Genomic DNA, 57671 nt, shown 5'->3' with positions numbered 1-57671 from the left:
GGCCCGGTGGTCTGGCTCGCCCCTGGGCGTTGCTGATCGCCGCCGTAATTTTATATATCCCCGCCAACCTTCTGCCGGTGATGTCCACTCGTCTGTTCGGCAAGGACAGTGAAAGTACCATCATGGCCGGAGTGATCGATTTCTGGCGTGCCGGCTCCTATGGCATCGCGCTGGTGATCTTTGTCGCCAGCGTGGTGATCCCCTGCCTGAAATTTCTGAGCCTCGGCCTGCTGCTGCTCGCTTCCCGGCGCCGCAGTACCTGGGCGATGGGCGAAAGAGCAAGGCTTTACCGGCTGACGGAAGGGATCGGTTATTGGTCGATGCTGGACGTGGTGGTGGTGGGCGTCGTGTCGGCGCTGGTGCAGTTCCAAACGCTGAGCGCGGCGGAACCCCGCAGCGGCATCCTGTTTTTCGGCCTGGTGGTCATCCTGACCATGTTGTCCGCCATGGCTTATGACCCCCGCCTGATCTGGGAAGGTGACGATAAGTGAACCCGATTCCACAACAACCCGGTGAGCCTGGGGTGATCCGTCGCCGCTGGCCATCGCCGATCTGGCTGGTGCCGGTCATTGCGCTGCTGATCGGCGCTTCGATGCTGCTGCATGCCTGGCTCGCGGCCGGCCCGGAGATCGTCATTACCTTCCAGACCGCTACCGGTCTGGAGCCGGGCAAAACGGCGGTGAAATACAAAGACGTGACGGTCGGCATCGTCAAAGATATCCAGCTGCGTGGCGACGACTCGCAGGTGCTGGTGACGGTCAGCCTCAACGAAAGCGCGGCGAACCTGGCCCGTGCCGACACTCGGTTCTGGGTAGTGCGCCCGCGTGTCGGTATCGGTGGCGTCACCGGCATCGATACCCTGCTGTCGGGGGCGTACATCGGCGTGGACAAAGGAAGCTCGGCCCGCACCCGCAGCGCTTTCACCGGGCTTGAATCGCCGCCGGCCATCATCAACGACATGCCGGGTTCCCGTTTTGTGGTGCAGACCGACGACTTGGGCTCGCTGGATATCGGCTCGCCGGTCTATTACCGACGGGTGCCGGTAGGGCGGATCGCGTCCTATCAGCTTAATGCCGACGGCAAGAGCGTCAGCCTGCAAATCTTTATCGATGCGCCTTACGATCGCTTCGTGACGCCGAACTCACGTTTCTGGAACGCCAGCGGCCTGGATGTGTCGGTGGGCGCCAACGGATTCCGGCTCAGAACGCAAACGGTCGCCGCCATCATGGCGGGCGGCATCGCCTTCGCCACGCCGGAAAACGCTTCAGGGGCTTCCCCCGTCGGGCCGAAGGGCGAATACGTGCTGGCTAAAGATCAGGAATCCGCTCTGGCCGCGCCCGATGGCCCGCCGATGCGCTTCAAGCTGCGCTTTGAGCGTTCATTGCACGGTCTGGAAGTCGGTGCGGCGGTCGAGTTCTCCAGCATCAAGATTGGCCGGGTGGTCTCGGTCGATCTGGATTACAGCCCCCAAGGCTACCGTTTCCCGTCGGTGGTCGGTATCGAGGTTTACCCGAACCGGCTTGGCAACGTGTTGAGCAAGCTGCCGAAGCAAAACCGGGGCCTGGAGCAAGAGACGGCGGCGTTTACCCGCGATCTGGTGGAGCACGGCCTGCGCGCTCAGGCCACGCCGAGCAACCTGCTCACCGGGCAGCTTTATATCTCGCTGGATTTTGTACCCAATGCCGCCAGGGTGCCGTTTGATATTCATGCCCGCCCGCTGGTGCTGCCGACCATCAACGGCGGTTTCGACCGGCTGCAGGAGCAGATCGCCAGCATCGTCAGCAAGGTGGATAAAATGCCGCTGGCGTCGATTGCGCAGAACCTGAACGCCACGCTGGCCGGGGTGGATAACAGCCTTAAACAGGTCAATGGCCAGACGTTGCCGGCGGCGAATCAATTGCTCAGGCAGATGAGCCAAACGGCGCAAACCGCACAAGATCTGCTGGCGGAAGACTCGCCGCTGATGCTGACGTTTAGCCAGTCTTTACAGGAAGCGCTACGCGCCCTGCGTGCGGTACGCAACCTGGCTGACCAACTTGATCGCCACCCCGAGTCGCTGTTGCAAGGCCGAACTGAGGATCCCCCTCTGCCCAATCCAGGCAGCCATGACTCTTCTCTGCAAGGTTCGAAAAAATGATGTCACCGTCGCGGCTCTGTTTTTTGATGCTTATGGTTTCGCTGACCGCCTGTTCTTCCCCGTCAGTGCATTACCACACGCTGGTGGCGCCGGCAGCCGATCCGCCGCCGGTGCAGCCTGCACCCTTTCTGATTGCCGTACTGCCGGTCGGTATTCCGCCGCAGATTGACCTGTCGCAGCTGGTGGTGCGTCAGGGGCAAAGCGGCGCGCTGGTGCTGGAAAATGAACGCTGGCTCAGCCCGCTTGGCGATGAGATCCGCACCGCGCTTTCCGCCGAGCTGGCGCAGCGTCTCGGTACGCAGGACGTTGCCGGGCTGGCTAAAGCCGGGGAGACCCCCACGGTGAGAATACATCTTGAGATACGGCGTTTTGACGCCTGGCCGGGACGAGCCGTTGAGTTAGACGCCGGTTGGAGCCTGAATGTACAGGGGCGAAGGCTGGTGTGCCGCAGCCGCCTGACGCAGGCCGTTCAGCCGGGCTATACGGCGATGTTGCTGGGGCAGCAGCAGGTTATCGGCAATCTTGCAGGGCGGATTGCCGCCACGGCGCGGCATTGGGCGATGGACGATCGGGGCCGCTGCGCGCCCTGACCACAGGACAACTCCGCTAATCAGAGCGGCAGAGACATTGTCTTGACAGTGGGATAAAACCAATGAAAAACTAAACCGTACGGTACCGTTATGTGTCGATACGTTCATCTGCGCGGATGTCATGGGAGAAGCTATGAAAAAGTGGGTTTTACTGGGCTGCGGTATCGCTTCGGTGTTTTTACTGAGCGGCTGCCTGTCCATAGGTTGGTAATGAATTGTCTGGATAAGCCGGTGGCCGGCACTGATGGGGCCACCGCTTTTTAATACCTTTTACCGTTGATGCCTGGGGAAAGAAAATGAAGAAAATGTTTGTTCTGAGCTGTATCGCCGCGGCGTTTTTATTAAGCGGCTGTATTTCCCTCGGGAAACATAGCCATCATAACCGCTCGTATTACGAGGGGGCGCAATATGGCCCATCGCAATACGACAGAGATAGCGCTTATCGCTACGAACGTGGTGATTATCGAAGAAATTGACCCTGATTGACATCGCCGTCCCAGAGCTGCAGGCGGCGCGAATCACGCTGATAATCCACCTCCGTAGGGCGTAATCATGAAAACTGCGCTTCCTGAATTGAATACCCTGATCGCCACCTTCGCCGAACAACCGTTCCAGGCAAACAGCGACGATAACCTGATTCGGGCGGCAAAAGCCGCACAGCAACTTCTGCCGTTTATGCAACAAGCCGGCATCGTTGAACCCGAGATCGGCATTGCCGCGTTTATCGCTGATTTACTGCATTTACAACACTATCTGCACCTCAATAATCAAAGTGAACATACGATTGACCGGGTGGTTCAGCTGGCGTTCCTGCACTTTGACGTCGATACGCGGCAGCCATAGGCAAAACTCAGGCCCGGTGCAGCCGGATAGGCTAAGCTGATTTTTAGAGGGCTTATCCGGGGTATTCACCATGCATATCATTCTTGCACCTACCAATCTGGGGCTGAGCCCCTTGCGACCGGGCCATGTTCCCGGAACCTGGCGAGCGCCGCAGGCGCTGATGGCACAGGGTTTGGCGCAGAGGTTGGGAGCGGGGGCCGTCACCGAGTTGCCGCAACCGACTTATTCGTCGGCAGCGCAACCCGGCACCCGCATACGTAACGGTCACGCGATTCGCGCCTTCAATATTGCGTTGGCCGCAGAGATTGCTGCGGTGCAGGCGCGCGGCGAGTTCCCGCTGGTGGTCGGCGGCGACTGTTCGATTCTGCTGGGAGCGCTGGCCGGTTCACGCCGTGCGGGGCCGCTTTCGCTGGTACATATCGACGGGCACAGCGATTTTCGTCATCCCGGCAACTATGATCCGCAGCAGATGTTGGGCGCGGTGGCGGGGATGGATTTGGCGTTGGCGACCGGGCGCGGGGAACCGCTGCTGGCCGAATGGCCTGGCGTAGCGGGGCCGCTGGTGCCGGAACGGCAGGTTTTACAACTGGGCGAGCGTGAGTGCCGGGACGCGGATTTTGCCTGGCCGGATATCAATCAAACGGCAATTGCGCGCATTGACGTCTTCGCCGCCAACCGGATGGGCAAAGCGGAAATTGTGCGGCAAATCGAACAGATGCTGGCCACCGAGCCGGAATGGCGCTTTTGGCTGCATCTGGATGTGGACGTGCTCGACCAAACCATTATGCCGGCGGTGGATTCCCCCGGTAGCCCCGGTATCGATCGCCTCTGGCTGGAAAATATCGTGGCGCGGTTGCTGCAAAACCCCATGTGCTGCGGCATGACGCTGTCGGTATTCGACCCCGAGCTCGATCCCGACGGCCGGTACGCGGCGCTGATAGTGGAAATGCTGGAGGCGATGTTCCGCTCCCGCTGACGGCGCTATGCCTTGTGCGTCGACAGCTGGATGCTGGTTTCGGTGTTGGAAATGCCGGCGATGCGCCGGATACGCCCCAGAATTTTATCGAAACTCTCCAGGCTGTCGGTGCGGATCTCCAGCAGAATGTCCCACTTGCCGTTGGTGGTGTGCAGGGTGAACACCGCCGGTTCACCGCGCAGCTGTTGCAACACGCTTTGCGCCTTGGTGCCTTCCACCGCCACGCACATCCAGGCGCGAATGCGGTTATGTTCCACGCCCGGCTTCACGCGAACGGTGTAGCCGGTAATGATCCCCTGCGCTTCCAGCGCCTCAATTCTTTTTTGCACCGTAGCGCGCGAAACCCGGACCTTGCTGGCTATCTCGGTCACCGAGCTGCGGGCGTTTTCGCGCAGCAGCGCGAGGATGTGGCGATCGGTATCATTCATGGTGGCAAAGTGTCGGCTAGCGGTGGCGATTTGTAAAAATATAGAGCAATTTAGTCATTTTTTACACTGCCTGGTGTCAAATTGATTTTCCATAATAGGGTCGCGTTATTCCCCCGATCCCTGTGAGAAATATCATGCAAACCACCCAATCCGTTTTTATGATCCGGCCTTCCGGCTTTGCCGCGAATAAACAGACCCAGCACAGCAATTTTTTTCAGAAGGTCACGCAGCACCATGAACACCACGCAGCCAGGGCATTAATCGCCTTTAACGGTTACGTTGACGCCCTGCAACTGGCCGGTGTCGACGTGAGGGTAATGGATGATATCGACGGGCAGGAAACGCCGGACGCATTATTCCCGAATAACTGGATTGCGCTGCTGGGCGACGGCAGCCTGTTCACTTTCCCGATGGAAGCGGAAAACCGACGACGGGAACGCCGCCAGGATATTATCGCGCAGCTCGCCAATGATTTCGTGATTGAACGGCGTATCGATCTTTCCGCCCACGAACTGGCCGGGCGTTTTCTGGAAGGCACAGGTTCGCTGATCCTGGATCACCCGAACAAATTGGCTTATTCCTGCCTGTCGTCACGCAGCTCTCCAGACGTGGGGCGCGAATTTGAGCGCCATTCCGGCTATAAAATTATCTGGTTCGACGCCGTAGATCGCCATAATCAGCCGATTTATCACACCAACGTGATGATGAGCGTCGGCGCGCGCTACGCCATTCTCTGCCTGGAAAGCCTGCGCAACCCGGAGCAAAAGCGCGCGCTGATCGCCACCTTGCAAGGTAGCGGCAAAACCCTGATTGACGTCAGCTACGCTCAGATGGAGGCGTTCGCCTGCAACGTACTGGAACTGCGCGCCAAAGACGGCAGCCCGGTTTACGCCATGTCGACCCGCGCCTGGGCCAGTTTTACGCCGCCGCAGCAGGCGCTGATTGGCGGCTACGCCCGGCTGGCGCTGGGGCCGATCGACATTATCGAAGATCTCGGCGGCGGGGGCGCGCGCTGCATGCTGGCGGAGATCTTTTTGCCAATGAAAGGCGCGCTGGCCTGAGCCCGCGCCTTTTCAGTTCAGCCCCATCTGATTGAGCAGCATTTTGTTCAGCTCGGTGCTTTTGCGCACGTCCAGTTTACGCATCGCCGAGCGCTTATGGGCGCTGATGGTCTTCTGGCTGCGGTGCAGCATTCCGGCGATGGTGCAGGCGGACATGCCGGTGCTCATCAGCTTCAGCACCTTTTTTTCGCAACTGCTCAGGGCGGCGATGCGGCACTGCCGGCATTTCCAGAGGGTGCTGGCGTGCAGCGCCACCCAGGGTTGTTGGCAAAAACGTTCCAGCGCCATATGCAGTTTGTTGCGGACGGTGGGGAGGGCGTCGCGCCGGTTAATGCTGAACAACGCCGGGTGGGCGTGCAGATAACGGATGTCGCGATCGTCGAGGATCAGCACGATCATTTGCCGGTGGCGCGGCGTCTGGTAAGGGCTTTGGTAGCAACTGGCGCAGCCGCATGGGTCTTCCAGAGTGCGGAACACGATCTCGATCGGCTCCAGATTGCGCAGCTCGTGCAGATGTCCGCGGCGGCTCTGATTCAGGTCATGCAGATACTCTTCCAGCAGCCGCCGTAACCCCTGTTGATAAAAGTTATCGCTGCACAGCAGGGTGAACCGAATATTAAGCATAGTTACTCCTTAAAACGCGCATCGTGCGGGAACAGTCGGCGCGCCTGACGGTGCAGATCCTCCGCCCGCTGCGGCTGTTGCAGCAACCGGCTGGTCACCATCAGGTTGACGTAGATATTGGCGTCCGGCCGCACGCGGATTTCATTTTCCGCCCAACGCTGGTAGCTCAGCAGCGCGGCCGGATCGCGGGTGTGCGGGTATTGCAGCAGCCGTTGCAACTGGACGTCGTAGTCGTAACGCACCTGCCAGGGCGTCGGCGTCATCACCCGGTTCATGGCGGCAAATTGTTGCAGACCGGTTTTTTCCACGGCGGTCACGATCAGGGCGCTGTGCAGGCCGTTAAGCAGGTACGGCAGTGCCAGCGCGGCCAAACCGGCGGCGAGCAGCCGCAGGGTGAGTTGCGGGCGCGGTGACAGGCGCAGGCGGCAACGCACATCGCCGGCGCGCAGAATCGCCAGCAGCAGTACGCCGTGTGCCGCGGAGAGATAAAGCGGGTACTCCACCATCATGTGCAGCAGGATCGGCAGCGCTGCCAGCCAGGGGGCAGGCCGCAGCGGCAGGGCGCGGGTGCGTCGCAACAGGCGCAATAACCCCCATAAAATCAAGGCGATGCCGCTCAGGCTCAGCAGGCCGCCTTCGATGCCCCACAGCAGAATTTCGTTGTGCGGATGGCTGATGCTGACGCTTTCCATACCGCTGCTGTGGGTGGTGTAGAAGTGATGCAGGAAGTCGTGCTGAAAGTGGCCGTAACCCCAGCCGAGCCACGGGCGTTCGGCGATCATGCGCAGCGCTTCCTGCCAGTAGGCCAGGCGGTAGAAAATCGGCTCCGCCACGGTGAGCGCCCGCGTTGCGCCGTTGAGCATGACCAGCAGCAGCCCGGCGGCTATCCCGGCGAACAGCAGCAACAGGGCGGCGGCAGCGCGGCGGCGATTAAGGCGATACAACATAAACAGTTGCAGCGGCGACAGCAGAGCGGCCGCCAGCAGGCCAACGCGTGAGGCGATCACGATCAACAACAGCGGTGCCAGCACCAGCATACCGCTTGTCAGCCATTGCACGCCCCGGTGCAGCGGGTGCCGGTTGCTCAGCAGATACAGCGCCAGCGCCAGCCCGGTAGCCATAAAGCTGGCCATCAGGTTCCACTGCTGGAAGATGCCGTAAGGGCGGTTTTTCAGGGTGTTGTAGCCCATGGCGTTACCCGGCGCCAACAGGCCGTACTGCACCAGGCCCAGCAGCGCCTCGAGCACCGTCGCCGCCAGCAGTAAAATCAGCAGTCTGCGCCGTCGCAGCCGGTCGAGCGGTATCTGCAACAGCGCGAAATAGGCGGCGACGCCCAGCGTCAACCCCAACAGGCGCGGCAGAGCTTCTCCTAGCCAGGGGTTTTTCGTCCACAGCAGCGGCAATAATAAAATCAGAGCGCCCGGCACCAGCCGGTTAAAAAAGCCGGATACGGCCAACGGCGGACGGCTCAATAGCATCGCGCCGAGAATAAACAGGGCGATAAATATGCCGCCGACCAGATTCCACGGCAAATAAAAACCGCTGCCGCCGCGATTGGGCCAGTAAACATGCATGGCGATCAGGCAATAGCATGCCGCCAGCCCGAATAACCCGGCCGTTTTGTTGTTGGATATCATCACTGCTTCCTGAAGCGCCCGGCCTTATTGGTAAGCCAGCACAAAATTGGCTACCGAGCTGAATTCACCCTCGGTAATGGTTTTATTCTGTATCGCGCTGGGGTGGCCCTGCACATAGGCGGTGAAATTCAACACAGTGGCGCCGTCCTGCAATGCCACTGCGCTGGTGGCCTGATTCAACGCAATATCGGCGCCCTTGCTGTCAAACAGCGCGATGGCGGCGCCGTTGGTGCCGTTATTGATCGCCAGTTTGCCCGGCAGCTCGCTGTCCTCGGTGCCGCTGAAGGTGACATTGACGGATTTGAACACCGCCGTTTTGCAGTCGGTCAGTTTGATGTTGAACGGCACCGGGTTGCTGTGGCCATAGCGGTACAGGGTTTTGACGATCACGGTATCCATCTCCACCACCTGATCGGCCGATTGCGGCTCAATATTGCACGGCCGGTTCACCACGGTGCCGAAAAAATCAATTTCCTTATCGGCCGCGGTCGCGATGGCGGGAAATAAATAACCGGCGCCGCATAGCGTCGTTAAAATAATGAGTTTTTTCATTTTCCTGCCATTAAATATAGTTAATCAGCAATATGATGGTTTTACGGAAATCCCCCTCTTGCCCCTCACCGGTTGCCTGTAATGATGCGGTATAGGATTTCTGTACCTGATCGCGGCCATTCATATCGGCAAAGCTGGAAAACTGGTTGTACTTAATCCATTTAGGATTGGAATTGTCGAAAATGCGCAAGGCCGAACCGTTGTCCATATTTAAACCGGTGGCGTCGACCAATGAGCCATTTTTCACCATAAAGTTAGCGTTCAGCGCGAAATTATCGCTACAGCCGTTTTTACGGATCAGTACGGTAAAATCTTTGCTCGCCACGGTACCGGCGTTGGCTTTCCAACTGGGAATATTGCCAAAATCAACGCCTTCCGGCGTGGTCAACTCTACCGATGCCGAGCACTGGATCACCTGTATTTTGTCCATTCCGGTCAGGGTGAAGCGGTAGTTTTTGCCCGGCTTATTGTTGATGCCCTTCACGCCATCGAGCTGGAAGACCGAAATCTGGCTGGCGCCACCCGGCGTGATCTCGCCGGTTTTCTGCAAATAAACCTGATAGTTCACGTAGCCCAGTTGCTGCTGGTTTGGCTTGCGGAACATGTCGGTTTGCGCCCTGGTATTCAGGATGCCGAGATCGGTACCGTTATAAATGACGCCCATCGAAATACCGGCGGCGATCGGTTTGTTGTCCGGATTGGGGTAGAAATAAACCCATTCCCCTTGCGGTACGCTCGGGTACCCCCAGCACACCACGCCACGGCTCATCGGCTGCGAAGTCCACAACCGGCTGCCGATCGGCAGAGTTGCAGGGATCTTCAATTGACCAATGTCTTCGTTTTCTTCGGTAATGCCATTGGCGGTGTTCAGGTGGCACTCCAGCGCCTGGGCGCTGAGCGGGCCGAGCAGGCAGGCCAGCAACAGGCCGTGCTTATAAATAGACCAGTTGAACATGCACCACTCCTTGAAATTGGCTTGCCTGCGTGTATTTTTGTGTCGATTCGATCTGCGCGTTGAACCACAGGGTATTGCTGCCGGGCTGCAGGATGTAGGGGCGACTTTGCTGATTAAGCGACAGCGCGCGGCCCTGTTGATCGGTCAGCCGCAGGCCGATGCCTTGCACGCCGCCGTTGAGTTTCAGCAAGTCAGGATTACTCGCATCGCTGTCGCCGAGAAACACCAGCGTAGCGGCCTGCTCACCCTGTAAATAGAGCCGCCCGGCATCGCCGTTACGTTGGCCGGCGGGGTTATCCGCCAGCGCTTTGGCCCCCAGCAGGCAGTTGCGGAAGGAGAGGCGAAAGCGCACCGGCGTGCTGCGATCGCCTGCGTTTTGAAAATCACGCGCGCTGACCTCACCCAGATCGATGGCCTGATCCCGGCTGTCCGGCACCAGGCTGCAAGGGGCACTGAGCAGGCCACCGAAAAAACTGACGGTGCCGGTAGTGCCTTCAATCACGTCAAAAGGCGTTGCCGCCGCCGCGCTGCCGCCCAACAGCAACACGCCGAGCAGCAGAGGCCGCAGGTGGCGACCGGTAGATTCAGCCATGCGGTATCTCCTTATTTTTTCGCGTCCGGCGCGGCGGTGCAGAGGGTGCCGTTGCACTGGAACCGCAGCTCGGGGTGGCCGCCGTAGTCATTGATGTAGGTGACGACAAAGCTGCTCAGGCTGTTGTCGCGCAGCTTCACGCTTTCGCTGGATTTCGGTTTCAGCATCACGGGTTCGAAGTCGTTTATCGCGCCGCCGCCCTGTTTCTGCGGCTGGCGGGTGATACCGGTCAGGGTGATATAAAACGGCGTGGGGTTTTCGATGGTGAACCCACCGGCGCTTTTACGGAACACCAGCTTCTCCTGCCACACTTCGCCTTTGGGCGCGACGATGGCCTTCGGCCGGTAAAAAAGCTTGATCTGGGTCTGCAAAGCTAGCTGCATCACGTTGGTTTTGCTGCTTTTCGGTGGGATTTCACGCAAGTTGAAATAGAACACCGATTCGCGATCCTGTGGCAGGCGGTCGGCCTCCGGGGTCTTGGTGATGCGCACTACGCTACGTTCGCCGGCTTCTACCCGCTGCAACGGCGGCAGCACCACCAGCGGCGAGGTGATTTTCTGATGCTGTTCGTTTTCCAGCCAGGATTGCGCCAGGAAAGGCAGCTCCTTGTTTTCGTTAACGATATTCAGGCTGATGGATTTCGCGTCACCGACGTAGATGGCGCGGGTACGATCCAGCGATATCGCCGCATGGGCGGCGGGAATGGCGGTCAGCAGCGCCAGGCCGATGGTTGCTGTCAGATTTTTGTTCATATTCATCAACTCGTTAAAATGTTACGGATTACAGTTTGGCGCAGGGGAGCAGCAACTGGTCCAGCGGCTTGGCAGCGCCCGGTATCACGATGCGGCACTGGCGCTGACCCTCCCAGGCGACGTCCAATTTTTCCTGCGGTTGCACACCGGTCAGATAAACCGACCCACCGTCGTTCACCACCGCCACTTCGCGGCCCCGTTCGCTCAGCACCGTAGCGCCGAACGGCGGTTCGCTGCCGTCGGCCAGTTTGATGGTGGCCAGCAGCTTGCTGCCTTTCACTACCTCAAAGTGGCGATAGCCGATGGCGCCTTCGGTCAACGTGCCTTGCACCACCGAACGGGTGGCTTCCACGTCATCAGCCAGCTTGTTGACGTCGATGCGGGTATCGGTGTTGTAGTAGCTGGTGATGTCGGAAATCACCGCCAGCCCGAACCGGTTGCTGTAGGCGCGGCCGTTGTTGATCGGCACCCCGGCGATGCCGTCGGTATCCAGCATCATCCGGCTGCCGCCATTGCTGGCGTTCTGGTGCGCCGCTATACCGTACCGGGTAGCGGTGATACCGCTGCGGAAAGTACCGCCGACGGAGGAGTAGCTGTCTTGTTGGTACGAAGCGTTGGCGTTGAGTGAGCCGAACGAGGCGTTATGGGTGTAGTAGCCGCTGGTCAAGGTTTTGCCGGACTGGTTAAAGCCGCCGCTTAGCTGCCAGGTGTTGTTCGGATCGGTGTAATCGTTGTAGGACGCGGTTTGCGTCACGTCGCTGTTATTGGTCTGCAACGCGTAACCCATGCGGCGACGATCGCCAATCGGCACGGTGAAATTCAGCATCACGCTGTCATCGGTGCGCCCTTGATAGGTCGAACGGTAGGCCGACAGCGAGGCGGTGATGTTGCTGATGTTACCGACGTTGAACAATTTGCTGGCGGACAGCCCGTAGCGATCCTGCGCGCGCTTGTCCCAATAGGTTTGGTGCGAATAGGTCAGGTAGGCGGTGATCGCTTTGGCGCTGTCTTCCGCCATAAAGGTTTTGCTGGCGGTGATGGTGTACAGCTCTTTTTCGCGACTGCTGTAGCGATCGTCATAGTCGCTATAACGCGCCTGCAGATACTGCGACATGCTCATGAATTTGCGCTGCGAAAAACGGTAGCCTGCGAAGGTGATCTGGCTATTCAACTCGTCGAAACGCTTGGCGTAGTTGACCTTGAACGACATGCCGCTGGCAGTCGGCTGGTCTGGCAGACGGGCGATTGACTGCGTCATGTCCACCGACATGGCACCGAAGATATTCAGGTCACGGCCCAGACCGAGCGCCCAGGCGTTGTAATCGTCGCCAAGCAAGGCGCCGCCGTACAGTGACCAGGCACTGCTCAGCCCCCAGGAGAAATCACTGGCGGAGAACAGCGGCCCTTGCGTGCGGTGATCGTAAGCCGAGGGTTTGCCCAGGGCGACGTTGTAGCGTACATAGCCGGGGCGGGTCAGATAAGGGATGGTGGCGGTATCGACCTGGAAGGTGGAGACGCTGCCGTCCTGTTCTTCAACCTTCACGTCCAGTCGGCCACGTACCGAACTGCTGAGATCCTGGATCACAAACGGCCCGGCAGGCACGGTGGTTTCGTACAGCGTGCGGCCTTCCTGGGAAACGGTGATTTTGGCGTTGCTCTTGGCGATGCCGCGCACTTCCGGAGCATAGCCCTGCAGGTTCGGCGGCAGCATGCGTTCGTCGCTGGCCAGATTGATGCCGGTAAAGCGATAGGAATCGAACACGTTCGAGTCGAGATAAATTTCGCCGAGCGTCAGTCTGGCTGCTTGCATTGGCAGCGCGCGATAGGCGTAGATCTGGTTCCAGTCAAAGCCGCTGTCGCGTTGGCCGGCCTGCTGGTTGTAATTGGCCTGATAATCGGCGCGCAGGCGCCAGGCGCCCAGGTTGGCACCCAGGGTGCCGTAGCTGCTGAGATTTTCCGACGTGTTGTTATTGTGACTCTGCTTGCCGACCTGGCCGCTGAGGCTGTAATCCAGCAGCAGGCCGGGAATGCCGTCGTCCCATTGTTCAGGCGGGGTCCAGTCCGGATCGGAATATTTCATCCATGCCTGCGGGATGGTGATCGTCAGTACTCCGCCGCCGATGCGATCGGAAAGGGTCGCCCCTTTGATCCCGCTGATATCGGCGCACTGGTTATCGTGCCACAGGATGATTTTTTTGGCGGCTTCTTCTTTCAGCGCCATTTTTTCCACCAGATCCGGCGGCAGACAGGCGCGGGATCGGTCCTTTTTATCCGCTGACGGATAATATTGGATGCGGCGCTGCGGCAGGGTTTTCTGGTTGATCTTGATATCCAGCAGATAGGTGCCGGGCATGACGTAATCGGCGTCGGAAAAACGCGATAAATCCACTTTGCTGCGATCGCCGATATCCAATACGTCAGTATTGAATTCCGTGGCGGAAAAAGCCGAATGCGCCCAGAGGAAAGATAGAATGACGGTAAGGGGTCTTTTTTTCCGTGTCAGTAATGACGTCATAGAATAATCACTCATGGCAAATCCGCGCCCAATAGCAGGTCATCCTGTACGACCTGAATACGTAATACGTGATGTCATTCGGTACCTGATGCCGGTACCCGCCTAACGCGGCGTTACAGATAAGACAGAGTGAATTTCGCCAACGAGCTGAATCCGCCGGCTCGGGCCTTATCAGGGTGAATGCGTAATCGGGCACCGAAGCGCAGCGTATTGTCGCCGGCGACGATCTGGTAATCCGCCGTGGTGGTGCCCAGCGGGATAGGGGTACCGGCTGCGGTCAGCAGTTCAATGGCCACGCCTTGCGCTTCGCCGTAAACGCCCAATAGCTCGGGATCCCGGCTGTCTGCGGTGCCGTCGAAGGTGACGGTAGCCGCGCGATAAATAAAGTCGGGCTTCACGACGCTTGCCAGTTCACAGTTCACCAGTTTGATCTCAAAGTTGCGGTGGCTGCCGATCAACGCCGGCTGTGCGCCCAATGCCGCGTCGGTCATGGAGATCAGCCCGAAATCAATGGTTTGGTCGAGGCTTTCGCCGGCAATCCCACAGGGGGTCTCGACGATCTCGCCGCCCAGGCTGACCGTGCCGTGACCCTGATTTTTCGCCGTCGCCTCTGCGCTGCAAACGCTGAGCGCGATAAGCAGTGCGCCCCAAATTCGGGTTGTCATGCTGGCGTCTCCCTGTTGCCGTCTCTGTCTCGTTACCTAATCCGTACAGGTAAAAGCGGGGACGCCGAATGGCGCCCCCACGGGGATTACAGGTAAGCCAGGGTGAAGTTCGCCACGCTGGTGAATTCGCCTGGGACCACGGCGGCAGACGCGCTGCTGCCTTGCAGGTAAGCGGAGAATTTCAGGGAGTTGTTGCCGTCGTTCAGGCCCTGACCGTCGGTCGCGGTGCCCAGCTCAACGTCTTTGGAGTGCAGATTGTCATAAATCACGATGCCGGCACCGCTGGCGGAACCGCTCAGGGCCAACAGCTTGGCGTTGTCAGGGTCTGGCGTGCCGGTGAAGGTCACTTTGACGTTTTTCATGGTGGTCAGCGCGCAGTCTTTCAGCTCAATGCTGAACGGCTGAGATTCGGACTTGCCTTGCTTAGCCAGCAAACGGCTGCTGATCTGGCCCATTGGCACTGTCTGATCGGTAGATTCCGGCGCTACGCTGCATGGCGCATCGATGATTTCACCGGTAAAAGTCACTTTACCGCTGCCCTGGTTAGATGCGGCGTGAGCAACAGATGCGGAAGCGAAAGCAATCATGGTTGCCAGCATTAATTTATTCAGTTTCATTTCTCAAGTTCCTGTAGAGAGTATTTAAATAAAAAGAAAAGCACATCTAAATCCCCCACGACGCCGGCAACATCATGTCGCCGGCCTCGAAGTTGGAGCCAGATCCTTTTGCTCTGGGCAATACGCCACCCTCCGTTATTTTCTCAGCAATAACGAAAGTTTTTGGAAGGCGTAAAAACGCATTCCATTAAAATGAAAATATGAATATCACCCTGGCGTCTTGGTGAGAATATTCTTGCAAATAATAGGCGTTGTTGGGAATAGCTTTTATTAATTTAGGTCAAATACAGAATATAAAACCAAAAGGAAAAAGAAATATATATAATTGAAAATCAATAGATCGTATACAACTATTATCCAGAATAAATGACTATATAATTGGCGATGTGCGAGATTTTAGATCGCCAGATATGCCGTTGACACTACAATTCACAATATTGTTTTGATAATATCGCCATCAGACAGCAGATGATGAATTGCGGCCGTTAATCGGCGGTGAAAAGTTAACTCATTGTTTTAAAAGACAGGTAAAACGATATTGCCGGCTTGGAAGGCGGCTTTCAGACATAACGGCGGCGGTAATTTCTTTCGCGGCATTAACAAAAAAATAACAATATCGACGCGTGCCGGATTATTATCGGCACAGGCTGATATTGCGCGTTTTTTGTTATTTAACTCGTTCGGATTAATCCAAAACGGTGAGTTCTTGCTGGGCGCCACGACATAATAATGACCTAAGTGATAATTAAGGGATGATAAACGGAATGATTACCATAATTAATGATTCAACTCACCGATCCGCCGTCGCTTTGGCGGCGATGATAATGACAGCTTTAATGTTGTCGGGCTGTGCGGGGAAGAATGGCGCGGGCGTTAACGCCGTGAAAAAAGTCTCACAGAATAATCCTAATGAAAAGACTGATGAGCAGCGCATCGTACTTTGTCAGCAGCGGGTGAATTCACTTAAGAATATTAATCCACAAAGTTACCAGAAACGGATTGCTTATTTTAACGGACTGCTTGCCAACGCCTCCGGATATGCCGGTATTCGCAGTCATGTCGATGAAAGTACCCGTAAGGCTATAGACGCGCTTTATAAATATAAAACTGAAAAGTTCTGTGCCGACGTCGAGCATGAGCTGATGTCCGATCTGTCCAGCCGGGTGGAGAGCCTGTAGCCATGAAAAAGTGCGCGGAAGGAGCCGCAGCCTTTCTGTCGTTGCTGGTGGCAGGCAGCGTGTTGGCGGCGGGCAAAACGCCGGCCGATGACGGCATTCCCGCGTTGCTGAAATTTGCCGAGCAGCAGCAGGTGGCGGCCCCGGCCCCTTCAGTGGCAGAAAAGGCGCCGTCGGTTTCCTCGCCGGTTACCGTCAAACCCAAGCTCAGCACGGTGCCGCGAGGGGATACCGCCCGGCTGACGGCGCTGAATCAGACCCTGCGTCAACAGGCCGAGGTGATTCAGCAGCAGGCCGAGACTGTCCGTCGGCTGGAGCGGCAGTTGGCGATTCAAGCCGCCGAGCCGGCGGTCAGTGTGCCTGAGGTTGTCGATATCCGGCCGCTGGCGGCAGCGCTGAAGGGGATCCGACGGGCCATCGCGCCGCCGCCGGATCTGCTCGCCATGGCGGTATCGTTGGCGCGGCAACAACGGATAGCCGGAGAACAAAAACAACGGCTACAGCAGCTCGGCCGACAGTTGGCGCAGTTGCAACAGCCGCCGGCGCTGGTCAGCGATGCGGATAAACAGGCTTACGCCGCCGGAGTTTCGCTGGGGCGCGACATCCTGCAACTGCAGGAGCAAAACCGGCAACTGGGTATTGAAGCCGATCGGCCGCGTTTGCTGGCGGGCATCGCCGATACGCTGAACGGTCGGCCGCGATTGGACAACGCTGCCATCGACGGCGCGCTGCAAGCCGCAGACCGCGCTTTGCAGCAGGCTCATCGGCAACGGCAGCAGACCTTGCAGCAGGACGGTAAAGCCTATCTTGCCGAGTTCGCCACAAGGCCGGGGGTTCATAAGGACGCGCTCGGGTTCTATTACCGCGTGGATTACGCCGGCAGTGGGCGGATAGGTGCGGGCGACAACGTCAGCGTCGTGGTGCGTGAAAGCTTGCCCGACGGCACGGTGATTAAGGATATGGAGCCGGCCGGTACGACTATCACGCTACCGCTGGCGCAATACCCGCCGCTGTTTCGCGCAGCTATCGGCAAACTCGACAAGCACGGGTCCATTACTCTGGTAGTGCCACCGGAGCTGGCATATGGCGAGAAGGGCAGCCCACCCGCCATTCCGCCAGGGGCCACCATGATTTACGCCCTGCGCGTGGCCGACGTGCTGCCGCCGGATAAGGACAGGTAAAAGTAACCCCAGGAGGACGTGATGGCGAAGGCGCCGATAACCTATGAAATCAGGAAGTCGCATATGCTAAACGTGTTACGAAAACTGTGTATGGAACGCGCGGCGGGAACAGAGAGGCACCACCCGCCACCGCCGGAACAGTGGCCTAAAACAAGGGAGCTGGCAGACCAATGCGGCGAGAATATTTACACCACACGCACGCTGTTATTGGCGTTGGAAAAAGAGGGAAAAGTTCGTTGTACCCACCGCAGCATCAATAATTCGTTACGCTGGTATATTTGTACGTCGTCCCAAAAAGCGTAATGCCTTTTCAGTCTGAAATGTTGGACTTTCTTTCACAGCGCATCATGATAAGGCTGAGGGATGACAACTCCCTCAGCCCTGTTGTTCGTCGCCGGGCGCACTGCCCTGATTGGGGATGAGCGAGCAGGCCGCCTGCTGCAACTTGAAATCCATAGAGTATACTTGCCGGCTGATTGAAACGCGTTTTATGGCGATGCGGATATATTATGAAGGAAAGCGAAGAAATACTTTTATTGGATGATATTCATTATCAAATAGACGATCAGGTTATTTTGGATTCCGTCTCTTTCGGTCTAAAACAGGGCGAATTCAAACTGATTACCGGGCCGTCCGGCTGCGGAAAAAGCACCTTGCTTAAAATTGTGTCTTCGCTGATCGATCCGACCCGCGGAAAAATTATCTTCGACGGTAAGCCCATCACCGCTATGTCGCCGGAAGCATACCGTCAACAGGTCTCTTATTGCTTCCAGACTCCGGCGCTGTTTGGCGATACGGTCTATGACAATATTGCGCTGCCTTACCTGATCCGTAAGCAAAAACCGGACGAGCAAAAAATGAAAGCCGATCTGGCGCGTTTCGGGCTGGCGGAAAATAAGTTGAAAAAAAGCGTTAACGAATTATCGGGCGGGGAGAAGCAGCGTATTTCCTTGATCCGCAACCTGCAGTTTATGCCCAAGGTGCTGCTGTTGGACGAAATCACCAGTGCGCTGGATGAAGAAAATAAACGTAACGTCAACGAGATTATTCATCAGCTGGTATCGCAACATGGTGTAGCGGCGTTGTGGGTCACGCACGATAAAGATGAAATCAAACATGCGGACGATGTGATTACCCTGAGCGCCCACGGCGCACGGGCACAGGAGAAAGCCGATGAACCAGCATAATATCACCAATGAATCTTTAGGGTTGTCGATGATACTGGTGGTTATCGCTATTTTGATCAGCCATAAAGAAAAGCTGGCGCTGGAAAAAGACATTATCTGGAGTATTTGCCGCGCGGTAGTGCAGCTGATTATTGTCGGCTACGTGCTGAAATACATTTTTGACGTGAACAACGCCATTCTGACGGTGTTGATGGTGCTGTTTATTTGTTTTAACGCCGCTTATAACGCGCAAAAGCGCAGTAAATATATTGAGCATGCGTTTATTACCTCATTTATCGCCATTACCACGGGCGCGGTACTGACGCTGGTGGTGTTGGTGCTGACCGGTTCGATAGAGTTTACGCCGATGCAGGTGATCCCGATTTCCGGCATGATCGCCGGCAATGCCATGGTGGCGGTTGGGCTGTGTTACAACAATCTGGGGCAGCGTTTCAAAGGCGATCAGCAGAAGATTCAGGAGATGCTCAGTTTGGGCGCGTCGCCGAAGTTTGCCTCGACGGCGTTGATCCGCGACAGCATTCGCGCGTCGTTGATTCCGACGGTCGATTCCGCCAAAACCGTTGGGCTGGTCAGCCTGCCGGGCATGATGTCCGGTTTGATCTTCGCGGGCATTGATCCGGTCAAGGCGATCAAGTACCAGATCATGGTCACCTTTATGCTGCTTTCCACCGCCAGCCTGTCGACCATTATTGCCTGCTATCTGGCCTACCGTAAGTTCTATAACGCCCGCCATCAGCTGGTGGTCAGCAAGCTGAAGTAGCGTTAAGAAAACGGCCTCCGAAGAGGCCGTTATGCTTTCTGCTACCCTTGCAGCAGGGCGATGCTCTGGCGGATTTCACGTTCTATATCCGCCTCTGACCAGCTATCCAGTTGCGAAGAGAACGGCTCGAAGGCGTAAATGCCGGTATAACCGAGGCGCTCCAGATTCTGCACCTGCTTTTTGCTCTCCAGCCGATCTTTGTCGCTCAGCATGATGCGTTCTTCGTCGCTGAGCGCGCTTTTGCTTAGCGGGTCTTCCACCCCGGAAAGGTGCACCAGGCCAATGCCGCCTATGTCAATCTGCGCATCAAACTCGGGCTGCGCCACCTCGCTTAAATAATGGTGGAAGGTATCCAGCACGATTTTGTAGGGCGCGCCGGAATCCCCGATCAGCGACTGCGTCAGCAGCGACGAGCGCAGTGAACTGATGCCGAAGCCCAGCGGTTCGACATAGCCCTGCACGCCATATTGTTTAAACAGCGGGGCCAGCAGCTTCAGGGCCGCCAACGTATCCGTCTTTTTCTGCTCTTCGCTGCGGCGATCGTCCGTGCTGCAATGCGGGCACAGTACCAGCGCCTTGCTATGGATGGCCTGGGCTTGCGACAGCAGCGCCTCGGCGTTTTTCAGCAGCGCGCGCTCGTCGTCCAGCAGGTTAAACCTGCCAAGGGCGTTGATAGTGATGATCTCGATGCCGTATTTTGCCGCCAGCGCATTGAGTTGCTCATTGCTCAGGCTGTCGGTCACCTTGCCGCTCGGCATATCGTTGCGCAGCTCAACTTTGCTGAGCCCGCACTTTTTCACCAGACGGAAAAAGGACTCCAAATCGAGATTCGGCGCGATCTTGCGGTTGATGCAAAAACGCTCTGGCGCAATGGTCATGATGCATTACTCCTGAAGGGGTTGAGAAAGCTTAGGGCTTGCCGTCTTGCAACGGCACCGGCTGTGTGTCGGATAAGGGCAGGCGATAGCGTTTCGCCATCACCACGTCTTCCATTTTCTCGAGGGAGACGCCCCGGGTTTCCGGGATATAACGGCTGACAAACCAGTAACTGAACAGGCAGCACGCCGCGAAAATCCACATCGGGAAGGCGCCGTGGAACTGGGAGAACAGATACGGATTGTCGTTGATCATCGGGAAGGTTTGCGAAACCACAAAATTGGCCAGCCACATGCAGCCGACGGCGATGCTCATGCCCTGCGACCGCATGCGGTTAGGGAAAATCTCCGACACCAGCACCCAGGCACCGACGCCCCAGGACAACGCGTAAAACACCATGAAGAACAGCATGCCGAACAGCGCGAAATAGCCGGTAGCCTCCGTATACAGCGCATAAGAGGTGATCAGCAGCCCGGCGATGACCCCCAGCGTGCCCCAGCGCATCAACGGGATACGGCCCATGCGATCCATCAGCATGGCGCCAATCACCGAGCCGACCAACTGCATCACGCCAATCCAGATGGTCTGGAACAGCGCTTCCTGCGCATTCTCGGTGACGGTTTTCAACACCACCGGCGCGTAATACATCATGACGTTAACGCCGGTGACCTGTTGCAGCATGGCGATCATGCAGCCGACAAACAGAATGAAACGCACGCGCTTGTCGGCGTAGCTGAGTTTTTGCTTGCTGGATTGTTGATCCTGCCGTATCGAGTCCTTGATCTCCCGCAGTACGTTTTTGGCATGCTCGGCATTAGAGACGCGGGTCAGCATCGCCAGCGCCTGATCGTCACGGCCGACCATCACGCTCCAGCGCGGGGATTCCGGAATGATGAACACCAGAATGCAAAACAGGATGCAGGGAAGCACGCCGGAGGCGAACATCCAGCGCCAGCCCATCTCCACCAGCCAGGCTTCGCTGGCGATGCTGGCAATCTTGAAATTAACGTAAAAGATCACGATCTGGCCGAACACGATGGCGAATTGCTGCATGCTGAGTGCGCGGCCGCGCATGTCTTTCGGTGACACTTCAGACATGTACATCGGTGAGACGGTGGCGGCGATGCCCACTGCCAGCCCGCCGATAATGCGGTAAATGACGAACCAGGTGAAGGTCGGTGCCAACGAGGAACCTATGGCCGAGACGGTGAACAACAACGCCGCCAGCATCAGGGCCTTCTTGCGGCCATAACGCCCTGCCAGCGGCCCGGCGGCAAAGGCGCCAACCACGCAGCCGATCACCACGTTGGATACCGCCCAGCCGGTTTCGGCCGGGCTGAGGTCGAAATAGGTTTTCAGGGATTCGATCGCGCCGGAGATCACGGCGGTATCGTAGCCGAACAGCAGGCCGCCCAGAGCGGCGACCCCGCAAATTTTCATGATGTAGCCGGTATTGCGCTTACGCTGATATGACATTTATTGCTCCGATTTTTATCCTGGCTTCTGCCCGCATGTTGCGTGGTAGGTAAAAGGGGGGCAGAAGAGTGAACCGTGCCTGTCATCAAGGCGGTGATATTTGTGCAGTTCTTCCCTAAACAAGAACATTTATTTCATAATTAGTGAATAATGAAATATTGATTTTTAGATCCAGTTCAAAAAAAACCGCAAACGGACAGCCGGCGTTGCCGAAAGATTTACGTGCGCCCGGCGCCGTTGCGTTGACCGGCTGCCGCTATTTTTCTGTATAAAAGTCAGTGGTCATTGCCGCCCACCGCCGGGCAAGCCGGTGGCGCGTTTTTTTACCGCCATGCAATGACCCTGTATGACGATAGGGTAAAATTGCGACCTTCCGCACTAAAAACAAAATTTCTAAAATAATTTATTTGAAACTTTTTTTTCAATGAAATAGAGTTCGCTTTATCCGGTCAGGATTTAGCCTGCTTGCGGGCATGAGCTGGCAGTGTGATTCAAACGCCACGGCGTGCGGCAGCCCCGCATGCGGCCAGGCGACAGCGGACTTAAAAGAGGGTGAGACATGAAAACCGTGGGTAACTTTATTGGCGGGCAGGTGTGCCTGAGCAGCAGCAATCAAACCGTCGACGTGCATAACCCGGCTACCGGGCAGGTTGAACGTCGCGTCACGCAGAGCACCGCCGCCGAGGTGAAACAGGCCATCGATGTCGCCCATCAGGCGTTTACCGATTGGTCGCGCACCACGCCGCTGCGCCGTGCGCGCATCATGTTCAATTTTAAGGCGCTGCTGGAACAGCATCGCGAAGAACTGGCGCAGCTTATCGTCAGTGAACACGGCAAAGTCTATTCCGATGCGCTGGGCGAACTGACCCGCGGCCTGGAAGTGGTCGAGTTTGCCTGCGGCATTCCGCATTTGATCAAAGGCGAATATTCGCCGGACGTCGGCAGCGGTGTCGACAGCTTCTCGCTGATGCAGCCGCTGGGCGTGGTGGCGGGCATCACCCCGTTCAACTTCCCGGCGATGGTGCCGATGTGGATGTTCCCTATCGCGCTCGCCTGCGGCAATACCTTCGTCCTCAAGCCGCCGGCGCTGGTGCCTTCGGCCTCGGTGCGGCTGGCGGAGCTGCTGAAAGAAGCCGGCCTGCCGGACGGCGTATTCAACGTGGTTCATTGTTCTAATGAAAACGCCGCCCAGCTGTGCACCGATCCGCACATTCAGGCGGTGAGTTTTGTCGGCTCGTCGGCGGTGGCGGAACATATCTACACGACCGCCAGCGCCCACGGCAAGCGGGTGCAAGCCTTTGGCGCAGCGAAAAATCAGGCCATCATCATGCCGGACGCCGATCTGGACGCGACCGTAAATGCCCTGATGGGCGGCGCGTTCGGTTCTGCCGGCGAGCGTTGCATGGCACTGCCGGTGGCGGTGGTGGTGGGTGACGACACGGCCGACAAGCTGATCGCCAAGCTGAAACCGCTGATTGCCCAGTTGCGCGTTGGCCCAGGGATTCAGCAGGGCGGCGAAGAAAACGAAATGGGACCGCTGGTGTCTTCGGCGCACCAGAAGAAAGTGTTGGGTTATATCGATCTGGGTGTGGAAGAGGGCGCAACGCTGGTGGCCGACGGCCGCAACTATCAGGTAGCGGGCTACCCGGAGGGCTATTACGTTGGCGGCACCCTGTTTGACCACGTGACCTCCGACATGCGCATCTATCGTGAAGAGATCTTCGGACCGGTGCTGGGCATTGTCCGCGTACCGGATTACCAAACCGCCATCAACACGGTGAACAGCCATGAGTTTGGCAATGGCAGCGCCATTTTCACCAGTAACGGCCACTATGCGCGCCAGTTCGTGCAGGAAGTGCAGGCCGGCATGGTGGGGGTTAACGTGCCGGTGCCGGTTCCGATGGCGTTTCACAGCTTCGGCGGTTGGAAGCGCTCGGTGTTCGGTGCCCTGAACGTGCACGGCACCGACGGCGTGCGTTTCTACACCCGCATGAAAACCGCCACAGCGCGCTGGCCGACCGGGCAGCAGACGGTGTCGGAATACAGCATGCCGACGCTGGGCTAATCCCCGTACCGACAGACCAGGGCCGTTACTTCATTGGAGTGACGGCCGCTGCATTTGTAACGCTATAGGTTAACAGGAGAATAATCATGTCTTCATTGCTCGCCAAATGTCAGCAGCCGAACGCCGAGGGGCGCATCCAGCACGTCACCCCAGAGAATGCCGACTGGCGCTTTGTCGGGTTCGATGTCTATCGCCTCGCAGCCGGCCAGACGCTGCAATTGGAAAGCGGCGATAAAGAGCTGTGCCTGGTGCTGGTCGCCGGCATTGCCTCCGTCGCCACCCTGCGGGCGGAATATCCGCATATCGGCAAACGCATGAGCCCGTTTGAGCGCACGCCGCCTTATGCGGTCTACGTGCCGCATCACGACAAGATTAACGTGCGGGCGGAAAGCGATTTGGAGCTGGCGGTGTGCAGCGCACCGGGCAAAGGGCATCTGCCGTCGCGCCTGATTACGCCGGCGGATGTGGGCGTCGAGCGGCGCGGCAAGGGGCGCAATCAGCGTTTGGTGCACAACATTCTGCCGGACAGCGAACCCGCCGACAGCCTGCTGGTGGTGGAGGTGTACACCGATGAAGGCAATACCAGTTCATACCCCAGCCACAAGCACGACCAGGAGGATTCGCCGGATGAAACCTATCTGGAAGAAACCTACTATCACCGCATTCAACCTGAACAGGGCTTTTGCCTGCAGCGAGTCTATACCGACGATCGCGAACTCGATGAGTGCATGCCGGTGTATAACCGTGACGTGGTCAAAGTGCCCCGCGGTTACCACCCGGTGGCGACGCTGGCCGGTTACGACAGCTACTATCTCAACGTGATGGCCGGGCCGGTGCGGCTGTGGAAATTCACCTGGGAAAAAGACCACGCCTGGATTAACAGCGACGGCTATCCGGCGGCGAAATAAGCGTTATCAGGCCCGGCATGCCGGGCCTGATGTTATTCAGCGTTATTCGTCTTTGGCATTATTCAGCGCCAAGGATACCGCCAGGGTTTGCGCCAGACACATTGAGGCGACCTGCGAGCGGAAACCGTCCACCTGCGCTTCGCGCACCACAAAGCACACGTCGCTGAAGGCGGCCAGCGGGCTGACCTGGCTGTCGGTGATGGCGATCTGTTGCGCGCCGCGTTTGGCACCCAGTTCCACCAGCTCCAGCGCTTCTTGCGCATACGGCGAGTAGCTGATGGCAATCACCACGTCTTTGGGTTTCACCATGCTCAATTGCTCGGTGAACATGCCGCCCAACCCGTCGATCAGGAACGCCCGGCGTTCAAGGTGGCGCAACGCATAGGTAAGGTAGGAGGCGACGCTGAAAGAACGGCGCAGGCCAATCACGTAGATGTTCTCGGCGTTGTTCAGCAGTTCAACGGCACGGTCCAACTGCTCTGAGCTGGTTTGCATCGCCAACTGTTGCAGCGCCTGAGCGTTGACCATGGTGAACACGTTGAGAATTTCCGCCGGTTTCTCCGGTGCGACGTTGCCGTCTGTCGAGGTCTGGCGAAACAGGCGGGCGCGTTCGGTGTAGTTGACCGTTTCTTCCATCAGGTGCTGGCGAAAAACCTGTTTCATTTCGTTGAAACCGCTAAAGCCAAACGCGTTGGCGAAGCGGATCAGCGTGGAAGGCGGGACGCTGGCCTGGGCGGCAATGGAGGCAACGGTATCGAAAGCAATGCTGTTACTGTTATCCAAAATGTAACGCGCCACCTGTTTCAAGCGCTTGCTTAGCGTTTCATAACGGTGGCGAATCTCGTCCTGTAACAGCGAAAGTTGAGTTGGGTTGTTCATCCATTCGGCTCGCAGTGGGGGCTAAGGCGTATCGGCCTGACGCCTGAGTTGTTGACAGGCCATTCTAACAGATGGAGCGGAAATTTCATTTCATCTAAAAGCGATTTATTCGATTGCAAGTTGCGTTACTTCACAGAAAATCGGCAAAAAAATCCCCTTAAAGCGGCGAAAATCGCTGTAAGGGGAGCCTTTGTCGATTAATTTGCGTCGTGGCCGGGGCGATATTGGCGCCAGAAACCGATCAGCGTCAGGTATTTTTGTTTCACCTGTTCGATTAAGCCGGCGTCATCCAGTTCGCCCTGCAACCAGCGGCGTGAGGGCTGGCCGAAAATGGTGCGGCCAACGGCAAAGCCTTTCACCCAAGGCGCATCGGCAGCGGCGGCGAAGCCGGCCTTCAGCGTTTCCTCCGGGGAATCCAGCCCCAGGATCAATACGCCACGGCAGAAGGGATCGTTAGCCTCGATCAACGCGCCGACCTGCCGCCAGTTCTCGGCACTCAGCGGCGGCAGTTTCCACCAGTCCGGCTTCACGCCCAACCGGTAGAAATGTTGCAGCATGTCCAGATAGTAGCGCTCGTCTTTGTCGGCGTTGCTTTCCGGCAAAATCACCTCGAGCAGCAGCTCGTGGCCCGATTTACAGCAGCCGCGATAGACGTCGCCGATCAGTTCATCCTGTTCGCGGCGCAGTTCGGCGGCGTCATGCGGATGGTAAAACACTAGGCATTTCACTACGTGTTCCTGCGGCCAGTCGATCAGTTGCGAGCCGATATTGCCGTGTTCCAGCCGCAGCGGGCGCGAGCTGGGCAGCTCGACCGGCCGGCCAATCCACCAGCCCTGGCCGGTGATTTCGTTCAGCGCCGCCTGGCCGTAAGTGGTGTCGGCCAGAATGCCGCTGTTGCCCTGCAGCCCGGCATCTTCTGCGGCCCGTTGCGCCGCCGCCAGCAGCAGGGTTTTCAATTGGGGGATACGTTCTTCACTGACGTTGGCTTCGCGCGCCATATCCGCCAGTTGCTTGCGGTGATCGAAGGCGAACACGCACAGTTCCGGCCACTGTTTTTTGCGGGTCGTTACCCGATGCAGATGGTTGAGCCGCGGGTCGCGGTCCGGGCGTTTCACTTCCCGTTCGCGTTGCAAATAGTCATCCAGCTCCAGTTTGGTGGGCATCGCCGGTGCGCAACCGTGGCGCGAAACCACCAGCGCACCGCAGGCGTTGGCATAGCGGCAGGCCTGATCCCAGCCTTCATCGTTCAGGTAACCGCGCAGCAGGCCGGACATAAAGGCATCGCCGGCGCCCAGCACGTTCAGTACCTCGACCCTTACGCCGGAATGCAGTTTGACCTGCTGCCAGTCGGCGGCGATCTCGCCTTCGAAGACCGAGCAGCCCTGCGCGCCGCGTTTGCAGACCAGCGTGGCCTGGGTGGCTTTGCGTACATTGCTCAGCGCGGTCAGCGTGTCGGTGCTGCCGCCGGCAATGTGAAACTCTTCTTCGGTACCGACGATTAAATCAAAGTGGTGCAGCACTTCTTGCAGTTCGCGGGTCACCTTCTCGGATTCGACAAAGCGGGTTTCACCGTCGCCCAACGAGGTCAGGCCCCACAATACCGGGCGGTAGTCGATATCCAGCGCGGTGCGCAGGCCGTGGCGGCGGGCGTACTCCAGCGCCTTCAGCACCGCAGCGCGGGTGTTCGGGTGCGACAAATGGGTGCCGGTAATGGCCAGCGCGCGTGACGACGCAATATAGGATTCGTCGATATCGTCCGGCGTCAGCGCCATGTCGGCGCAGTTTTCACGGTAGAAAATCAGCGGGAAGGTTTCCTGATCCTTGATACCGAGGATCACCAGGCCGGTCAGGCGCTCTGGGTCGACGATCAGGCTCCGGGTGTCGGCGCCGACGCGTTGCAGCTCTTCGCGCAGGAAGCGGCCCATATGCTCATCGCCGACGCGGGCCAGCATGCCGGACTTCAACCCCTGAATGGCGGTGCCGTAGGCTACGTTGCCGGAAGAGCCGCCGAGATACTTGGAGAATGTGCTGGCATCTTCCAGGCGTGCGCCGATCTGTTGTGCATAGAAATCGACGGCGATACGCCCGAGACAAATGACATCAAGTTGTTTTTCTTGTGTAGCCATACCCGTTTCCTTCTGTATTAAGCCAAACCCCGACTGCGAAGCATATTTTGGAGTATGAGGAATAAAAATTTCAATTTCAAGATTGAATGAAATTTACACCCCAAAAATGTGATGCATTTAAAAGCGTGATGAAAGCGGGGATGCAGGGGGCAAAAACCGCGCCCTGCCTGAGAGGAAAACTTGCTGCAACGGGGGTTGATGCTTGCGCGTCACAGGCCGATGGCACCGGGTGCACAGGCGGGTTTGACGCTGTTGGAATGGGGCCGCGCCGGCGGGAAAGGGCAGCTAAGTCGGTGAATTCTAAAGGCATGGATGAAATGGGGTTTTCATCATTATGCGATCTTTATCGCAAAATGAAATGTTTCTTCTGTAATGTGATTTTATGGAAAATATATTTGTTTATAATCGCTTCACGTTTCACGTTGTCGGTTTAGTGAGCGGCACCGCTGGAAAGCCATAGGCATAATGTAGAGGGTGGAGAAATGGGCAAGATCAGATTAACCATGGCACAGGCGCTCGTCAGGTTCCTCGACAACCAGTATCTGCTGGTCGACGGCGTGGAAACCAAATTCGTCAAGGGCATCTTTGCGATTTTCGGTCACGGCAACGTCCTCGGCCTGGGGCAGGCGCTGGAACAAGACAGCGGCGAATTGGTGGTGCACCAGGGGCGCAATGAGCAGGGCATGGCCCATGCGGCGACCGGTTTCGCCAAGCAGAAACTGCGTCAGCAGATTTACGCCTGCACCTCTTCCGTCGGCCCCGGTGCCGCCAATATGATCACCGCCGCCGCGACCGCCACCGCCAACCGCATTCCTTTATTGCTGCTGCCGGGTGACGTCTATGCATCGCGCCAGCCGGACCCGGTGTTGCAGCAGATCGAACAGTCCTACGATCTCAGCATCAGCACCAATGACGCTTTCCGCGCGGTCAGCAAATACTGGGATCGCATCGTGCGGCCGGAACAGCTGATGAGCGCCTGCATCAACGCGATGCGCGTGCTGACCGATCCGGCGGAAACCGGCGCGGTCACGCTCTGCCTGCCGCAGGACGTGCAGGGCGAAGCCTATGACTACCCGGACTATTTTTTCCAAAAGCGCGTACATCGGCTCGATCGCCGCCCGGCGACCGAAGGCATGCTGGCGGATGCGCTGGCGCTGTTGACCGCCAAACGCAAACCGCTGCTGGTGTGCGGCGGCGGGGTGAAATATTCGCAGGCCGGGCAGGCGCTGCGCGAGTTTGCCGAACGTTTCCACATTCCGTTTGTGGAAACTCAGGCCGGTAAAGGCACCGTGCCTTCCAGCCATCCGTTTAACCTGGGCGGTATCGGCGAAACCGGCTGTCTGGCGGCCAATACGCTGGCCAAACAGGCCGACCTGGTGATTGGCGTAGGCACCCGTTACACCGACTTCACCACGTCGTCAAAATGGCTGTTCCAGCATTCGGATGTCGATTTCCTCAATATTAACGTCAGCGGCTTTGACGCCGGCAAACTCGACGGCGTACAGGTGCTGGCCGATGCCCGTGCGGCGCTGGTCGCCTTGAGCGCCCTGCTGGCGCAATCCGATTACCGTGCCGGCTGGGGCGATGCCATTGCCGAGGCGCGCAGCGCGCAGCAGCAGGAAACCGCCCGCGTTTATGCGGTGGAATACAGCGGCGAAGGCTTTGTGCCGGAAATTGACGATCATCTCGATCGCGACCGTGTCTTCGCCGAATTTATCGAACAAACCGACTCGTTGCTGACCCAAAGCCGGGTGCTGGGCGTGTTGAATCAGCACCTGCCGCAGGACAGCGTGATCGTCGCCGCCGCCGGCAGCCTGCCGGGCGATTTGCAGCGCGTGTGGCACAACCACGGCGAGCACGGTTATCACGTGGAATACGGCTATTCGTGCATGGGCTACGAGGTGAACGCGGCGTTGGGGGTCAAGCTGGCCGAACCGCAGCGCGAGGTGTATGCGATGGTCGGCGACGGCGCCTTTATGATGCTGCATTCCGAACTGGTCACCTCGATCCAGGAAGGCTGCAAAATCAACGTGGTGCTGTTCGACAACATGACCAACGGCTGTATCAACAACCTGCAGATGGAACACGGTATGGACAGCTACACCACCGAATTCCGCTTCCGCAACCCGCAGGGCGGCAAACTCGACGGCAACTTTGTGCCGGTCAATTTTGCCATGCTGGCGGCGGCCTACGGCTGCAAAACCTACAGCGTCACCACCGAACAACAACTGATCGACGCGCTGGCCGATGCCCGCCTGCAGAAAGTCTCCACCCTGCTGGACATCAAAGTGCTGCCAAAAACCATGGTGCACAAGTATCTCAGTTGGTGGCGCGTGGGCGGCGCCCAGGTTGCCGACAGCGAAAAAATTGTCGCCGTGGCCCGCAAGCTGCAGGAAAACATCGATAAGGCCCGCGATTACTGATTACCCAGACCTGGCGTCTGCCGCAACTATTTGAAGAGGATAACGAAGATGACATTGAACATTGGGGTTATTGGCACCGGCGCAATCGGTCGGGATCATATTCGCCGTTGCAGCAAAGTGTTGCAGGGCAGCCGCATCGTGGCGGTCAACGACATCAATCGCGACAACGCCGCCAAGGTTGTGAGCGATCTGAAGCTGGACGCGAAGGTGTATGACAACGGCCACGACCTGATCAAGGCGGCGGACGTGCAGGCGGTGCTGGTCACCTCCTGGGGCCCGAGCCACGAAGAATTTGTGCTGGCGGCCATCGCAGCCGGCAAGCCGGTGTTCTGCGAGAAGCCGCTGGCGGTCACCGCACAGGGCTGTAAAAACATCGTCGAAGCCGAAGCGAAGCACGGCAAACGCCTGGTGCAGGTGGGCTTTATGCGCCCTTACGATCGCGGCTACCGCGCGTTGAAACAGGTGCTGACCAGCGGCCAGATCGGCGAGCCGCTGATGCTGCACTGCGCACACCGCAACCCGACCGTCGGAGAGGCCTATACCACCGATATGGCGATTACCGACACCTTGATTCACGAGATCGACGTGCTGCGCTGGCTGCTGGATGACGACTATGTCTCGGTGCAGGTGGTATTCCCGCGTAAAAGCCCCAAGGCGTTCCCGCACCTGAAAGATCCGCAGATTGTGCTGTTTGAAACCGCCAAGGGCACGCGCATTGACGTCGAAATCTTCGTTAACTGCCAGTACGGCTATGACATCCAGTGTGAAGTGGTGGGGGAAACCGGCATCGCCAAACTGCCGGAGCCTTCGTCGGTGCAGATGCGCAGCGGCGCCAAGCTCTCTACCGAGATCCTGACCGACTGGAAAGACCGCTTTATCGACGCTTATGACGTTGAGCTGCAAGGCTTTATCAACGACGTGCTGGCCGGGAAACTGACCGGGCCTTCCGCCTGGGACGGCTATGCGGCCTCTGTGACTGCCGATGCCTGTGTGGCCGCGCAGCTCAGCGGCGAGATTGTGCCGGTGGCCCTGCCGCCGCGCCCGGCATTCTACAACCACTAATGGGCTGACCGCCGTACCCACGTTTAAGAGGAATGACCATGAAGATCGCTTTTGATGTTGATGTCATCAGGGACCTGGGCATCACCAAAATGGTTCAGCAGGTAGCGGACTGGGGCTATCGGTATATCGAACAGTCGCCGCACCCGCAGATCAATCCGTTCTATAAGCATCCGAAAGCCGGCCGCGAGGTGATGGCGGAATACAAGAACGCGCTGAAAGCGACCGGCGTGGAGATATCCTCGTTTATTGTGGTGTACCGCTGGTCCGGCCCGGGCGAGGATCGCCGCCAGGCGGCGGTCAAAAATTGGCGCCGGATGATAGAGATTGCGGTGGAAATGGGCGTGCAGGTGATCAACACCGAGCTGGCCGGCAACCCTAATGAGCCGGAAATTTGCGAGGAGCTTTGGTATCGCTCAATGGAAGAGCTGCTGCCGATCATTGAGCGCGAAGGCATTCGCATGGAAATCCAGTCTCATCCGTGGGATTTCTGCGAACTGAGCAACGAAACCGCCGACATGGTGAAATCGCTGCGCAGCGACCACGTCAAGTACCTCTACAGCGTGCCGCACAGTTTCTATTACGACAAAGGCCAGGGTGACGTGGCCGGCATGCTGAAGTATGCCGGCGACGATCTTTCCCACGTGTTGATCGCCGACACCATGAACCACACCAAACACTGCCGCTATATCGTCAACCCGCCGGGGGTGGACGCTGCCGTGCACCAGCACGTGGGGATTGGCGAAGGCGAGGTGGATTTCGACGCCCTGTTCCAGACCCTGCGCGATATGGAGTTCGCCAACCGCAACTTTAAGGTCGGTGGCGAATCGATCATCTGCACTTCGCTGTTCGGCTACCCGGAAAAAATGAAAAGCCAGGCAGTGGCGACCAGAGAGCGCATCGAGAAAGAGCTGCTGGGCAAATAACCTTTTCGGCGCGTCGGCCAATTCCGTTGGCGCGCATCCGATTATTGAGGCTGAACATGAACAAAGACAACGTGAAACTGGCCATCGCGCCGATCGGCTGGACCAATGACGATATGCCCGAACTGGGCAAAGAGAACACTTTCCAGCAGTGCGTCAGTGAAATGGCGCTGGCCGGTTTCACCGGCAGCGAAGTCGGGAGCAAGTACCCGCGCGATCCGGCGGTATTGAAGCCGATGCTGGATATTCGCGGTATCCAGATCTGCAACGCCTGGTTCAGTACCTTTTTTGCCGACGGCCAGAAAGAAAAAACCATCGATGAATTTATCAACCATATGAATTTCCTGCATGCGATGGGTGCCAGGGTGATCGGCTGTTCCGAGCAGAGCAAGAGCATCCAGGGCACCACCAAAGGGGTGTTCGAAGAGAAGCCGTATTTCAGCGACGAAGAGTGGCAGCGGGTGGCCGATGGCTACAATGAGCTGGCGAAAATTGCCGCCGACAAGGGGATGCAGGTTTGTCTGCACCACCACATGGGCACCGGCATCCAGACTACCGCAGAGATTGACCGCTACATGAGCATGGTGAATGACGACGTCTATCTGCTGTTTGATACCGGCCACGCTTACTACTCGGAAGGCAGCCAGCAGGCGATGATGGCGATACTGGAAAAGTATCTGCTGCGCATTAACCATGTGCATTTGAAAGACGTGCGTGACGAGGTGGTGGCGGAAGTGAAGGCCAATAAGCTGAGCTTCCTCGACGGCGTGAAGAAGGGCACTTTCACCGTGCCGGGTGATGGTGTGATCGACTTCCGTCCGGTGTTTAAACTGCTGGATGAGCGGGGCTACAAGGGCTGGATGGTGGTGGAGGCCGAACAGGATCCGGCGCTGGCCAACCCGTTTGAATATGCGGTGAAGGCGCGCCGTTATATCAAGGAGACCGCCGGCATTTAATCGAGCCGGGATTTGCCAGGGGCGCCTGAGTCATCAGAGCGCCCCTTTTTATTGGGCAGGATCAGGCGAGGGTTTTCCAGGTGGTGACTTGGCTGCCGGGCCATGGGGTGGCGGCGTAGACGCCACGGGCGATCGCCCGCGCCAGCGTGTCTGCCGCCAACGCGCCAATTTGCAGCACCGCCAGCTCGCGGCTGCCCTGAACCTCGCGCTTGCCGGTGGACAAGGCAAACACCACGTCGCCGTCGAACGGGCTGTGCAATGGGCGAATGGCGCGCGCCATGCCGTCTTGCGCCATGATCGCCACGCGTTTCAACTCCACCCGGGTCAGCGCCAGATCGGTGGCGATGCAGGCCAGGGTGGTGTTTTTTCTGCCGCCTGTCGGCTCGGTGGGCATCCAGTCTTCGCCCTGGCCATGCAACTGCGCCAGCGCCGCCGCGCCGCCGTTGCCAAATTCGCCGTTGATTTCATAAGGCGTGGCCCAGAAGGCACGGCTGCCTGGCGCGACCACCGAACCCAGACTGTTGACCGCCACCAGCGCGCCGACGGTAGCGCCGTTAGCCGCCACGATGGAAGCCGAGCCGAGGCCGCCCTTCAGCTTGCCCATGCCGGTCATGGCGCCATAGCCTGCCCCCACGGTGCCGAGCGGGAAGTCGTGGCCCGCTTTGCCGGCCGCTTCTATCCCCAGTTGGCGGTAAGGCGGGTCAAGCTGCCAGTTTTTATCGCCCGCGTTGTTCAGATCATACAGGCAGGCGGTAGGTACGATAGGGGACACCGGCACGCCGGGAGCCGGCCGCAGGGCATAGCCGCGGCCTTGTTGCCCCAGCCAGGCCGCGACGCCGTCCGCCGCCGCCAGCCCGTATACCGAGCCACCGCTCAGTACCAGCGCATCGACGGTTTGCACCAGGTTATCCTCCCCCAGCGCGTCGGTTTCACGGGTGGCCGGGCCGCCGCCGCGCACGTCGACGGCGGCGATCGCCGGGCTATCCGGCAGGATAACCGTGGTGCCGGTGCGTACCTGGCTGCTCTGGGCGATGCCGACCTTCAGGCCGGGCACGTCGGTAATCAGATTGCGGGCGCCGGTCCGCACGGCGGGAGAGGTTGGCATGGCGGCCCCTAAAAAGGTGGTGGGAGAAAGGATGCCGATGGCACCCGTTACGCAGGCCAGCGTCTGCACAAAAGCGCGGCGGCTGACGTTTAAGGGCCGGTTAACCGGCCCTGATTCATTTTCAGTATCACTCATGATGCGCTTTTTTCCGCTGCTCGCTGCGAAAGCGCGCCATATGATGAGAATCTACCAACTCGCCATCGCGCATGGCATAAGCGCGGCTGGTACCTTCAATTTCAAAGCCGAACTTGCGGTAGAGCGCAATGGCGGCCTGATTGTCGGTAAACACCGTCAGTTCGATGCGTTCGATGGCTGCCCAATTGTCGCAGAGATCGATCATCGCCTTCATCAGGCTGCTGCCGACGCCTTTGCCGTGGTAGCGCGTATCCACGCCAATGCCGAAGGTCGCCACATGGCGACGGCGTACATGCTGGTCCAGCATTACGCTCAACTGGCCGACGATCTGCCCGTCGATACAGGCCACCAGGTTGTGGGTGCCGGGGCTAAGGTTGGCGAGGCGCTTGTGCCATAGCTCGGTTGAGGGTAGCGGGAGCTGTAGCGTGTCACGATAGACCTGCGGTTGAGAGTAAAGCTGATGTAAGGCTTGTGCATCTGCCGCTTCTACGTGACGAACTACGATTTCACTCATTACGCTACTCCTGTTGCTTACCGGTTGAATAACCTTTGAATTTATCCGTTTATCCGGACGAGTCAATATTATTCCGGATGGGGAAAAATAACGCTTTACAGGTGCGAATGATAATGATTATTATTGCGATGCGTTCCGGGGAGAGCATCGCCTTTTTGATACTCTTCCTGCGAAGGCACGACATTGCTCACATTGCTTCCAGTGTTACTTAGCCAGCTCGGGTGCTGGCTTTTTTTTTGCCTGTTTTTACCCCCTTCACGCCTTCAACAACTCCGCTGAAAATAGCTTCGCCACTCCATCTAATTTTTTGAACAGAGGGATGAGTTTTTTACGCTTTCTTATTCTGCTGCCGGGACTAGACTGTAAAAAAACATTGAGGAGAGTTGAATATGATTTATCTACGTAAAGCAGAAGATCGCGGTCATGCCAATCACGGTTGGCTGGATAGCTGGCATACCTTCTCATTTGCCAACTACTACGATGCCGATTTTATGGGGTTCTCGGCGCTGCGGGTGATCAACGAAGACGTGATCGACGCGGGGCAGGGTTTTGGCACTCATCCGCATAAAGACATGGAAATCCTGACCTACGTGCTGAGCGGCACGGTAGAGCATCAGGACAGCATGGGCAACAAAGAGCAGATTCAAGCCGGCGAGTTCCAGATCATGAGTGCGGGCACCGGGGTGCGCCACTCGGAATACAACGGCAATAAGGATCGTCCGCTGCATCTGTACCAGATTTGGATTATTCCTGATCAGGTCGGGCTGGAGCCGCGTTATGAGCAACGTATGTTCGATGCGCCGCAGGGCCGCCAGTTAGTGCTGTCGCCGGATGCGCGCGAGGGTTCGCTGAAGGTGTTCCAGGATATGACTTTGTCACGCTGGGCGCTGAACAAAGACGAGCAGTCGGCGTATCAGATCGAGGCCCAGCGCCGCGTTTGGATCCAGGTAGTACGCGGCAAAGTGGTGATCAACGGTCAACAGGCCGGCACCAGCGATGCTTTCGCGGTGTGGGATGAAGCCGAATTGTCGATTCAGGCGGATGAAGACAGTGAAATCCTGTTGTTCGATCTGCCGCCGGTATGATTAAGCGGTAAATTGTGATTAAGCGGTAAATATCAAGGGCTCACGCGGTGAGCCCTTTTTGCATTCGGCCATCCGGCAACCAACAATATCGGCCCCGGTTTTTTTTTGCTAAAATGAACGCCCTTTCACGGTTAGCCAGTTCATTGATAATGAAGAAAAAACGGCCGGTACTTCAGGATGTTGCAGACAAGGTTGGCGTGACCAAGATGACGGTGAGCCGTTATCTGCGTAATCCCGATCAGGTTTCTGTCGCCTTGCAGCAAAAAATTGCCGTCGCGCTGGATGAGCTGGGCTACATTCCCAACCGTGCGCCGGATATCCTTTCCAACTCGACCAGCCGCGCCATTGGCGTACTGCTGCCGTCGTTGACCAACCAGGTGTTTGCCGAAGTCTTGCGCGGTATCGAGAGCGTAACCGATGCGCACAATTACCAGACCATGCTGGCGCACTACGGCTATTTGCCGGAGCGTGAAGAGCAGCGCCTGACCTCGCTGCTGTCTTACAATATCGACGGCCTGATCCTGTCCGAACGCCACCATACTCCGCGAACCCTGAAGATGATCGAGGTGGCGGGCATCCCGGTGGTGGAGCTGATGGACTGCGTGTCGCCGTGCATCGATCTGGCGGTGGGCTTCAATAACTTCGAAGCCGCGCGCCAGATGACCCAGCAAATCATCGCTCGCGGCCACCGTCACGTGGTGTATTTCGGCGCACGTCAGGATGAGCGCACCATTATCAAACAGCAGGGCTATGAGCAGGCAATGCGCGAGTCCGGTCTGGAGCCGTACAGCGTCATGACCGCGCGTTCGTCGTCCTATTCCGCCGGCGGCGAACTGCTGCGTCAGGCGCAGCGCGACTATCCGCAAATTGACAGTATCTTCTGCACCAACGATGACCTGGCGATTGGCGCCACCTTTGAGTGCCAGCGTCAGGGGTTGTCGATCCCCGATCAGATGGCGATTGCCGGTTTCCACGGCCACGATATCGGTCAGGTGATGGTGCCGAAACTGGCGAGCGTGCTGACGCCGCGTGAAAGGATGGGGCAAATCGGCGCCGAGCGTCTGCTGGCGCGGTTGCGGGGTGAAACCGTCTGTCCGCGCATGGTAGACGTGGGTTTTACCGTGATCCCCGGTGGCAGTATTTGATCGTTTTCAACTAACCGCATTTTGAATCCGCGCCGTTCGGCGCGTTTCACCTCCTGCCTGTGCGCTTGCCGCTCGTTACCGCCGTAAGTTTGATCTCTATCCCAGAACGCGAATTTTAGTCGTTTACCCGATTCCGTCACTCATGTTGTTACCGGTATCATGATACCGGTAACAATGAGGTCAGTGACCGCCTAGGGGCGCAGCACGCTGCGGCCGCACGGAGCGGGGCGAGTAAATCGCCCCCTGCAAGCAGGGACAGAACCTTTGACTCAGTACCACCTACAGCTCGCCTTCTGACACCGGGGAAGAGCCTGAAAATACAACAAGCGCACGCTTTACGGTCTAGGGTAAAGAGAGTCGCGATAAAAGGGTTGGAGAAAAATTATGCCATTAGTGATTGTTGCAGGCGGCGTGGCGTTGCTGCTGCTGCTGATGATTCGCTTTAAGCTGAACGGCTTTATCTCTCTGGTTTTAGTCGCACTGGCGGTGGGTATCGCACAGGGCATGCCGGTAGATAAAGTGATCGGCTCCATCAAGGCCGGCGTTGGCGGTACGCTGGGCAGCCTGGCGTTGATCATGGGCTTTGGCGCCATGCTCGGCAAGTTGCTGGCGGACTGTGGCGGCGCTCAGCGCATCGCCACTACGCTGATCGACAAGTTCGGCAAAAAACACATTCAATGGGCGGTGGTGCTGACCGGTTTTACCGTCGGTTTCGCGCTGTTCTATGAGGTCGGCTTCGTGCTGCTGCTGCCGCTGGTATTCAGCATCGCCGCCTCCGCCCGCGTTCCGCTGCTGTACGTTGGCGTACCGATGGCGGCTGCGCTGTCGGTGACCCACGGTTTCCTGCCGCCGCACCCTGGCCCAACGGCGATCGCCACCATCTTCCATGCCGACATGGGGAAAACCCTGCTGTATGGCACGTTGCTGGCCATCCCGACGGTGATCCTGGCCGGCCCGGTCTACGCCCGCTTCCTGAAAGGCATCGACAAGCCGGTGCCGGAAGGCCTGTATAACCCGAAAATCTTCACCGAAGAAGAAATGCCAAGTTTTGGCATCAGCGTTGCCACTTCTCTGGTGCCGGTGATCCTGATGGCATTGCGTGCAGTGGCCGAAATGGTGCTGCCGAAGGGCCATACATTGCTGCGCTTTGCCGAGTTCTTCGGCGATCCGGTGATGGCGACGCTGATTGCGGTGCTGATCGCTATCTTCACCTTTGGTCTTAACCGTGGCCGCACCATGGATGAAGTGATGGGCACCATCACCGACTCGATCAAAATTATCGCCATGATGCTGTTGATCATCGGCGGCGGCGGCGCGTTCAAGCAGGTGCTGGTCGACAGTGGCGTAGAGAAATACATAGCCGGTCTGATGGAAGGCAGCAACGTCTCGCCTATTCTGATGGCGTGGTCCATTGCCGCCGCGCTGCGTCTGGCGCTGGGTTCCGCCACCGTGGCGGCGATCACCGCCGGCGGCATCGTCGCCCCGCTGATTGCCACTACCGGCGTCAGCCCGGAGCTGATGGTGATCGCGGTCGGTTCGGGCAGCGTGATTTTCTCTCACGTCAACGATCCGGGGTTCTGGCTGTTCAAGGAGTATTTCAACCTGAGCATTATGGAAACCCTCAAATCCTGGTCGGTGCTGGAAACCATCATCTCGGTTTGCGGCCTGGTAGGCTGCCTGCTGCTGGCGACGGTCGTATAATTTAGCGGTTACCTTTCAAGCTGCGGCCGCCTGGCGGCAGCTTGAAATTCATAGGATATCCTGAGGCTATCGGGTGCCCTGCGCGGCACCGGGCATCATTTTGAGTTTGGGGCGCATTGAGCGGTGCAATCCACCGCACAAACCTGCGTGAGTCCCCATAAGGGCATGAGATTATGAGCAATCCGCAACACCACGTATTTATTTTGATGGGCGTTTCAGGCAGCGGTAAATCCGCCGTCGCCAGCGACGTTGCCCACCAGGCCCATGCCGCGATGCTGGACGGCGACTACCTGCACCCGCGCGCCAATATCAACAAAATGGCGTCCGGGCACGCGCTGGACGACAACGATCGCGCCCCGTGGCTGACGGCACTGAACGACGCCATTTTCGCTATGCAGCGCACCAATGACGTGTCGCTGCTGGTGTGTTCGGCGCTGAAAAAAAGCTACCGCGACCGGCTGCGCGAGGGTAACAGCAACCTGCATTTTATCTATCTGAAAGGGGATAAGGCGGTGATTGAAGAGCGTTTGAAACAGCGCAAGGGGCATTTCTTCAAGCCGCAGATGCTGGTTTCTCAGTTCGCGACGCTTGAAGAACCGGGTGCGCAGGAGCAGGACGTGCGGGCGATTGACATCAACCAGCCGTTGGATGGCGTGATCGCCGATACTTTGGCTTATATTCGCAGCGTCGCAGCCCCGCAATAACCGGCTGCGTCATGATACCGGCGCCGCCAGGCGCCAGTATGTTCACTACAGTTTCATGTAAGCCCGCACGCCGTCCAGGAACATTTGGGTCGACAACATCACCAGAATCAACCCCATCAGCCTTTCCAGCGCGCTGACCCCTTTGCTGCCCAGCAGGCGCAGGAACAGGTTCGACATCAGCAATATCGCAGCGGAAATACCCCAGGCAATCAGCAGCGCCACCACCAGATGCGAAATCTGGTTCGGATACTGGTGCGAGAGCAGCATCAGTGCCGCCAAAATCGAAGGCCCTGCCACCAACGGGATCGCCAGCGGCACCAGGAAAGGCTCTTCACCGGCGGAAAGCCCGCTGCTGTTGCCTTCCTGCGAGGGGAAAATCATCTTGATGGCGATCAGGAACAGGATAATCCCGCCGGAAATGGACACGGTCTCGGTACGCAGGTTGAGGAACGCCAGAATTTTCTCGCCGGCAAACAGGAAAATCAGCATCAACAGCAGGGCGATCAACAGCTCACGAATCAACACCATCCGCCGGCGGCGCGGTTCCAGGTGCTTGAGCACCGACATGAAAATCGGCAGGTTGCCCAGCGGATCCATGATTAAAAACAGCAATACCGTGACTGAAATCATCTCTGTCATTATTACCTCAGAATTAAAAAAACACGCCGTCCGTCCCGACGGTGCACAGGCCATCCCCGAGGGCTTTCAAGCATTGATAACAAAGCTGCGGCTTGAAAGACTGCGGGTATATAAGAAGGATTGCTGAGAATCGCTCACCCATCGAATAAATTCACTTTGCGCCTGCGCTGACATTTTGTAAGGTGGAGAGATATTGCACACAACTCTAAGCAGTCATCCTCCAAGGTAGGACAGTTATTATGAAAAACGTTGGTTTCATCGGTTGGCGCGGAATGGTCGGCTCCGTACTCATGCAGCGCATGACGGAAGAGCGCGATTTCGACGCCATTCGCCCGGTCTTTTTCTCCACTTCGCAGCACGGTTCTGCGGCGCCGGCATTCGGCGGCCAGCAGGGCACGCTGCAAGATGCTTACGATGTTGACGCGCTGAGCGCGCTCGACATTATTATTACCTGCCAGGGCGGCGATTATACCAATGAAATCTACCCTAAGCTGCGTGAAATCGGCTGGCAAGGGTACTGGATTGACGCGGCATCTTCTCTGCGCATGGGGGATGACGCGATTATCATCCTGGATCCGGTCAACCATGCGGTGATTCAGCAGGGTCTGGACAAAGGCATCAAGACCTTTGTTGGCGGTAACTGCACCGTCAGCCTGATGCTGATGTCGCTTGGCGGCCTGTTCGCCAACGATCTGGTGGAGTGGGCTTCCGTCTCCACCTATCAAGCGGCCTCCGGCGGCGGCGCGCGCCACATGCGCGAACTGCTGACCCAAATGGGCATGCTGCATGCCGACGTGGCGAAAGAGCTGCAGGACCCGGCTTCGGCCATTTTGGATATCGAACGCAAAGTCACTGCGGCTACCCGCAGCGGCAAACTGCCGACCGATAACTTCGGTGTGCCGCTGGCCGGCAGCCTGATCCCGTGGATCGACAAACAGCTCGATAACGGCCAGAGCCGCGAAGAGTGGAAAGGCCAGGCGGAAACCAACAAGATTCTGAACACCTCCAGCGTGATCCCGGTTGACGGTTTGTGCGTGCGCGTTGGCGCGCTGCGTTGCCATAGCCAGGCGTTCACCCTGAAGCTGAAAAAAGACGTTTCGCTGCCGGAAATCGAACAGATGCTGGCGACCCACAATGACTGGGTGCGGGTGATCCCGAACGACCGTGAGCTGACCATGCGTGAGTTGACGCCGGCTGCGGTTACCGGGACGCTGAACACGCCAGTCGGTCGCTTGCGCAAGCTGAATATGGGGCCGGAATACCTGTCCGCGTTCACCGTGGGTGACCAACTGCTGTGGGGCGCGGCAGAGCCGCTGCGCCGTATGCTGCGCATCCTGCTGTAAACCTGAACTGAACTTCCCGGGGGCTGGCTTCTTTCAGCCCCCCAAAGCCTTATTTTCCGCTTTTCACTCTGTCTTGGCACGCTATGGACGAAGTTGCTGCCAGGGGAGATGTTCGTACCGATAACCGGCCTTCCTCCCGGCAGGCAGTAGCGCAACGGCGCTGCGGGCTGGCAGTTTTCTTAATGAATGATTTTCCATGCTAATACGGCACTGTTTTTGACAGACATTGGCTATGCTTAAAGCGTTGGCGAATACATTTTCACCAACGCTGAAAAGATGACTAAAAATAAGCATAAAGAGCGGAAATTCAGGTCGGCAAGCTGAAGATTGATCAATAACCGACCGCAATCACGCTTTAGATACCGAATGAATTGCATGATAACCAAAACGGCTATGGATTAATCATTTACCCAATGGATGTCAACTCGCGGCCTGCAAGACGGCGATCTGGACGGTGATGGGTAGACGCAGCCTCTTATAAATCATGCTCTTAATCTAAGGAAGAAGTCTATGCCTGTACTTCCCGATCGTGACGTGATTGATCAGCTTTTCTCCGGCAATTTTGCCGATCCTTTCTCCCTGCTGGGTATGCATGCGGTCGATAATGGCCTGCAGGTCCGTGCGCTGCTGCCTGATGCCAGCGAAGTCTGGTTGCTGGAGCAGCAAACCGGCAAGCGGGTGGTGCAGTTGGCCTGCGACGATGCCCGTGGCTTTTTCAGCGCTACCGTCCCGCGCCGGAAAAACCCCTTCCGTTATCAACTGGAGGTCCGCTGGCAAAACCACCGGCAGATCGTCGACGATCCCTACCGTTTTGGCACCTTGTTGCAGGATATCGACGGCTGGCTGCTGGCGGAGGGGACCCACCTGCGGCCGTATGAGCGGCTGGGGGCGCATCTCGCTACGCTTGACGAGGTAGAAGGCGTCAGCTTTGCCGTCTGGGCGCCCAATGCTCAGCGCGTTTCGGTGGTGGGAGAGTTCAACTTCTGGGACGGTCGCCGCCATCCCATGCGTCTGCGCCGTGAAAACGGTATCTGGGAGCTGTTCCTGCCCGGGGTGAAAGCCGGGCAGCTGTACAAATACGAAATCATCGATTGCTATGGCAACACCCAACTGAAAGCCGATCCTTACGCCTTTGAAGCGCAGATGCGACCGGATACGGCTTCCCTGGTGACGCCGTTGCCGGAGGTGGTGGAAAATACCCCGGAACGCCAACGCGCCAACGATTTTGATCGGCCGATCTCCATCTACGAAGTGCATCTGGGGTCGTGGCGGCGCCACACCGACGACAATTTCTGGCTCAGCTACGGCGAGCTGGCGGTGCAGTTGATCGATTACGTCAAAGACATGGGATTCACCCATATCGAGCTGTTGCCGATTAACGAGCACCCCTTCGACGGCAGTTGGGGTTATCAGCCGTTGGGGCTCTACGCCCCGACCCGGCGTTTCGGCACGCCGGCCGATTTCAAAGCCTTTGTGGCGGCGGCGCACCGGGCCGGCATCAATGTGATCCTGGACTGGGTGCCGGGGCATTTCCCCAGTGACGCCTACGGTTTGGCGAATTTCGACGGCACCGCGCTGTATGAATACGCCGACCCGCGCGAAGGCTTCCATCAGGACTGGAACACGCTGATCTACAACTATGGCCGCAATGAGGTACGCAACTACCTGGCGGGCAATGCCCTTTACTGGATGGAACGTTACGGTATCGACGCTCTGCGCGTCGATGCCGTGGCCTCGATGATCTACCGCGATTACAGCCGCGCCGAAGGCGAGTGGGTGCCGAATTATTACGGCGGCAACGAGAACCTGGAGGCCATCGCCTTCCTGCGCTACACCAACCAGACCGTCGGCAAGGAGCGGCCCGGTGCAGTGACGCTGGCGGAGGAATCCACCGATTACCCGGGGGTCACGCTACCGCCGGACGCCAATGGGCTGGGGTTCCACTACAAATGGAACCTGGGCTGGATGCACGACACGCTCGACTACATGCAGTGCGATCCGGTACACCGCAAATATCATCACAATCAGATGACCTTCGGCATGCTGTACGCCTACACCGAGAACTTCGTGCTGCCGATTTCCCATGACGAAGTGGTGCACGGCAAAAAATCGATTCTCGACCGCATGCCCGGCGATGCCTGGCAGAAGTTCGCCAACCTGCGTGCTTATTACGGTTTTATGTGGGCGCATCCGGGCAAAAAACTGCTGTTTATGGGCTGCGAGTTTGCCCAGGGGCGCGAATGGAATTTCGATACCAGCCTCGACTGGCATCTGCTGGAAGGCCTGGACGGCTGGCATCACGGCGTGCAGCGGCTGGTGCGCGATCTCAACCACTGCTATCAGCAGCAGGCGCCGTTGTATGAGCGTGACTACCGTCCGGACGGCTTCGAATGGCTGGTGGTGGACGACCACGACAACTCGGTGTTTGCCTTTGCCCGTTACGACTCGCAGGGCAACGAGTTGATCGCCGTCAGCAACTTTACCCCGGTGCCGCGCCACCACTACCGCATCGGTATCTCCCGCCCCGGCGAGTATCGGGAAATCCTTAATACCGACTCGCACCATTATCACGGCAGCAATACCGGTAACCAGGGCCGCGTGGTGTCGGACCCGATCGGCAACCACGGCCGCGAGCATTCGATTAGCGTGACCGTACCGCCGCTGGCGACGATCTACCTGCTGCGGGAGGCGCAATGACTGAGCTGACGCCCGGCATCGCCGCGCCTCTCGGGGCGCATTATGACGGTAACGGCATCAACTTTACCCTGTTTTCCGCCCACGCCACCGGCGTGGAGCTGTGCCTGTTCGACGGGCAACAGCGCGAGGTGCGTTTGCCGCTGCCGGCGCGCAGCGGTGATATCTGGCATGGCTATCTGCCGGGCGGCAAACCGGGCCAGCGCTACGGTTACCGGGTGTACGGCCCGTTTGATCCCGCGCAGGGGCTGCGGTTTAACCCTAACAAACTGCTGCTGGATCCCGCCGCTCGCGCGGTCGAGGGGCCGGTGGCGGACGATCTGGAACTGCATGGCGGCTACGACCGGCCGGACCCGCAGGACAGCGCAGAAGTGATGCCGAAGTGCGTGGTCATCGACGAAGCCTATGATTGGCAGGATGATCGCCCGCCGGCCACGCCGTGGGGCAAAACGGTGATTTACGAAGCGCACGTGCGCGGTCTCACTCTGCTGCACCCGGATATCCCGCCGGTGCTGCGCGGCAGTTTCGCAGCTCTCGGGCATCCGGTGATGATCGCCCATTTCAAGCGCCTCGGCATCACGGCGCTGGAACTGCTGCCGGTTCAGCAGCATAGCTCCGAGCCGCGTCTGCAGCGTCTCGGGCTGATTAACTACTGGGGATATAACGTGCTGGCGCCCTATGCGCCCGATAACCGTTATTGCAGCCTGCGCACCGACATGACGCCGCTGCGTGAATTTCGCGATGCGGTGAAGGCGCTGCACAAGGCCGGTATCGAGGTGATCCTCGACGTGGTGTTCAACCACAGCGCCGAGCTGGACATGGACGGGCCGACGCTGTCGCTGCGCGGTATCGATAACCCGGAGTATTACTGGCTGACTCCCGACGGGGAATACGTTAACGACACTGGCTGCGGCAACACGCTGCGGTTGGATAAACCGCAGGGTGTGGCCTGGGTGATGGAGTGCCTGCGTTTCTGGGTGAGCGAATGTCATGTCGACGGTTTCCGCTTCGATTTGGGTAGCGTACTGGGGCGCACTCCGGCGTTCGATCGCGATGCGCCGCTGTTCCAGGCGATGCTGGCGGACGATCTGCTGTCGCGCTGCAAGCTGATCGCCGAGCCGTGGGACATTGGCCCCGGCGGTTATCAGGTGGGCGCTTTTCCGGGGCGCTTCGCCGAGTGGAATGACCATTACCGGGATGATATGCGTCGCTTTTGGCTGCAGGGCGATTTGCCGCTTGGCCAGTTTGCCCAACGCTTTGCCGGTTCCAGCGATTTGTTCAACCAACGCGGGCGTGCGCCGTACGCCGGCATCAACATGCTGACCGCTCATGACGGGTTTACCCTGCAGGATCTGGTCAGTTTTAACCGCAAGCACAACCAGCTTAACGGTGAAGGCAACCGTGACGGCAGCGACCATAATTTCAGCTATAACCACGGTGTTGAAGGCCCGATTGCCGACGACGCCATTGTGCAACGCCGCAGGGCCAGCCGGCAGGCGCTGCTTGCCACGTTGTTGCTGTCCCAGGGGACGCCGATGCTGCTGGCCGGCGATGAGCATGGACACAGCCAGCAGGGGAACAACAATGCCTATTGTCAGGACAACGCCATCACCTGGCTCGACTGGGCCAAGGCGGATGACTCGCTCACCGCTTATACCGCAGCGCTGATTCACCTGCGCCGGCAGATCCCCGCCCTGCAGCAAGACCGCTGGTGGCAGGAGGGCGACGGCAGCGTGCAGTGGCTGAACGCGCAAGGGCTGCCGCCTGCGGCACAAGAATGGGAGCAGGGAGACTTGCAATTGCAGATCCGCTTGTCGCAGCGCTGGCTGGTGGTGGTTAACGCCACGCCGCAGCCGGTGGAGATGAGGTTGCCTGCGGGCGATTGGCAGGTTGTCGCCCCTTTTACTCAGGAAGGATCGCGGGCGGTTTTACCCGCCTGGAACCAGGCTGCGCACTCGATTTGCGTGCTGGTACAGAAATAATAAAAGGAGTCAGCTATGGTTAGGTTTGAAAATAAAGACCCCCTGATGTTGGCGCGCCAACTGCCGATTAAGTCCGTTGCTCTGATTCTGGCCGGCGGCCGCGGTTCGCGCTTGAAAGATTTAACCTCAACCCGTGCCAAGCCTGCCGTCCACTTTGGCGGTAAGTTCCGCATCATTGATTTTGCCCTGTCGAACTGCCTGAACTCGGGCATCCGCCGTATCGGCGTGATCACCCAATATCAGTCCCATACCCTGGTGCAGCATATTCAGCGCGGCTGGTCGTTCCTCAATGAAGAGATGAACGAATTTGTCGATCTGCTGCCGGCCCAGCAACGCCTCAGTACCGAGCATTGGTACAAGGGCACGGCGGATGCGGTGTACCAGAACCTGGACATCATCCGCCGCTACGATGCCGAGTACGTGGTGATCCTGGCGGGCGATCACATCTACAAGATGGATTACTCGCGCATGCTGATCGATCACGTCGAAAAGGGCGCGCAGTGCACGGTCGCCTGCTTGCCGGTGCCGCGCGATGAGGCCAGCGAATTCGGCGTGATGGAAGTCGATGAGAACGATCTGATCCTCGAGTTCCTGGAAAAACCGAGCAATCCGCCGCCAATGCCGGGTAACCCGGAGATGTCGCTGGCCAGCATGGGGATCTACATCTTTAACGCCGACTATCTGTTCCAACTGCTGGAAGAGGATATGTCGACCCCCGGCTCCACCCACGATTTCGGCAAGGATCTGATCCCGAAAATCACCGCTCAGAAAGCGGCGTGGGCGCACCCGTTCACGCTGTCTTGCGTCACCTCCAACCCCGATCTGCCGCCGTACTGGCGCGACGTAGGCACGCTGGAAGCTTACTGGCGCGCCAACCTCGATCTGGCCTCGGTGACGCCGGAACTGGACATGTATGACCGCGCCTGGCCGATCCGCACCCATATGGAGCCGCTGCCGCCGGCCAAGTTCGTGCAGGACCGTTCCGGCAGCCACGGCATGACCATGAATTCGCTGGTGTCCGGCGGCTGCATCGTCTCAGGTTCGGTGGTGGTGCATTCGGTGCTGTTCCCGCGGGTGCGGGTGAACTCGTTCTGTACCATCGACTCTACCGTATTGCTGCCGGACGTAAACGTCGGCCGTTCCTGCCGCCTGCGGCGCTGCATCATTGACCGCGCCTGCCACATTCCCGAGGGCATGGTGATTGGCGAAAACGCCGATGAAGACAGCAAACGCTTTTATCGTTCGGAAGGCGGCATTGTGCTGGTGACGCGCGAAATGCTGTCAAAGTTGTGAGTTAAGGTTGTCGGCGGAACGATGATACCGCCGCCTTGTGAATGGACTGATGGCTTGCAAAACGCGGAATTTACAACAGCGGCAAGCCTGCTTCTTTGCCGACTTCAGGAGTGATAATGCAGGTTTTACACGTATGTTCTGAAATGTTCCCTCTGTTGAAAACCGGGGGGCTCGCAGACGTGGTTGGCGCATTACCGGCGGCTCAAATTGCCGAGGGCGGCGACGTTCGGGTGCTATTGCCCGCTTTTCCTGACGTGCGTAATGGTATACCGGACTCCGTGCTGGTGGCGGAAATCGATTCGTTCGCCGGCCGGGTCGGCCTGCGCTACGGTACCTATCATGGCGTGGGCATCTACCTGATTGACGCCCCCTGGCTGTATGACCGGCCGGGCAGCCCTTATCATGACCAGTCGATGAATGCCTATTCCGACAACCATCGGCGTTTTGCCCTGTTGGGCTGGATCGCCTGCGAGTTGGCCAAGGGGTTGGACCGCTACTGGCGGCCGCAGGTAGTGCACGCCCATGACTGGCACGCCGGCCTGGCCTGTGCCTATCTGGCGGCCAACGGCCACCCGGCGCGTTCGATTTTCACCGTGCACAACCTGGCCTATCAGGGGCTGTTCTCCGCCCATCACGTGGCTGAACTGTGGCTGCCGCCTTCGTTTTACAACCTTTACGGCCTGGAGTTTTACGGCCAGATGTCGTTCCTGAAAGCCGGGCTGTATTACGCCGACCATATCACCGCCGTCAGCCCGACCTACGCGCGGGAAATCACCCGGCCGGAGTTCGGTTGCGGCATGGAAGGGTTGTTGCAGGAACGCCAGCGGCAGGGGCGGTTGAGCGGCATTCTTAACGGCGTGGACGACAATATTTGGGATCCGTCCCACGATCCGCGCTTGACCGCCCGCTACGATGCCGAAGATTTGAAGAACAAGACCAAGAACAAGCTGCACCTGCAAAAAGCGATGGGCCTGAAGGTAGACGAGTCGCTGCCGGTGTTTGCGGTGGTGAGCCGCCTGACTAACCAGAAAGGTCTGGATCTGGTATTGGAAGCGCTGCCGGCATTGCTCGAGCAGGGGGGCCAACTGGCGCTGTTAGGGGCCGGCGATGCGGTGTTGCAGCAGGCGTTTCTGGCCGCTGCCGCTGATTACCCGGAACAGGTTGGCGTACAGATTGGTTATCACGAGGCGTTCTCGCACCGGATTATCGGTGGGGCCGATGTGATCATGGTGCCGAGCCGTTTCGAACCTTGCGGGCTGACTCAACTCTACGGCTTGAAATACGGCACGCTGCCCTTGGTGCGCCGCACCGGCGGGCTGGCGGACACGGTGGTGGATTGTGCGCTGGAGAATCTGGCCGACGGCACCGCCAGCGGATTTGTGTTTGATGATTGTGATGCCGCCGCACTGGGCAACGCCATCCGGCGCGCCATGGTGCTGTGGAGCAGGCCAAAGCATTGGCGTCACGTACAGCGCCACGCCATGAGCGTGGATTTTGGCTGGCAGATTGCGGCAAAGGATTATCTGTCGCTTTATCAACGGTTGTTATAGTCGTAATACGGGTGTCTGGTTAGCTTGCATGCAGCAAGCATCCGTACTTGTAGGTTGTAGGGGCGCAGCATGCTGTGCCCATATTCAGCGGGGCGTTGATATTCCGAAGAATATGGCGCCCCCTTCAGGGGATAGAAAAGCTATGACTTCACCGATTAGTTACACCTCACCCACGGTCAGTGTTGAAGCGCTGAAACATTCCATCGCCTATAAGCTGATGTTTATTGTCGGCAAGGATCCGGCTATCGCCAACCAGCATGACTGGCTGAACGCCGTGCTGTTTGCGGTGCGCGATCGCATGGTGGAACGCTGGCTGCGTTCCAACCGCGCCCAGCTTTCCCAGGACGTGCGACAGGTCTATTACCTGTCGATGGAATTCCTGCTCGGACGCACGCTTTCCAACGCGCTGTTGTCGATGGGGATTTACCAGGATATCGATGACGCGTTGAATGAAATGGGGCTGAGCCTCGGTGAATTGCTGGAGGAAGAGAACGATCCGGGGCTGGGCAACGGGGGGTTGGGGCGGTTGGCGGCCTGTTTCCTCGATTCGCTGGCGACGCTGGCGCTGCCGGGGCGCGGCTACGGCATCCGCTACGAATACGGCATGTTCAAGCAGAACATCGTTAACGGCCAGCAGATGGAGTCACCGGACTACTGGCTGGAATACGGTAACCCGTGGGAGTTCCCGCGTCACAACACCCGATACAAGGTGCGCTTCGGCGGGCGAATTCAGCAGGAAGGCGCCAAGGCGCGCTGGCTGGAAACCGAAGAGGTGTTGGCCATCGCTTACGATCAGGTGATCCCCGGTTTTGATACCGACGCCACCAACACGCTGCGGCTGTGGAGCGCCCAGGCCAGTAACGAAATCAACCTCGGTAAATTCAATCAGGGGGATTATTTCGCGGCGGTTGAGGATAAAAACCACTCGGAGAACGTATCGCGCGTATTGTACCCGGACGACTCCACCTATTCCGGACGCGAACTTCGGCTGCGGCAGGAGTATTTCCTGGTGTCGGCTACGGTGCAGGATATCCTCAACCGCCACTGGACGATGCATAAAACCTTCGACAATCTGGCGGACAAGATTGCCATTCACCTGAATGACACTCACCCGGTGTTGTCTATCCCCGAACTGATGCATCGGCTGATCGACGATCACAAGTTCAGTTGGCTCGACGCCTGGGCCGTCGTGGAACGGGTATTCTCCTACACCAACCACACGCTGATGAGCGAAGCGCTGGAGACCTGGCCGCTGGACATGATCGGCCGGATCCTGCCGCGTCACTTGCAGTTGATCTTCGAGATCAACGATCACTTCCTCAAGCACGTGCAGGAAGTGGTGCCGGGCGACAACGAGCTGCTGGCGCGGGTGTCGATCATTGACGAGACCAATGGCCGCCGGGTACGCATGGCGTGGCTGGCGGTGGTGGCCAGCCATAAGGTCAACGGGGTTTCCGCACTGCATTCCGAGCTGATGGTACAGTCGCTGTTTGCCGACTTTGCGCGCATTTTCCCCGATCGTTTCTGCAACAAAACCAACGGCGTCACGCCGCGCCGCTGGCTGGGGTTGGCCAACCGGCCGCTTTCCGCCGTGCTTGACGACAGCATTGGCCAGACCTGGCGCACCGATCTCAGCCAACTGAGCGAGCTCAAAGCCAACATCGATTTCCCCAGTTTCCTGCAGGCGGTTCAGGCTGCCAAACGGCAAAACAAGGAGCGGTTGGCGAAGTACATCGCCAAAACCCTGAATGTGGTGGTCAACCCGGATGCGTTGTTCGATGTGCAGATCAAACGCATTCATGAGTACAAACGGCAACTGCTCAATGTACTGCACGTGATCACGCTGTATAACCGCCTGTTGCAGGATCCGGAGGCCGAGCGCGTGCCGAGGGTAGTGATCTTCGCCGGCAAAGCGGCGTCGGCCTATTATGCGGCTAAGCAGATCATTCGCCTGATCAACGATGTGGCGAAGGTGATCAATAACGATCCGCGCGTGCACACCCAGTTGAAGGTCGTATTTATTCCGAACTACAGCGTCAGTCTGGCGCAGTTGATCATTCCGGCGGCGGATCTTTCCGAGCAGATCTCGCTGGCGGGCACCGAGGCGTCGGGCACCAGCAACATGAAATTCGCCCTTAACGGCGCGCTGACCATCGGCACGCTGGACGGCGCCAACGTAGAGATGCTGGAGCATGTGGGTGAAGAGAACATCTTTATCTTCGGCAATACCGCCGAGCAGGTGGAAGAGTTGCGCCGCAACGGCTACAACCCGCATCTGTACTATGAGCAAGATCCCGAACTGCATCAGGCGCTGACCCAGATCGCCACCGGCGTATTCAGCCCGGAGGAGCCAAAGCGCTACAGCAATCTGTTTGATTCGCTGGTGAATTTGGGCGATCACTACCAGCTGCTGGCCGATTACCGCAGCTATGTGGATACGCAGGACAAGGTGGATGAGGTGTACCGCAATCAGGATGACTGGACGCGGCGGGCGATCTTGAATATCGCCAACATGGGGTATTTTTCTTCCGACCGCACCATTCAGGAGTATGCGGACGAAATCTGGCACATCAAACCGATCAAGCTGTAATGCAAAAGGGCCGGATATCCGGCCCTTTGAGAATGTTGACAAAGTTCTTTGCAGCTAAAGGCTCTACTTTGACGGCTAATGAAGCAAAGGATGAGATCTTCTGCTTTACCTCAAAGGTTCGAAAACCACGTTTTTCGGACCTTTGTCGCTAATCTGAAGGGCCGGATATCCGGCCCTTTTCACCTTCAATGGCTCAGGAAGCCAGAGAGAGCGTTTTCGTTTTCGTGTGTTGCGCCAGCCAGGCTTTCACCCGCGCCTGCTGCGTATCATCCAGCCACATGCCCAGCTTGGTACGGCGCCAGATAGCGTCTTCCAGCTCGACCACCCACTCTTTCTCTACCAGATAGCGCAGTTCGGCTTCATACAGGCCGTGGCCAAACTCTTCGCCCAGATCGTTGAGGCCGTTGGCATTCGCCAGGATCAGCTCGCTGTGGCTGCCGTAGGTGCGGGCGTAGCGGCGCGCCAGGGATTCCGGCAACCAGCCGTGTTCGCGGCGCAGTTTGGCGGCATAGCTGTCGCGATCGCCACCGATGTCGCCGCCGGGCAGAGAACCGTTTTTGGTCCACGCCGGGCCGCAGCCAGGGTAGTAATGCGCCAGTTTTTCCATCGCATGTTCAGCCAGCTTGCGATAGGTGGTCAGCTTACCGCCGAACACCGACAGCAGCGGCGCTTTGCCCTGCTCGTCATGCACGTCCAGCGTGTAGTCGCGGGTCACCGCCTGCGGCGAATCAGATTCGTCATCGCACAGCGGACGCACACCGGAGTAGGTCCAGACGATGTCGTCACGGCCCAACTGCTTCTTGAAGTGGTCGTTGTACACTTTCAGCAGGTAGTCGATCTCGTTATCGTCGATCTTCACGTCTTTCGGATCGCCGTGGTATTCCACGTCGGTGGTGCCGATGATCGAGAATTCGTCATTCCACGGGATCACGAACACGATGCGGTGGTCTTCGTTTTGCAGAATATAGGACTGCGGCTGGTTGTGAGCGCGCGGCACCACAATGTGGCTGCCTTTGATCAGGCGGATGCCGTACGGGGATTTCAGCTTCAGGCCGTCGTCAAAGAAGTGTTTCACCCAAGGGCCGGTGGCGTTGACCAGGCCCTTGGCGCGCCAGGTAAAGGTTTTACCGCTGTCGACGTCAACCGCTTCCACCATCCACAGGCCGTTTTCACGCCATGCGCGGGTCACTTTGGTGCGGGTGCGCACTTCGCCGCCGCGTTTTTCCACTTCCTGCGCGTTCAGCACCACCAGGCGAGCGTCGTCGACCCAGCAGTCGGAATATTCGAAACCGCGCTTCAGTTCAGGCTTCAGTACCGATTCTGGTCCAAAGCGCAAACTCTTGCTGCCCGGCAGGCTGGTGCGTTTGCCCAGGTGATCGTACAGGAACAGACCGATGCGGATCATCCAGGCCGGGCGCAGATGCGGCTGGTGCGGCAGGCGGAAACGCATGGGGAACGCGATGTGCGGCGCCAGCTTCAGCAACACTTCACGCTCGGCCAGCGCTTCGCTCACCAGGCGGAATTCGTAGTGTTCCAGGTAGCGCAGGCCGCCGTGGATCAGTTTGGAACTGGCGGAAGACGTAGCGCAGGCCAAGTCTTGCGCTTCCAGTAGCAGTACGGACAGCCCGCGCCCGGCAGCATCTGCTGCGATGCCGGCACCGTTGATGCCGCCACCGATAACGATCAAGTCTTTGGTTTCCACGTCAACTTCCTCCAGATGTTCGAAATAGCTCTTTCATGTTCGTTTTCGCTCATGATTGTAATCAAAAACCAACAAACAAGCCAAGACTTAACCAAACAAAAACATTTAGGCGTGATAGAGGTAACAGTTTGGTGATAGTAGTTATACAAAGAGAATGGGTATTCCGGCTGGCAACGCCGGGCTCAGTAGGCTGAGCCCGGGTAAAAACGGCGGGGTGACGGCGCGGCAGGCTGCGCCCATTGGGTTAGACGAGAAGGGCGGAGATCAGCACAGCTCCAGCTGCACGTCGTACTGTTCGATGATTTTCATCACGCTTGGCGGCGGTAACTGGTCGGTAAACAGGTAGTCGATCAGGTTCATATTGCCGAGGTTGACCATCGCATTGCGGCCGAATTTGGAATGGTCGGTCACCAGCATCACGCAGCGCGAGTTTTCGATAATTGCGCGTTTGGTGCGCACTTCATGGTAGTCGAATTCGAGCAGCGAGCCGTCCATGTCGATGCCGCTGATGCCGAGAATGCCGTAATCGAGCCGGAACTGGGAGATAAAGTCCAGCGTGGCCTCGCCCATGATGCCGCCGTCGCGGGTGCGCACTTCGCCGCCGGCCAGGATCAGGCGGAAATCTTCCTTGGCGGTCAGCAGGGTGGCGACGTTCAGGTTATTGGTCACCACGCGCAGGTTTTTGTGGTTCATCAGCGCGTGAGCGACCGCTTCCGGCGTGGTGCCGATGTCGATAAACAGCGTGGCGCCGTCGGGGATCTGGCTGGCGACGCGCTGGGCGATACGCGCTTTCTCTTCCGACCACATCACTTTGCGATCGTTATAAGCGGCATTGACCGAGCTGGAAGGCAACGCAGCGCCGCCGTGATGGCGCTGAATTTTGTTCTGATCGGCAAGGTCATTCAAATCGCGGCGAATCGTTTGCGGACTGACGTCAAAATGTTCGACCAGTTCTTCCGTACTGACATAACCTTGCAGGCGCACCAGTTCGATAATTGCGTCATGACGCTGTGTTTGCTTCACGATAATCCCCTAAAACGCCTGGCTTGTACCTGGCTGTTATTGTTCGTTGTGCGCGCGATGACGCGTGTCCCAAAATGCCATCAATAACCCTAACACTAAACCGGCCACGTGTGCCGCGTTAGCGATCGACATTCCTAAAATATCGAAATACCCGGCCACCAGCCAGAGCACCGAAAATACCATCAGGCCGCGCGGCAGCATCAGGCCGCGTTCCGGTGCCCGTTCGCCGCTGAGCCAGCTGTAGCCCATCAGCGCATAGACCACGCCGGACAGGCCGCCGAACAACGCGCCGCTGAACAGTGACTGCGCCCAACCGCTGAAGAAGGCCGATACCACCGCCAGCACGAACAACTTGCCGGTGCCGAGGCGTTTTTCCAGAGGGCCGCCGAGATACCACCACCACAGCAGGTTAAAGGCGATGTGCAGCAGCGAAAAATGCAAAAACGCGTGGCTGACCCAGCGCCACAGCTGCGGGTATTGGCTGCTGTCCTGCGGCCAGGAGAGCCAGTACATCACGGTGTCATCGCCCATCGCCTGCATCAGGATATACACCGCAATGCACAGCACCATCACGCCCAGCGTCAGCGGCCCGGCCTTGCTGCGCAAGGTTTGCAGATAGGAGTAGCCTGGGTAGTGCAGATCGGCGCCGGTGTTGCCGGTTTCCCAACTGGCGGCCTGATAGCGGCGGTTGAGCGGATCGACCAGGAACTGCTGCAACTCGTGCTGCACCTGATCCAGATGGCTGTCGTCAGCCAACCAGATTTCCGCCGCCTCGCCGGTATTGTGCACGCTAAGTTCAATGCCCTGTGTCGCCATGTAGTCGACAAAGGCCTGAGCCAGGCGGGGGTTGGATACGGCGATTACTCGAACCATAGATATTCCGTTTCATATACCCGTCGCCTTTCAAGCCTCGGCGTTGTTGGCTGCTCACCCCAGTCGCTTACCTGAGTAAGCTCCGGGGGATTTACACCCTTGCCGCCTGGCCGCAGCTTGAAATTCATAGGGTAAAGATAAGTTGGACCGTCGGTTTGCCGCCGACGGCGTTGACGGCTGATTATACCGTTGAAATCTTGAACGCAGGCAAGGGATCTGCGAAAAACCAGTAAAAACACCCACTAACGGGCCTGTGGCGGCTTATCAATCCCGCGGTTTTCCCGCCATGGGCCGGCGAATATTGCAGCGATTTTTGTTTACTTCCGTTTAGCCCTGCAACATATGATCACAGTCACTTTTTAACCACCGGGGGTCCCTTACTCTCAAAAACAGGTGCTGAGGTGACTATGTTTCTCGAAGAACGACGCAATAACATTCTGGATTATCTGGATAAATATGAACGCGTTAGCGTGGCGTACCTGGCCACGTCTTTTGCGGTGACCAAAGAAACCATCCGCAGCGATTTAAACGTGCTGGCGCAACTGGGGTTAGTGCAGCGCTGCCACGGCGGCGCGATAGTCATCCGGCGTAGCCTGCAGGCCAAATTAATTACCGAAACCGACGGCACGTTCGAAGTGCTGTTAAGGCGCCTGGAAAGCCAGAAAAGAAAGGTGCAGGAGCCGGAGAGAGGAAAAAACATGCGAGGCAAGGTCTGTATTCTGGGGTCATTCAATGTCGATATCGTCGCCAGAGTGGCGCGCTTTCCCAAAGGCGGCGAATCGCTGCTGGCGCTAGGCAGTACGCTCGGCCCCGGCGGCAAGGGGGCCAATCAGGCGATGGCCGCCAGCCGGGCCGGCGCTCAGGTGCATTTCGTGTCCAAAGTGGGCAAAGATCAGTTCAGCCAGTTCGCTTTCGACCATCTCTCTGCGTCGGAAATCCACTCGTTCACTTTATACCAATCGGAAACCGAGCCGACCGGCAACGCCATCATTTATGTTTCGCAGCAGGACGGCGAGAACATGATCGCCATTTATTCCGGCGCCAATAAAACCATCACCGACGAAGAAGTGGCTGCAATCGCCCCGGAGCTGGCCGGCGCGGAGGTTCTGCTGGTGCAGTTGGAGAATAACTTTAACGCCACGCTGAACGCGATGAAGCTGGCCAATGCGTTGGGGATCCGGGTGATCCTCAATCCTGCGCCTTACTCCGCCGACGCGCTGCAATGCCTGGAATATGTCGATGTGATCACCCCGAATGAAACCGAGGCCTCGCTGCTGTCCGGCGTGGAGGTCACGGATTTGAACAGCGCCAAAGAGGCGGCGCAGCGTATCGCCGCGCTGGGCGCCCGACGGGTCATCATCACCATGGGAGCGCGCGGAGCGATGATCCTCGAAGGTTCTCAGTTCCAGCATATTCCCGCATTCCCGGCGTTGAGCGTCGATACCACCGGCGCGGGAGATGCGTTCAACGGCGCCTTCGCTGCGGCTATCGCCACCGGGCAAACGATTGCCCAGGCGGCAACCTATGCCGCCGCCTTCGCGTCACTGGCGGTGGAAAGAGAAGGGGCGTCCAACATGCCGCAACATCAACAGGTGGTGGCTCGTCTGAGCCAGCGCTGATCCCTAATCAAACAACACCATTGTCTGCCGCGTCAGCGCGGTGTGAGGAGCAAAAATGAAGAACATCGAGGGCATTGTGCCGGTAATGCTAACGCCGTTTACCGCTCGCAACGAGATCGACTATCCGGGTCTGGCGCGCCTGATCGACTGGTATTTGCAGCGTGGCGTCGATGCGTTGTTCGCCGTTTGTCAGTCCAGCGAGATGCAGTTCCTCAGCCTGGCGGAACGGGTCGAGCTGGCGCGTTTTGTGGTGCAGCGGGTAGACGGCCGGGTGCCGGTTATCGCTTCCGGCCATATCAGCGACGCGCTGGAGCAGCAAATTGAAGAGCTGCAGGCGATGGCGCAAACCGGCATCGACGCGCTGGTGCTGGTGACCAACCATCTTGACCCGCAACGCCAGGGCAGCGCGGCATTTTTCGCCACGCTGGACAGCCTGCTGGCGGCGTTGCCGGCTAGCATGCCGCTGGGCCTGTACGAATGCCCGGCGCCTTACCGCCGTTTACTGAGCGATGAAGAGCTGAGCTATTGCGCCAACAGCGGCCGTTTTGTCGTGCTGAAGGACGTCAGTTGCGATCTGCCGACCGTGACGCGTCGGGTGGCATTAACTGCAGGGACGCCGCTGAATATCATCAATGCCAACGCCGCTATCGCCTGGCCGGCGATGCAGGCCGGCTCCAAAGGGTTCAGCGGGGTGTTCACCAATTTCCACCCGGAGCTGTACCACTGGCTGTATCACCACGGCGCGCAGCGGCCTGAGCTGGCGCAGGAACTGGCGACCTTCCTGTCGCTGGCGGCGGTCACGGAGACGCTGGGTTACCCGAAAAACGCCAAGATCTATCACCAGCGTTTGGGCACTTTCGACAGCGAGCTGTGCCGGGTAAATCAGGACGACGTGCTGGAGAAATTCTGGGGGCTGGGCGTGCTGCTGGATCAAATCCGCAGCGGCACCGGGTTCTACCAGCAAAAAATTGCCGGTTAAGGCTGTGCGGGAAGATGGCGACATCCTCCCGCGGTTCAACAACACCGCTGTACCTAC

General features: G+C 58.1%; 50 protein-coding genes (1 of these 50 only partly in view). 30 read left to right on the top strand and 20 right to left on the bottom strand.

Features of this window, described 5'->3' with window-relative positions:
• The 5 genes from ACUTQW_RS21150 to ACUTQW_RS21130 all read left to right on the top strand — a co-directional run.
• Positions 1-491 carry the 3' portion of a paraquat-inducible protein A gene (locus ACUTQW_RS21150; RefSeq protein ID WP_004951527.1) on the top strand. Its footprint begins 115 nt before the window's first position, so 491 of the gene's 606 nt are visible here — the last part of the coding sequence; its start codon lies beyond the left edge, outside the window; its stop codon occupies positions 489-491.
• Complete coding sequence (locus ACUTQW_RS21145) at positions 488-2137, top strand: PqiB family protein (protein WP_020439948.1); 1650 nt, start codon at positions 488-490, stop codon at positions 2135-2137. The genes ACUTQW_RS21150 and ACUTQW_RS21145 overlap by 4 nt, the downstream gene beginning before the upstream one ends.
• Positions 2134-2727, top strand: coding sequence for a PqiC family protein (locus tag ACUTQW_RS21140; protein WP_006328654.1), 594 nt, complete (start codon positions 2134-2136; stop codon positions 2725-2727). The genes ACUTQW_RS21145 and ACUTQW_RS21140 overlap by 4 nt, the downstream gene beginning before the upstream one ends.
• Before the next feature lie 552 nt (positions 2728-3279).
• Positions 3280-3570 carry a hypothetical protein gene (locus ACUTQW_RS21135; RefSeq protein ID WP_006328649.1) on the top strand — a complete coding sequence of 97 codons (291 nt, stop codon included), beginning with the start codon at positions 3280-3282 and terminating at the stop codon, positions 3568-3570.
• Positions 3571-3640: 70 nt separating this feature from the next.
• Complete coding sequence (locus ACUTQW_RS21130) at positions 3641-4546, top strand: arginase family protein (protein ID WP_006328648.1); 906 nt, start codon at positions 3641-3643, stop codon at positions 4544-4546.
• A gap of 5 nt (positions 4547-4551) precedes the next feature.
• On the opposite strand, the gene ACUTQW_RS21125 is transcribed toward ACUTQW_RS21130, so the two are convergent.
• Complete coding sequence (locus ACUTQW_RS21125; RefSeq protein ID WP_006328647.1) at positions 4552-4974, bottom strand: Lrp/AsnC family transcriptional regulator; 423 nt, start codon at positions 4972-4974, stop codon at positions 4552-4554.
• Positions 4975-5108: 134 nt separating this feature from the next.
• Between ACUTQW_RS21125 and ctlX the strand changes: the two genes are divergently transcribed.
• Positions 5109-6035: a citrulline utilization hydrolase CtlX gene (ctlX, locus tag ACUTQW_RS21120; protein WP_006328646.1), complete on the top strand. Its 927-nt coding sequence runs from the start codon at positions 5109-5111 to the stop codon at positions 6033-6035.
• A 12-nt stretch (positions 6036-6047) separates the two neighbouring features.
• On the opposite strand, the gene ACUTQW_RS21115 is transcribed toward ctlX, so the two are convergent.
• The 9 genes from ACUTQW_RS21115 to ACUTQW_RS21075 all read right to left on the bottom strand — a co-directional run bounded on the left by ACUTQW_RS21115 (position 6048) and on the right by ACUTQW_RS21075 (position 14944).
• The gene (locus tag ACUTQW_RS21115; RefSeq protein ID WP_006328645.1) at positions 6048-6659 is read right to left on the bottom strand and encodes a helix-turn-helix transcriptional regulator; all 612 of its coding nucleotides are present in this window, start codon (positions 6657-6659) and stop codon (positions 6048-6050) included.
• A gap of 2 nt (positions 6660-6661) precedes the next feature.
• The gene (locus tag ACUTQW_RS21110) at positions 6662-8296 is read right to left on the bottom strand and encodes a PglL family O-oligosaccharyltransferase (protein ID WP_006328644.1); all 1635 of its coding nucleotides are present in this window, start codon (positions 8294-8296) and stop codon (positions 6662-6664) included.
• Between the two features lie 24 nt (positions 8297-8320).
• A complete protein-coding gene (locus ACUTQW_RS21105) occupies positions 8321-8848 on the bottom strand; it encodes a fimbrial protein (RefSeq protein ID WP_235196007.1) in 528 nt (175 codons plus the stop codon).
• A 10-nt stretch (positions 8849-8858) separates the two neighbouring features.
• Positions 8859-9803, bottom strand: a complete 945-nt coding sequence (locus ACUTQW_RS21100; protein WP_004951500.1) for a fimbrial protein — start codon at positions 9801-9803, stop codon at positions 8859-8861.
• Positions 9781-10395 (bottom strand): fimbrial protein, encoded by a 615-nt coding sequence (locus ACUTQW_RS21095; protein ID WP_037433792.1) that lies wholly within the window; start codon positions 10393-10395, stop codon positions 9781-9783. Before ACUTQW_RS21095 ends, ACUTQW_RS21100 begins: the two co-directional genes overlap by 23 nt.
• Positions 10396-10406: 11 nt before the next feature.
• Positions 10407-11153: a fimbrial biogenesis chaperone gene (locus tag ACUTQW_RS21090; protein WP_080669421.1), complete on the bottom strand. Its 747-nt coding sequence runs from the start codon at positions 11151-11153 to the stop codon at positions 10407-10409.
• 22 nt (positions 11154-11175) lie between these two features.
• Positions 11176-13677 (bottom strand): fimbria/pilus outer membrane usher protein, encoded by a 2502-nt coding sequence (locus ACUTQW_RS21085; RefSeq protein WP_020439944.1) that lies wholly within the window; start codon positions 13675-13677, stop codon positions 11176-11178.
• A 98-nt stretch (positions 13678-13775) separates the two neighbouring features.
• Positions 13776-14327 carry a fimbrial protein gene (locus ACUTQW_RS21080; protein ID WP_004951489.1) on the bottom strand — a complete coding sequence of 184 codons (552 nt, stop codon included), beginning with the start codon at positions 14325-14327 and terminating at the stop codon, positions 13776-13778.
• 86 nt (positions 14328-14413) lie between these two features.
• Positions 14414-14944, bottom strand: coding sequence for a fimbrial protein (locus tag ACUTQW_RS21075; protein WP_004951488.1), 531 nt, complete (start codon positions 14942-14944; stop codon positions 14414-14416).
• 764 nt (positions 14945-15708) lie between these two features.
• Between ACUTQW_RS21075 and ACUTQW_RS21070 the strand changes: the two genes are divergently transcribed.
• The 5 genes from ACUTQW_RS21070 to fetB all read left to right on the top strand — a co-directional run bounded on the left by ACUTQW_RS21070 (position 15709) and on the right by fetB (position 19247).
• Positions 15709-16122: a hypothetical protein gene (locus ACUTQW_RS21070; protein WP_064799219.1), complete on the top strand. Its 414-nt coding sequence runs from the start codon at positions 15709-15711 to the stop codon at positions 16120-16122.
• Positions 16123-16124: 2 nt separating this feature from the next.
• On the top strand, positions 16125-17300 hold the full coding sequence (locus ACUTQW_RS21065) for an FKBP-type peptidyl-prolyl cis-trans isomerase N-terminal domain-containing protein (RefSeq protein ID WP_006328630.1): 1176 nt from the start codon (positions 16125-16127) through the stop codon (positions 17298-17300).
• Between the two features lie 21 nt (positions 17301-17321).
• Positions 17322-17603 carry a FaeA/PapI family transcriptional regulator gene (locus ACUTQW_RS21060; protein WP_020439943.1) on the top strand — a complete coding sequence of 94 codons (282 nt, stop codon included), beginning with the start codon at positions 17322-17324 and terminating at the stop codon, positions 17601-17603.
• A gap of 206 nt (positions 17604-17809) precedes the next feature.
• Complete coding sequence (fetA, locus tag ACUTQW_RS21055; RefSeq protein ID WP_006328627.1) at positions 17810-18487, top strand: iron efflux ABC transporter ATP-binding subunit FetA; 678 nt, start codon at positions 17810-17812, stop codon at positions 18485-18487.
• Positions 18474-19247 carry an iron efflux ABC transporter permease subunit FetB gene (fetB, locus tag ACUTQW_RS21050; protein WP_006328625.1) on the top strand — a complete coding sequence of 258 codons (774 nt, stop codon included), beginning with the start codon at positions 18474-18476 and terminating at the stop codon, positions 19245-19247. The genes fetA and fetB overlap by 14 nt, the downstream gene beginning before the upstream one ends.
• 41 nt (positions 19248-19288) lie before the next feature.
• On the opposite strand, the gene ACUTQW_RS21045 is transcribed toward fetB, so the two are convergent.
• Together ACUTQW_RS21045 and ACUTQW_RS21040 are read right to left on the bottom strand one after the other, a co-directional pair.
• Positions 19289-20125 (bottom strand): TIM barrel protein, encoded by an 837-nt coding sequence (locus ACUTQW_RS21045; protein ID WP_006328618.1) that lies wholly within the window; start codon positions 20123-20125, stop codon positions 19289-19291.
• Between the two features lie 31 nt (positions 20126-20156).
• Positions 20157-21599, bottom strand: a complete 1443-nt coding sequence (locus ACUTQW_RS21040; protein ID WP_006328617.1) for a sugar porter family MFS transporter — start codon at positions 21597-21599, stop codon at positions 20157-20159.
• A gap of 559 nt (positions 21600-22158) precedes the next feature.
• On the opposite strand from ACUTQW_RS21040, the gene ACUTQW_RS21035 reads away from it, so the two are divergent.
• Positions 22159-23664: a CoA-acylating methylmalonate-semialdehyde dehydrogenase gene (locus ACUTQW_RS21035; RefSeq protein ID WP_006328614.1), complete on the top strand. Its 1506-nt coding sequence runs from the start codon at positions 22159-22161 to the stop codon at positions 23662-23664.
• Positions 23665-23750: 86 nt separating this feature from the next.
• Positions 23751-24572, top strand: coding sequence for a 5-deoxy-glucuronate isomerase (gene iolB, locus ACUTQW_RS21030; protein ID WP_006328613.1), 822 nt, complete (start codon positions 23751-23753; stop codon positions 24570-24572).
• 42 nt (positions 24573-24614) lie between these two features.
• Here the strand turns inward: iolB and ACUTQW_RS21025 are convergent, their stop codons facing one another.
• Positions 24615-25451, bottom strand: coding sequence for a MurR/RpiR family transcriptional regulator (locus ACUTQW_RS21025; protein ID WP_004951463.1), 837 nt, complete (start codon positions 25449-25451; stop codon positions 24615-24617).
• Between the two features lie 197 nt (positions 25452-25648).
• Positions 25649-27577: a bifunctional 5-dehydro-2-deoxygluconokinase/5-dehydro-2-deoxyphosphogluconate aldolase gene (locus tag ACUTQW_RS21020; RefSeq protein ID WP_004951462.1), complete on the bottom strand. Its 1929-nt coding sequence runs from the start codon at positions 27575-27577 to the stop codon at positions 25649-25651.
• An 86-nt stretch (positions 27578-27663) separates the two neighbouring features.
• On the opposite strand from ACUTQW_RS21020, the gene ACUTQW_RS21015 reads away from it, so the two are divergent.
• Genes ACUTQW_RS21015 through iolE form a run of 5 tightly spaced genes read left to right on the top strand, consistent with a single transcriptional unit; the run spans position 27664 to position 32938 of the window.
• Positions 27664-28011 (top strand): hypothetical protein, encoded by a 348-nt coding sequence (locus ACUTQW_RS21015; RefSeq protein ID WP_020439941.1) that lies wholly within the window; start codon positions 27664-27666, stop codon positions 28009-28011.
• A 48-nt stretch (positions 28012-28059) separates the two neighbouring features.
• Positions 28060-30000: a 3D-(3,5/4)-trihydroxycyclohexane-1,2-dione acylhydrolase (decyclizing) gene (iolD, locus tag ACUTQW_RS21010; protein WP_004951460.1), complete on the top strand. Its 1941-nt coding sequence runs from the start codon at positions 28060-28062 to the stop codon at positions 29998-30000.
• Between the two features lie 48 nt (positions 30001-30048).
• A complete protein-coding gene (locus ACUTQW_RS21005; protein WP_006328610.1) occupies positions 30049-31062 on the top strand; it encodes a Gfo/Idh/MocA family protein in 1014 nt (337 codons plus the stop codon).
• A gap of 38 nt (positions 31063-31100) precedes the next feature.
• On the top strand, positions 31101-31985 hold the full coding sequence (locus ACUTQW_RS21000; protein WP_004951456.1) for a sugar phosphate isomerase/epimerase family protein: 885 nt from the start codon (positions 31101-31103) through the stop codon (positions 31983-31985).
• 56 nt (positions 31986-32041) lie between these two features.
• A complete protein-coding gene (gene iolE / locus ACUTQW_RS20995) occupies positions 32042-32938 on the top strand; it encodes a myo-inosose-2 dehydratase (RefSeq protein WP_235196006.1) in 897 nt (298 codons plus the stop codon).
• Positions 32939-32999: 61 nt separating this feature from the next.
• On the opposite strand, the gene ACUTQW_RS20990 is transcribed toward iolE, so the two are convergent.
• Together ACUTQW_RS20990 and ACUTQW_RS20985 are read right to left on the bottom strand one after the other, a co-directional pair.
• The gene (locus ACUTQW_RS20990; RefSeq protein ID WP_006328608.1) at positions 33000-34178 is read right to left on the bottom strand and encodes a P1 family peptidase; all 1179 of its coding nucleotides are present in this window, start codon (positions 34176-34178) and stop codon (positions 33000-33002) included.
• Positions 34171-34692 (bottom strand): GNAT family N-acetyltransferase, encoded by a 522-nt coding sequence (locus ACUTQW_RS20985; RefSeq protein ID WP_006328607.1) that lies wholly within the window; start codon positions 34690-34692, stop codon positions 34171-34173. The genes ACUTQW_RS20990 and ACUTQW_RS20985 overlap by 8 nt, the downstream gene beginning before the upstream one ends.
• Positions 34693-35081: 389 nt before the next feature.
• On the opposite strand from ACUTQW_RS20985, the gene ACUTQW_RS20980 reads away from it, so the two are divergent.
• The 4 genes from ACUTQW_RS20980 to gntK all read left to right on the top strand — a co-directional run bounded on the left by ACUTQW_RS20980 (position 35082) and on the right by gntK (position 39327).
• Entirely contained in the window at positions 35082-35777 is a 696-nt protein-coding gene (locus ACUTQW_RS20980; RefSeq protein WP_006328605.1) for a pirin family protein, read from the top strand.
• A gap of 149 nt (positions 35778-35926) precedes the next feature.
• Positions 35927-36922, top strand: coding sequence for a gluconate operon transcriptional repressor GntR (gene gntR, locus ACUTQW_RS20975; RefSeq protein ID WP_006328604.1), 996 nt, complete (start codon positions 35927-35929; stop codon positions 36920-36922).
• 384 nt (positions 36923-37306) lie between these two features.
• The gene (gntT, locus tag ACUTQW_RS20970) at positions 37307-38623 is read left to right on the top strand and encodes a gluconate transporter (protein ID WP_004951440.1); all 1317 of its coding nucleotides are present in this window, start codon (positions 37307-37309) and stop codon (positions 38621-38623) included.
• 173 nt (positions 38624-38796) lie between these two features.
• Positions 38797-39327, top strand: a complete 531-nt coding sequence (gntK, locus tag ACUTQW_RS20965; RefSeq protein ID WP_013814871.1) for a gluconokinase — start codon at positions 38797-38799, stop codon at positions 39325-39327.
• Positions 39328-39372: 45 nt separating this feature from the next.
• On the opposite strand, the gene ACUTQW_RS20960 is transcribed toward gntK, so the two are convergent.
• Positions 39373-39966 carry a YhgN family NAAT transporter gene (locus ACUTQW_RS20960; protein ID WP_004951434.1) on the bottom strand — a complete coding sequence of 198 codons (594 nt, stop codon included), beginning with the start codon at positions 39964-39966 and terminating at the stop codon, positions 39373-39375.
• Positions 39967-40205: 239 nt separating this feature from the next.
• Between ACUTQW_RS20960 and asd the strand changes: the two genes are divergently transcribed.
• The 6 genes from asd (at position 40206) to glgP (ending at position 51418) form a co-directional block, all read left to right on the top strand.
• Complete coding sequence (asd, locus tag ACUTQW_RS20955; protein WP_004951431.1) at positions 40206-41309, top strand: aspartate-semialdehyde dehydrogenase; 1104 nt, start codon at positions 40206-40208, stop codon at positions 41307-41309.
• Between the two features lie 510 nt (positions 41310-41819).
• A complete protein-coding gene (gene glgB, locus ACUTQW_RS20950; RefSeq protein WP_020439940.1) occupies positions 41820-44006 on the top strand; it encodes a 1,4-alpha-glucan branching enzyme in 2187 nt (728 codons plus the stop codon).
• Positions 44003-45985, top strand: coding sequence for a glycogen debranching protein GlgX (gene glgX, locus ACUTQW_RS20945; protein ID WP_020439939.1), 1983 nt, complete (start codon positions 44003-44005; stop codon positions 45983-45985). The genes glgB and glgX overlap by 4 nt, the downstream gene beginning before the upstream one ends.
• Positions 45986-46000: 15 nt before the next feature.
• On the top strand, positions 46001-47278 hold the full coding sequence (glgC, locus tag ACUTQW_RS20940) for a glucose-1-phosphate adenylyltransferase (protein WP_004951423.1): 1278 nt from the start codon (positions 46001-46003) through the stop codon (positions 47276-47278).
• Between the two features lie 116 nt (positions 47279-47394).
• Entirely contained in the window at positions 47395-48828 is a 1434-nt protein-coding gene (gene glgA, locus ACUTQW_RS20935) for a glycogen synthase GlgA (RefSeq protein WP_037433786.1), read from the top strand.
• Positions 48829-48970: 142 nt separating this feature from the next.
• On the top strand, positions 48971-51418 hold the full coding sequence (gene glgP, locus ACUTQW_RS20930) for a glycogen phosphorylase (RefSeq protein WP_006328584.1): 2448 nt from the start codon (positions 48971-48973) through the stop codon (positions 51416-51418).
• Between the two features lie 193 nt (positions 51419-51611).
• Here glgP and glpD read toward each other — a convergent pair whose 3' ends face one another.
• The 3 genes from glpD to glpG form a co-directional block, all read right to left on the bottom strand.
• Positions 51612-53120: a glycerol-3-phosphate dehydrogenase gene (glpD, locus tag ACUTQW_RS20925; protein ID WP_006328582.1), complete on the bottom strand. Its 1509-nt coding sequence runs from the start codon at positions 53118-53120 to the stop codon at positions 51612-51614.
• A gap of 264 nt (positions 53121-53384) precedes the next feature.
• Positions 53385-54143 carry a DeoR/GlpR family transcriptional regulator gene (locus tag ACUTQW_RS20920; RefSeq protein WP_004930797.1) on the bottom strand — a complete coding sequence of 253 codons (759 nt, stop codon included), beginning with the start codon at positions 54141-54143 and terminating at the stop codon, positions 53385-53387.
• A gap of 36 nt (positions 54144-54179) precedes the next feature.
• A complete protein-coding gene (gene glpG / locus ACUTQW_RS20915; RefSeq protein WP_006328580.1) occupies positions 54180-55016 on the bottom strand; it encodes a rhomboid family intramembrane serine protease GlpG in 837 nt (278 codons plus the stop codon).
• A gap of 407 nt (positions 55017-55423) precedes the next feature.
• On the opposite strand from glpG, the gene rbsK reads away from it, so the two are divergent.
• Positions 55424-56635, top strand: coding sequence for a ribokinase (gene rbsK / locus ACUTQW_RS20910; protein WP_004951403.1), 1212 nt, complete (start codon positions 55424-55426; stop codon positions 56633-56635).
• Positions 56636-56690: 55 nt separating this feature from the next.
• Positions 56691-57614: a dihydrodipicolinate synthase family protein gene (locus tag ACUTQW_RS20905; RefSeq protein ID WP_006328578.1), complete on the top strand. Its 924-nt coding sequence runs from the start codon at positions 56691-56693 to the stop codon at positions 57612-57614.
• The last annotated feature ends 57 nt before the right edge of the window (positions 57615-57671 follow it).

It is taken from the genome of Serratia sp. TSA_7 (assembly GCF_052692135.1).
This window is presented reverse-complemented; position numbering and strand designations above follow the sequence as displayed.

What these genes read in the sequence shown, in the direction of transcription:
- ACUTQW_RS21140 (WP_006328654.1), top strand. Translation starts at nt 2,134, where the DNA reads ATGATGTCACCGTCGCGGCTCTGTTTTTTGATGCTTATGGTTTCGCTG.
- ACUTQW_RS21135 (WP_006328649.1), top strand. Translation starts at nt 3,280, where the DNA reads ATGAAAACTGCGCTTCCTGAATTGAATACCCTGATCGCCACCTTCGCC.
- ACUTQW_RS21130 (WP_006328648.1), top strand. Translation starts at nt 3,641, where the DNA reads ATGCATATCATTCTTGCACCTACCAATCTGGGGCTGAGCCCCTTGCGA.
- ACUTQW_RS21125 (WP_006328647.1), bottom strand. Translation starts at nt 4,974, where the DNA reads ATGAATGATACCGATCGCCACATCCTCGCGCTGCTGCGCGAAAACGCC.
- ctlX (WP_006328646.1), top strand. Translation starts at nt 5,109, where the DNA reads ATGCAAACCACCCAATCCGTTTTTATGATCCGGCCTTCCGGCTTTGCC.
- ACUTQW_RS21115 (WP_006328645.1), bottom strand. Translation starts at nt 6,659, where the DNA reads ATGCTTAATATTCGGTTCACCCTGCTGTGCAGCGATAACTTTTATCAA.
- ACUTQW_RS21110 (WP_006328644.1), bottom strand. Translation starts at nt 8,296, where the DNA reads ATGATATCCAACAACAAAACGGCCGGGTTATTCGGGCTGGCGGCATGC.
- ACUTQW_RS21105 (WP_235196007.1), bottom strand. Translation starts at nt 8,848, where the DNA reads ATGAAAAAACTCATTATTTTAACGACGCTATGCGGCGCCGGTTATTTA.
- ACUTQW_RS21100 (WP_004951500.1), bottom strand. Translation starts at nt 9,803, where the DNA reads ATGTTCAACTGGTCTATTTATAAGCACGGCCTGTTGCTGGCCTGCCTG.
- ACUTQW_RS21095 (WP_037433792.1), bottom strand. Translation starts at nt 10,395, where the DNA reads ATGGCTGAATCTACCGGTCGCCACCTGCGGCCTCTGCTGCTCGGCGTG.
- ACUTQW_RS21090 (WP_080669421.1), bottom strand. Translation starts at nt 11,153, where the DNA reads ATGAATATGAACAAAAATCTGACAGCAACCATCGGCCTGGCGCTGCTG.
- ACUTQW_RS21085 (WP_020439944.1), bottom strand. Translation starts at nt 13,677, where the DNA reads ATGAGTGATTATTCTATGACGTCATTACTGACACGGAAAAAAAGACCC.
- ACUTQW_RS21080 (WP_004951489.1), bottom strand. Translation starts at nt 14,327, where the DNA reads ATGACAACCCGAATTTGGGGCGCACTGCTTATCGCGCTCAGCGTTTGC.
- ACUTQW_RS21075 (WP_004951488.1), bottom strand. Translation starts at nt 14,944, where the DNA reads ATGAAACTGAATAAATTAATGCTGGCAACCATGATTGCTTTCGCTTCC.
- ACUTQW_RS21070 (WP_064799219.1), top strand. Translation starts at nt 15,709, where the DNA reads ATGATTACCATAATTAATGATTCAACTCACCGATCCGCCGTCGCTTTG.
- ACUTQW_RS21065 (WP_006328630.1), top strand. Translation starts at nt 16,125, where the DNA reads ATGAAAAAGTGCGCGGAAGGAGCCGCAGCCTTTCTGTCGTTGCTGGTG.
- ACUTQW_RS21060 (WP_020439943.1), top strand. Translation starts at nt 17,322, where the DNA reads ATGGCGAAGGCGCCGATAACCTATGAAATCAGGAAGTCGCATATGCTA.
- fetA (WP_006328627.1), top strand. Translation starts at nt 17,810, where the DNA reads ATGAAGGAAAGCGAAGAAATACTTTTATTGGATGATATTCATTATCAA.
- fetB (WP_006328625.1), top strand. Translation starts at nt 18,474, where the DNA reads ATGAACCAGCATAATATCACCAATGAATCTTTAGGGTTGTCGATGATA.
- ACUTQW_RS21045 (WP_006328618.1), bottom strand. Translation starts at nt 20,125, where the DNA reads ATGACCATTGCGCCAGAGCGTTTTTGCATCAACCGCAAGATCGCGCCG.
- ACUTQW_RS21040 (WP_006328617.1), bottom strand. Translation starts at nt 21,599, where the DNA reads ATGTCATATCAGCGTAAGCGCAATACCGGCTACATCATGAAAATTTGC.
- ACUTQW_RS21035 (WP_006328614.1), top strand. Translation starts at nt 22,159, where the DNA reads ATGAAAACCGTGGGTAACTTTATTGGCGGGCAGGTGTGCCTGAGCAGC.
- iolB (WP_006328613.1), top strand. Translation starts at nt 23,751, where the DNA reads ATGTCTTCATTGCTCGCCAAATGTCAGCAGCCGAACGCCGAGGGGCGC.
- ACUTQW_RS21025 (WP_004951463.1), bottom strand. Translation starts at nt 25,451, where the DNA reads ATGAACAACCCAACTCAACTTTCGCTGTTACAGGACGAGATTCGCCAC.
- ACUTQW_RS21020 (WP_004951462.1), bottom strand. Translation starts at nt 27,577, where the DNA reads ATGGCTACACAAGAAAAACAACTTGATGTCATTTGTCTCGGGCGTATC.
- ACUTQW_RS21015 (WP_020439941.1), top strand. Translation starts at nt 27,664, where the DNA reads ATGAAATTTACACCCCAAAAATGTGATGCATTTAAAAGCGTGATGAAA.
- iolD (WP_004951460.1), top strand. Translation starts at nt 28,060, where the DNA reads ATGGGCAAGATCAGATTAACCATGGCACAGGCGCTCGTCAGGTTCCTC.
- ACUTQW_RS21005 (WP_006328610.1), top strand. Translation starts at nt 30,049, where the DNA reads ATGACATTGAACATTGGGGTTATTGGCACCGGCGCAATCGGTCGGGAT.
- ACUTQW_RS21000 (WP_004951456.1), top strand. Translation starts at nt 31,101, where the DNA reads ATGAAGATCGCTTTTGATGTTGATGTCATCAGGGACCTGGGCATCACC.
- iolE (WP_235196006.1), top strand. Translation starts at nt 32,042, where the DNA reads ATGAACAAAGACAACGTGAAACTGGCCATCGCGCCGATCGGCTGGACC.
- ACUTQW_RS20990 (WP_006328608.1), bottom strand. Translation starts at nt 34,178, where the DNA reads ATGAGTGATACTGAAAATGAATCAGGGCCGGTTAACCGGCCCTTAAAC.
- ACUTQW_RS20985 (WP_006328607.1), bottom strand. Translation starts at nt 34,692, where the DNA reads ATGAGTGAAATCGTAGTTCGTCACGTAGAAGCGGCAGATGCACAAGCC.
- ACUTQW_RS20980 (WP_006328605.1), top strand. Translation starts at nt 35,082, where the DNA reads ATGATTTATCTACGTAAAGCAGAAGATCGCGGTCATGCCAATCACGGT.
- gntR (WP_006328604.1), top strand. Translation starts at nt 35,927, where the DNA reads ATGAAGAAAAAACGGCCGGTACTTCAGGATGTTGCAGACAAGGTTGGC.
- gntT (WP_004951440.1), top strand. Translation starts at nt 37,307, where the DNA reads ATGCCATTAGTGATTGTTGCAGGCGGCGTGGCGTTGCTGCTGCTGCTG.
- gntK (WP_013814871.1), top strand. Translation starts at nt 38,797, where the DNA reads ATGAGCAATCCGCAACACCACGTATTTATTTTGATGGGCGTTTCAGGC.
- ACUTQW_RS20960 (WP_004951434.1), bottom strand. Translation starts at nt 39,966, where the DNA reads ATGACAGAGATGATTTCAGTCACGGTATTGCTGTTTTTAATCATGGAT.
- asd (WP_004951431.1), top strand. Translation starts at nt 40,206, where the DNA reads ATGAAAAACGTTGGTTTCATCGGTTGGCGCGGAATGGTCGGCTCCGTA.
- glgB (WP_020439940.1), top strand. Translation starts at nt 41,820, where the DNA reads ATGCCTGTACTTCCCGATCGTGACGTGATTGATCAGCTTTTCTCCGGC.
- glgX (WP_020439939.1), top strand. Translation starts at nt 44,003, where the DNA reads ATGACTGAGCTGACGCCCGGCATCGCCGCGCCTCTCGGGGCGCATTAT.
- glgC (WP_004951423.1), top strand. Translation starts at nt 46,001, where the DNA reads ATGGTTAGGTTTGAAAATAAAGACCCCCTGATGTTGGCGCGCCAACTG.
- glgA (WP_037433786.1), top strand. Translation starts at nt 47,395, where the DNA reads ATGCAGGTTTTACACGTATGTTCTGAAATGTTCCCTCTGTTGAAAACC.
- glgP (WP_006328584.1), top strand. Translation starts at nt 48,971, where the DNA reads ATGACTTCACCGATTAGTTACACCTCACCCACGGTCAGTGTTGAAGCG.
- glpG (WP_006328580.1), bottom strand. Translation starts at nt 55,016, where the DNA reads ATGGTTCGAGTAATCGCCGTATCCAACCCCCGCCTGGCTCAGGCCTTT.
- rbsK (WP_004951403.1), top strand. Translation starts at nt 55,424, where the DNA reads ATGTTTCTCGAAGAACGACGCAATAACATTCTGGATTATCTGGATAAA.
- ACUTQW_RS20905 (WP_006328578.1), top strand. Translation starts at nt 56,691, where the DNA reads ATGAAGAACATCGAGGGCATTGTGCCGGTAATGCTAACGCCGTTTACC.